Here is a 57671-nt window from a genome sequence, read left to right on the forward strand (position 1 = left end):
ACCGATGTGGGCGGGTGGGCCGCCGGGTCGATGGCAGTCCAGTCGACATCGATCTTCGCCGAGGGTGTGCAGATCCCACCGGTCCGCCTCGTCAATGGCGGCGTCCTCAACGAGGACCTCCACCAGCTCATCCTGCGCAACGTCCGCGAACCGCATCTGCTTGACGGTGACCTCCAGTCGCAGTTGTCCGCCTGCCATGCCGGTGGTGCGGGCATGCGCGCACTCGCGGTCAAGTACGGCGTCGAGGAGTTCGACCGTCTGTGCGGTGAGCTGCTCAGGTACTCGGAGAGCCTGGTCAGGGCGGCCCTCGTCGAGGCACCCGACGGCGTCTACTCCTTCGAGGACCAGATCGACGACGACGGGATCGAGTCCGGCCCTATCCCCTTCAAGGTCGAGGTCACGCTTGAGGGTGGCGACATCGCCTTCGACTTCACCGGTTCATCGCCCCAGGTCGCGTCCGCGCTCAACGCCACCGCGTCGTTCACTCGGTCTGCGTGCTACGCGGCGCTGCAAGGAGCCCTGGGTTCCGACATCCCCGCGAACAGCGGCTTCTACCGAGCGTTCCGGTTCGTGATCCCGGAGGGGTCCATCCTCTCGGGCCGCCGCCCATCCGCGCGGGGTGCCCGAGGGCTCGTGGGTTACCGGCTGATCGATACCGTGCTGGGCGCGCTCGCGCCGGCGTTCCCTGACCGGGTGCCTGCCGCAGGAGACGGAGGCCCGAACTCGGTCGCCATCGGTGTCGTGGAGGACGACGGGTCATCGGTCATCCTGTGGGACGTGTTGTGCGGCTCGTGGGGCGCCACGGTCGGCGGCGACGGGAACGACGGCATCAGCCCGCTGGGTGCCAACCTGGCGAACACTCCGGTGGAGGAGTTGGAGCAGTCGGGTCACATCCGCATCGACGGGTACGGGTATCTGCCCGACACCGGTGGTCCGGGGACCTATCGCGGAGGAGTCTCGACGTTCCGCGACATGACCGTGCTTCACGACACCGCCACCATGCAGATCCGGTCGGATCGCCGCGACAGCCGCCCCTACGGGCTCGCCGGCGGACTGGAGGGCAGACCCTCGGCGAACGTGCTGAACAGCGGGACACCTGACGAGCAGTTGCTTCCGACGAAGCCGCACCTGACGGTGCGTGGAGGCAGCCGTCACCGGCAGGTGACGGCAGGCGCCGGTGGGTACGGCGACCCGCTCCGTCGAGAGCCAGTGCGTGTGCTGGACGACGTGCTCGACGGCAAGGTCTCCGTCGAGGGAGCCCTGCGGGACTACGGAGTGGTGATCGACCGTGACACCAGTGTCGTCATGGAGCCCGGGACGAGCAACGAGCGGGCCGCGCGCGTGGCCGCGCACTCGGGGGACATGTGACCGCGAACCTGACCGGCAGCTGCTCGGCGCCGGCACGGTTTCCTGGCGATGCCGGTGCACGGCGGTGCGAACACACTCGCCGACGCTGGTCCGGTGACCACGGCGGGCTGCGCTTGCCCGACGCGCACCAACGGCGCGCCGGACAGACTGATCGGGGAAAGCCGTCAGCCCCGTGGATCGGCCGGCCGGCCGGACCGTTCGATCTGGTGGTCGCCGCATACGAGAGCGTGTCGTACATGTGGCGGGGCCAGGCGCATGGGCACGGCCCCCGCACCTGCCGATCCTCTCGCCGTCGTTCACGAGGTGTCGCGCCGGCTGTGCGCGGCCGGCGATCTCGACGACACCGAGTTCGCCACCGTCGTGGCCCGACTCGGCCCGCCCCAGGGGCAGAAAATCGTCTGCCTGGTGGGCCCGCACCGCGCTTTCGCCCCGGCCGCGCCGGTCGCCCGCTCGCCGCTCCCCGACCCAGAAGCAGAGAGGTGGACCACCGTGCTTACTGACGCCGTTCTACGGGACTACCTGCTCCCCGCCTTGCGCCGCCACGGCCCACGCCGGGCACTGGTCGCCGACGGGACGACCTGGACCTACGCCGAGCTGGAGGGGACCGCGCGCAAGCTGGCCGGTCACCTCCTGGACCTCGGTGTCACACCCGGCACACCCGTGGCGCTGATCCTCGGCAACAGCGCCGAGTATGTCATCGCGGACCTGGCGATCGTGCTCCTCGGTGCCGCCAGGGTGCCGCTGAATCTGATGCTCTCGCGAGACGAGCAGGCCTTCATCCTGGCCGACTCCGGGGCACCGGTCTGCCTCGTGCTGAGCGACCGGATGGACGCGGTCGAGGCGGCCCGCACACTCGGTGCCGATCCCCGCCTGGTGATCGTGGGCGGCCCTCGCGACTCCTGGAGGCAGGCCCTCGCGCACCCCCCGCTGACGGCCCTGCCGGCGGTGCCGACCGACGCACCCGCCTTGATCATGTACACCGGCGGCACCACAGGCCGGCCCAAGGGCGTGCTGCACCACCAGCGCGGGACGGCCGCGAACCTGCTGTCTCATCTCCTCGAGATGGAGATCCGGGCCGACGACGTCCTGATGCTCACCTCGCCGCTGCCGCACAGCGCCCAGTTCCTCCTCCAGGCCGCCCTCGCCAAGGGAGCCTCGGTGTTCCTCGAGAACCGCTTCGACCCCGAGCAGGTGCTCGACCGGATCGAGCAGGACCGGGTCACGTACCTCTTCCTCGTACCCACGATGATCTACCGGCTGCTCGACGCGGTGACCGGGCGCAAGACCTTCGACAGCGGTTCCCTGGGCACGATCCTGTACGGCGCGGCCCCGATCACCGCCGACCGCCTGAAGCAGGGGCTGCGCACGTTCGGTCCGGTGTTCATGCAGCTCTACGCCCAGTCCGAGGCACCCAACTTCCTCACCCGGCTTCGCCGCGACGACCACCGGCTCGACCCTGCCGGTATCGCGCGCCTCGCCAGCTGCGGCCAGGCCGTGGTGATGGCGGATGTACGGGTCGTGCGCGAGGACGGGAGTGTCTGCGACCCGAGGGAGGTCGGCGAGGTCACGGCGCTCACGCCGTACACCATGAACGGCTACCTCGGCCGTGACGCCGAGACGGCCGAGGTCCTGCGCGGCGGCCGGCTGTACACCGGAGACCTCGGATACCTCGACGAGGACGGCTATCTGTACCTGGTCGACCGTAAGAAGGACATGATCATCACCGGCGGACTCAATGTGTACTCGGGCGAGGTCGAGCAGGCGCTCTCCCAGATCCCCGGAGTCAAGCACGTCGCCGTGGCCGGCATCCCGCATCCCGACTGGGGCGAAGCGGTGGTGGCCTTCGTCGTACCGGACGGCACCGAGGTCACCCCCGTGTCCGTCACCGAGGAGGCCCACGGGCGGCTGACAGCTTACAAGCGCCCCAAAGCGGTCGTGTTCGTCCCCGCCCTGCCGATGACCTCTGTCGGCAAGGTCGACAAGAAGGAACTGCGAGAAAGCTGGACCGAATGGTGACACGTGAGGCGCCGCTGATCCTGGGCTGGGGACACACCCCGTTCGGGAAACAGCCGGACCACACCCTCGAATCCTTGATCGTGACGGCCGGCCGGTCAGCGCTGGCGGACGCATCGGTCGACCCGGGGGAGATCGACCTGGTGGTCCTCGCACACTACAACTCGGGCATGAACCCGCTGGGATTCCCCTCGTCCCTGGCGCTGCAGATCGACGACGCTCTGTTCGGGGTACCGGCCATACGCGTCGAGAACGCCTGCGCCTCTGGTTCCACCGCGGTTCATGTGGCGCTGAACCATCTGCTCGCCGGTACCGCCCGCAGGGCGTTGGTGATCGGCGCGGAGAAAATGAGCGGCGTGCCCGCTGCCACCGTGGGAGCGGCGCTGCTCGGTGCCGACTACGAGATGGCCGGCAAGACCTCCGACACCGGTTTCGCCGGGCTGTTCGCGCGGGTCGCCGTCGAGTACGAGCGCCGCCACGGACCGGTCGGGGACATTCTCGGAGCGATCGCCGCGAAGAGCCACCGGCTGGGGGCGCGCAGCCCGTTCAGTCACCTGCGCAAGGAGCTGAGCGAGGAGTTCTGCTCCACCGTCTCCGAGCAGAACCCGATGGTCGCCGCGCCTCTGCGCCGTACCGACTGCTCCCCTGTTTCCGACGGTGCCGCGGCACTGGTCCTCGGCTGGGAGCCGACCTCGGCGCACCACCCGGCCGTGCGGGTCGCCGGCTGGGCGCACGCGAGCGACCATCTGCCCGCCGCGCGGCGGGACGCACTGGCCTTCGCGGCCACCGAACTCGCCTGGAACCGCGCCCTGACGGGATCGGGCGTGCGGGTTTCGGACCTGGACCTGATCGAGCTGCATGACTGCTTCACCATCGCCGAGCTCAACCTGTACGAGGTGATCGGGCTCGCGCCACGTGGTGAGGGACGGCGGGTCCTGGAGGACGGCACGGTCCTGCCCGGTGGGAGGCTGCCCGTGAACCCGTCCGGCGGGCTGAAATCGAAGGGGCATCCCGTCGGTGCCACCGGTGTCTCCCAGCATGTGCTCGTCTCCATGCAGCTGACGGGGACCTTCCCCGGCGCGCAGATCTCGGACGCGCGCCTCGGCGCGGTGCACAACATGGGCGGCCTCGCCGTCGCGAACCACGTCAGCGTGCTGGCGGCAACCGAGTAAGCAACCAGCCAGTATCTCCATATGAGCGCACTGTGGTCGACACATCTCGAACTCCCATTGCTGGGCGTAGTGGGCGGCAAGGCCGAACAGGGTCTGCGCCGGATCCTGCGGAACGTCACTCCGCGTCGGCCTGCGCTCCGCGCGCCCGCCCGGCACCGAGTCCGGCCAGGAGTTTCCGGCTCCATCCCCGAGGTCACGTCATAAGCGGTCGGCCTTCACCGGGTCCCACCGACTGGTCACGCCCCGGGCCGACGCCCGCCGTCACCCCGCCACCGCGCCGGTGGGCCTCTGTCATCAGCGGTGGGAACACGAATCCGCGTGCTACGCGCTCCGCGACACAATCATGAACGGCGCTGTTGTCTCAGCATCGTGATCCTTGAAGCTGAGGGCGATCGCGTCGATCTCGCCACGGTCCGGGTGGACGACCGACAGGCACAGACCGCCGTAGGTGTCCGCGTAGATATCGAGCCGGTGCTATCGGCGTGGGCCGGGCAGGGCCGGGGGGCTGGTGGTGCTCCAGCGCGGAACGCCCGCCGCGGGCAGGGCGGCCGGGCGGTGGGAAGCAGCCCGCCGTACGTCGAGCGGCGTCGGCACCGCCGGGTGAGGCGGGCCGGTCGACGGACTCCCCCGCCCACAGATGCCAGCGGGCGTCGCGGGTCGTCAGTTCCACTTCGGGGTTGAGATTGCCGGTGGTGAATTCCAGGCAGGCCAGCTTGTCGGGTGACTGGATCGCGAAGACGTTCCAGCGGGGGTGCTCGAACTGCCAGCCGCGGTCGATGAGCGGCACGACCGCGAGGAACGGGTCACGGTTCGCGTGGCCGGGGTCGGGCGCGGTGAGGTAGGTGTCCGGACCGTGCTCGTAGGCTGTGGCGAGGGCGGTGGTGAACGCCTGGACGAACTCGACGGGGACGCGGTCGTTGAAACAGACGCCCCAGGTCGGCGGTCCGAATGGGTCGTTGTAGGCGTTGATGCGCCACAGGCCGTCGTCGTCGCCCTCCGGCAGGTAGCCGAGGCGGACTTTCCGGTCTGGTGCGGTGACGTAGACGTTGGCGAGGTCGTCGCGCCGCAGCTCCCAGCCAAGCGCCGGCAGGGGTTCGAGACCGGGATCGCCGATCCCGGTGGTGCCGACGGGATGGCGCGGGGAGACAAACACATCCCCGTCCAGTTCATCGTCTTACGGTTCAGGTTGAGGCATGGGTGTCCAGGGTGGCTTGGTCAGCGGCTGTGGGTGGCGCTCCGGTCGGGGGCTGCGGGCGGCAGTGCAGGAGCCGTCGCCGCGGCTTCCGTCCGCTCCGGCGCGCGGTCCGCGGCAGGCTCGGCCGCTAGGGCGTGTTTTAGAAGTAGCGTCGTCCGCCCACTGGGGGGCCCACGGCGTCTGGTGCGTGCGATCGCAAGGCGGAGGATCAGCCCCGTAGATGGACCGGACGTACTTGGATGACTCCGACAACGCGGCGAGCGCGCGTGCCAGGCGTCGTGGGCCAGACGGGACTTCTCAAACACGCCCTAGGTAGGGGCCCAGTGTCTTAAGGCTGCCGTGTCGGGGACATCGATACCAACCAGTGGATCTGGACCGTGCGGCGCCAGACCACACCCGCGCCCGGCGGGCTGACCGACAAGGGCACCAAGGGCAAGCGGGCCCGCAAGGTTCCCATCGTCGAGGAGATCCGCCCCCTCGTCGCCCAGCGCATCCTGTCCGCCGGCCCGAATCCCGACGCCCGCCTGTTCACCGGCCCACGCGGCGGACGCATCTCCACCGCCGTCCTGCGCGACGCCACCCACTGGGACGACGTGGTCACCAAGCTCGGCTACGAACACCTGCGCCGCGACGACCTCCGGCACACCGGACTGACCTGGTTCGCCGACGCCGGAGTCCAGGCACACGTCCTCCGCAGGATCGCCGGCCACGGATCACTGACAACCACCCAGCGCTACCTGTACCCGGACGTACACACCTGGTCCCCGACAACGATCAAGGGCCGGTCTCGGATCTCTCCGAAACCGGCCCCGATCTGCGACTCTCACGAGTCGGGACGACAGGATTTGAACCTGCGACCCCTTGACCCCCAGTCAAGTGCGCTACCAAGCTGCGCCACGTCCCGTTGGTCCGCCGTTCAGGAGTTCCCCCCGGCGGCCACAGTGGAGAACATTACCCCACCCCGGACCGGCGGCGGGCCGTCCGAGAGGCGGGAGGGGCGGGAGACAATCGGGGTATGACGGAGAACCGGCGGGACCGAGACGTCGAGGGGCGGGCGCGGAACGCACGGCCGCGGGACGGGCTGGGGCGGCCGTTGCCCTACGGGGCGCCGGGGGTCGAGCGGCAGCCCGAAGGGGTGGTGCGGGCGCCCAGTGAGACGTTGCGGGAGGCGCAGCGGCTGCTCGACGCGGGGATGCCGTTCCACGCGCACGAGGTGTTCGAGGACGCGTGGAAGTCGGGGCCCGGCGAGGAGGAGGCGCTGTGGCGGGGGATGGCGCAGCTCGCGGTGGGGCTGACGCACGCCGCCCGGGGCAATCCGACGGGCGGGGCGCGGCTGCTGCTGCGGGGCGCCGAGCGGATCTCCGGGTACGGGGCGCCGTACGGGATCGACGTCCCCGGGCTGACCGCCTGGGCCCGTGAGCTGGCGGAGCGTGTCGCGGACGGGCCGGTGGACCCCGCCGCCGAAGCCCCGCGTCTGACGAGGCGAGTCCGGTGACAGCGGGCCGTCAGTCCTCGACCAGGACCACCTCCAGCGTGCGCGGGCCGTGGACGCCCTCGACGCGGTCCAGCTCGATGTCACTCGTGGCGGAAGGACCCGAGATCCAGGTCAGCGGACGGGTCGGGTCGAGGCGGGGCATGGCCTGCGGTACGGACGCGACGACCTGTTCCGGCGCCCGTACGACACAGATGTGGTGGTCCGGGATGAGTGAGATACGGCGCCGGCCCTGATCGGGGCTCCCGTCCAGGACGATCGTGCCGGTCTCCGCGATGGCCACGGCGCAGCCGGTGACGACGCTGTCCACCTCGTCCAACTCCCCGGCGGTGGACGCCTCCCGGTCATGGATCCGGGTCGGATCGGCGGCTGCGAGCCACGACGGGGGCAGGCCCGGCGGTACGAGCACCGTACGGGAACCGTGCTCGGCGAGCAGGCGCATCAGCAGGTCGGTGAGCCCGGCGGAGTCGGTGCGGTGGACGACGGCCCGGTAGTCGGCGAGGTTCTCGGCCAGCAGGTCGATCATCCCGGCGTCGGGCGTGTGCGTGTCGAGATAGCCACGGGTGACCTCCGGGGCGTCCGGCGCGTCGGCGACGGCCGCGCGGACCCTGGCGAGGATGCGCTCACGCGAGCCCGAGCCCGATCGGGGACCTGGTTGAGGGGTGAGCGCGGGGTCGGTGCTCATCAGGGCTTCTTCCCCTCCGTGTTGGGCTTGCGGTTCTTCTTCCACCAGTCCCGGAACGGCTCCGCCGGCAGCTCCGGCAGCTCCCTGCTCCGCGTCCACGCCCCGGCGCCCGGCAGCTTCGACGGGTGCAGCTTGCGCGTCTTCGACGCGGCCCGCTCCCCCGCCCCCAGCACGCCGGGACGGTCGAGTACCCACCCCGCCGCCTTCATCGCGGCCTTCTCGATCCGGTGGCCCTTGCCGCCCTGATCGGCGACCCGTTCCCGGAGGTGCACCAGTACCTCGGGGATGTCGATCGCGACCGGGCACACCTCGTAACAGGCACCGCACAGCGACGAGGCGTACGGCAGTGAGGCGTCGATCTCGCTCTGGGTGCCCCGGAGTTGGGGGCTGAGGATCGCGCCGATCGGCCCCGGGTAGACGGAGCCGTACGCGTGCCCGCCGGCCCGCTCGTACACCGGGCAGACGTTGAGACAGGCCGAGCAGCGGATGCAGCGCAGCGCCTGGCGGCCGACCTCGTCGGCGAGGGTGGCGGTGCGGCCGTTGTCGAGGAGGACGAGGTGGAAGGTCCGCGGGCCGTCGCCGTCGGTGGTCCCCGTCCAGGTCGACGTGTAGGGGTTCATCCGCTCGGCGGTCGAGGAGCGCGGCAGCGTCTGGAGGAAGACTTCCAGGTCCCGCCAGGTCGGTACCACTTTCTCGATGCCCACGACGGAGATCAGCGTCTCGGGCAGCGTCAGACACATCCGGCCGTTGCCCTCGGACTCGAAGACGACGAGCGTGCCGGTCTCGGCGACCATGAAGTTGGCGCCGGAGATGCCGACCTTCGCGCGCAGGAACTTCTCCCGGAGGTGGAGCCGTGCGGCCTCGGCGAGGTCCGCGGGGGTGTCGGAGAGCCCCTTGGGCGCGGCGCGGCCCCAGTCGGCCATCTTCGTGCGGAATATGTCCCGGATCTCGCCGCGGTTGCGGTGGATGGCGGGGACGAGGATGTGGGAGGGCCGGTCGTCGCCGAGTTGGACGATGAGTTCGGCGAGGTCGGTCTCGTACGCCGCGATGCCTTCGGCCTCCAGGGCCTCGTTGAGTCCGATCTCCTGGGTGGCCATCGACTTGACCTTGACGACCTCGGTCTCGCCGGTGGCCTTGATCAGGTCGGCGACGATCCGGTTGGCCTCGTCGGCGTCGGCCGCCCAGTGGACGGTGCCGCCGGCCGCGGTGACCTGGGTCTCCAACTGGAGGAGATAGCGGTCGAGATGGCGCAGCGTATGGTCCTTGATCTGCTTCCCGGCCTCGCGCAGCTCGGCCCAGTCGGCGAGTTCGGCCACCGCCTTGGCGCGCTTGTCGCGGATGGTGTGGGTGGCGTGGCGCAGATTGCCGCGCAGGGTCTGGTTGTGCACGGCCTCCTTGGCGGCCCGCGGGAAGGACGGCATACCGACGAACGTCCCGCTCATACGAGGGGCTCCTCTCGGGTGCTCGCCAGGATGTCGGCGAGATGCAGGGCGCGCAGCGGTGCTTCCTCGCGGCGCAACACGCCCCCGATGTGCATCAGGCAGGAGTTGTCGGCGCCGCACAGGACGTCGGCGCCGGTGGAGACGGCGTTGCTGACCTTGTCCTGGCCCATGGCGGTCGATACATCTGAGTTCTTCACGGCGAAGGTGCCGCCGAAGCCACAGCACTCGTCGGCGCCTGGCAGCTCGCGCAACTCCAGTCCCTCAACGGCCTCCAGGAGGCGGCGCGGTCTGTCGCCGAGGCCGAGGAGGCGCAGGCCGTGGCAGGAGGGGTGGTAGGTCACCGTGTGCGGGAAGTACGCGCCGACGTCGGTCACTCCGAGGACGTCGACGAGGAATTCGGTGAGTTCGTAGGTACGGGCGGCGAGGGCCGCGGCCGAGGCGTCGCCGATCTTCGGGTAGTGCTGCCGGACCATGGCGGCACAGGATCCCGAGGGGGTCACCACGTACTCGTACCCCTCGAAGGCGGCTGCGGTGCGGCGTACGAGCGGCTCCGTCTGCGCGCGGTAGCCGGTGTTGTACTGGGGCTGGCCGCAGCAGGTCTGCGCCTCGGGGAAATCGACCTCCACCCCGAGGCGTTCGAGGAGCCGCACGGTCGCGATCCCGGTGGACGGATACACCGCGTCGTTGACGCAGGTGACGAACAGGGCGGCACGCATGGCCGGAGCATATGCGGTGACCTGCGGCGAACGTAAGACCCACGCAGACATCCGATGTCTCAAGGGGGCGGGAAGACTCTCGGCCCCATGAGGCAGACTCGGCCCGGTGAGACAGATCTATGTGATCGGCATCGGCGCGGGCGACCCCGATCAGCTGACCCTCCAGGCGGTCAAGGCGCTGAACCGGGTGGACGTGTTCTTCCTCCTCGACAAGGGCGAAGCGAAGGCGGACCTGATCCGGCTGCGGCACGACATCCTCGCGGAGCACATCACGGACGGCCGGGAGTACCGGCTGGTGGAGGCGCGCGACCCGGACCGCGACCGGACCGCCGGCGGCGCCGACTACTCCCCCGCCGTCGGCGACTGGCGCACCAAACGCGCCGGCATCTACGAGCGGATGATCACCGACGAACTGGGTGAGGACCAGGTCGGGGCGTTCCTGGTGTGGGGCGACCCGTCGCTGTACGACTCCACTCTCGGCATCCTGGACGAGATCCTGGCGCGCGGCACGGTCGTCTTCGAGCACGAGGTGATCCCGGGCATCAGCAGCGTCTCGGCCCTGCTCGCCAAGCACCGCATGGGGCTGAACCGGGTGGCGCGCCCGGTGCAGATCACCACGGGCCGGCGGCTGGCGGAGGCGTGGCCGGAGGGGGTGGACGACGTGGTGGTGATGCTGGACGGTCACCAGTCGTTCCGCCACTACCTGGCGGAGGACCCGGTCATCCACTGGGGCGCGTACGTCGGGACGCCGGACGAGATCCTGGTCTCGGGGCGCCTCTCGGAGGTCGCGGACCGGATCGTGGAACTACGGGCGGAGGCCCGCGCCCGGAAGGGCTGGATCATGGACACGTATCTGCTGCGCCGGGACTAGGGGGTGTCTTGTGGATCTTGCCGGGCTCGCGGTCCCTGGTCCCTGATCCGGCCTGATCCACAAGACACCCCCTGAGCCCGAGCCGGGCGAGCGCCGCTCGTACGTCGGGGACTTCCGGTACGCCCTCGGGTGCGGGCGGCCGTTCGATCATGACCACGGGCAGGCCGAGTTCGCGGGCGGCAGTGAGTTTCGCGGCGGTGGCCGGGCCGCCGCTGTCCTTGGTGACGAGGACGTCGACGCGGTGTTCGAGGAACAGCGCCCTCTCGCCTTCGAGGGTGTACGGGCCCCGGTCGAGCAGGATGTGTGTGCTGCGGGGCAGGGGCGGCTCGGGCGGTTCCACGCTGCGTACGACAAAGTGCGACCCGTCCAGTTCGGGCCCTGCGAAGGCGGCGAGCCCCTGACGCCCGGTGGTGAGGAAGACGCGTCTGCCGCCCAGCAGGGCGAGTTGCGCGGCGGCGTCCGCGAGCGAGCGGACGGGGTGCCTGCGGTCCCGCGGGTCCACGGGCCAGCCGGGCCGGCGCAGAGCGAAGAACTGGGTGCCGGTATCGGCCGCCGCCTGGGCGGCGTGGGCGCTGATGGCGGCGGCGAAGGGGTGCGTGGCATCCACGAGGACGTCGATACGGTGCTGCCGCAGCCACGCGGCGAGGGCGTCGGGCCCGCCGAATCCTCCGACACGGACGTCCCCGGCGACGGGAGTGCTCGGGTTGGCGACGCGCCCGGCGAGCGAGGTGGTGACATGCGCGTGCGGGGCTTCTGCGGCGAGCGCGTCGGCGAGCCGCCGGGCTTCGCCGGTACCACCGAGGATGAGCACGCGCGGGTGGGGCATGGGGACGAGGCTACGGGGGCGGTACGGCTCCGAGAAGGCGGGCCCGGGTACGTCTGGCCGCCTCCCGTCACGAGGTGAGTCACACCGATCGGGCCGCGCCCCCAATGAGCCGTCATAACATGGCACTTGGGGAACGGCGCAGGTCGGATGCCGTCGTCGACAAGGAGGACCGAGGTCATCAGGAACCGTATCGCTGCCGTGTTCGGGGCCGCTCAGGGAAGCGGTTATCTGTTCTCCGCGCGTCTTGTCCTCACCGCGCGGCATCTCCTGGACGAGCGCGTGGAAACGACGGTCGTCGTGCCCGACGGACGCGGCCGGATCCGCTGCCGGACCGTGTGGGTCGGCGAAGTCGATGAGGGCGATGCGGCGTTGTTGCTCGCGGACGAGGACTTGGTGACGCCTGCAAGCGCCGAGGGGTTCGAACCCAACCGATTCGGACGCATCCAGGGTATCGTTCCGGTCCCGAATTGCTACGCCCTCGGATATCCCCGAGTACAGCGTTACGACGGCGAGAAGCTGGACACAGAACAGTTCCTGGGAACGATCAACCCGGGTTCCGGAAGTAGGCGCGACGAATACGTCGTGGAAGGGACAGGGACACCACCGGCCGTACGGGAGGACGGCGAGTCACCTTGGGCCGGGATGTCCGGAGCACCGGTCTTCTCGGGCAGACATCTCTTCGGCATGATCACCAAGGACTCGGCAGGCTGGCAGCACAGCCGCCTCCACGCGGTTTCGTTACAGAGGCTCTTCCAAGCCGTGAGCTTCCACCTCGTCTATCGGAAATACAGCCCTGAGCCCCTGGTCTTCGCGCCGCTGCGTCAAACCCGCGACAACTCCGCCGAGTTCGAGGGACGCTACCGCTCCTATGTCGCCGAGACGTTCGGCGAACTGAGCATCTTCGGCCTGGACTTCAGCCGGTCCGAGCACGCGCAGTGGCCACTCGACTCCGCCTATCTGAGCCTTGAACTCGTCCATAACCACGGGGAGGACGACAGGGCAGGCACGGCGCCCGAGCGCGGCCGGGTCGAGACCTCGCTGCGTGGCCGGCGGCGCGTGCTCCTGCGGGGTACGGCCGGGTCCGGCAAGACCACCCTCATGCAGTGGCTGGCGGTCAACGCCGCGCGGGACTCGTTCGGGGATCAGCTTTCCCACCTCGGCGGACATGTCCCCGTCGTGCTGCCGCTGCGCACCCTCGTGCGCGGCGCCGCGCTGCCCGCACCGGCGGAGTTCCTGAGCGCGGCGGGGCATCCGCTGAGCCCGCCCGAAGGGTGGATGGACGCGGTACTGACCGAGGGTCGCGGACTCCTCCTGGTGGACGGCGTGGACGAGATGCCGGAGGCGGACCGCGCGCGGACGAAGGAGTGGCTGCTCAAGCTGCTCACCGCCTACCCGCATACGGCCGTGGTGGTGACCACCCGGCCGACCGCCGTGGATGACGGATGGCTGAGCCGTAAAGCCTTCGCCGAGTTCCAGCTGCTGCCGATGAACCACCAGGACGTCACCTCGTTCGTACGGCGCTGGCACACCGCGGCGCGTTCGATCACCCCACGGGTGTCCGAGCGGGCCGAACTCGACGCCTACGAGGAGCAGTTGTTGTCCGCGCTGCCCCGGAAGCAGGATCTGGCCAGGCTCGCCACCAACCCCCTCATGTGCGCGATGATCTGCGCCCTGCACCGGGACAGGCGCGGTTTCCTGCCGGACAGCAGGATGAAGCTGTACGGCGCCGCGCTGACCATGCTGCTGGTGCGCCGCGACAGCGAACGGGCGGTCGGGGCGCCGGAGGGTCTGGTGCTGTCCGAGGAGGCACAGCAGAAGATCCTTCAGGAGATCGCCTATTGGATGATCCGCAACGAGATCGCGGAGGCGGAGCTGGAGGACGTGGTCGCACTGATCGCCCGGCTGCTTCCGGCCATGCCACAAGTCGCGACCCCCGAGGAGGCGCCCCGGGTCTTCCGGTTCCTCCTGCACCGAAGCGGTCTCCTGCGCGCGCCGACGGCGACGACCGTGGACTTCATTCATCGGACGTTTCTGGACTATCTGGGGTCACGGGCGGCGGTCGAGGCACAGGACATCAATCTGGTCGCCGCGCATGCCCACGAGCCGCAGTGGGAGGACATCGTCCGGATGGCTGTGGGCCACGCTCGGGACGGTGAACGGGCGGCGCTGCTGAAGCAGTTGGTGGCCCGGGGGGACGGTGTTCCCGACTCCTCGGACCGCAACCGAGCGCGGATTCATCTGCTGGCAGCCGCCAGTCTGGAACACGCGACGAGCCTCGATCCGGAGGTGCGTGCGGAGGTTGAGAAGCGGGCCGCCGCCTTGATTCCGCCCCGGAACCGAGATGAGGCGGAGTGGTTGTCCGAGGCCGGCCCGCTCGTGCTGGATCTGCTGCCGGGGCCGGAGGGGCTGTCCGACCAGGAAGCGGCGGCCGTGGTGAGTACCGCGCAACTCATCGGCGGAGAGCACGCGTTGGAGGTGCTCCGTGAGTACGCGGAGCACCCGGCGGGCGAGGTTCGGGGCGAACTCGTCTCCACCTGGTCGACATTTGACGCCACGACCTTCGCCGAGCTTGTTCTCGCCCGTGTCGACACCACCGAACTGACGATCTCGGTACGCTCCGCGGAACAGCTCGCCGCCCTCCATCTGGTGGGCGACACATACGGTGTGATATTCCAGGGGCCCTTGAGTCCCGAGGGAATGGCGACCGCCGCCGGGGCGGTGGGCGCCCACCAGATCGCTGTCATCAACAACCAGCGGATCAAGAACCTCCGGGCGTTCGCCGCGAAGGCGGTCTCGGTGAACGATCTGGCCCTGATGGGATGCGATGAGGTCAACGACTACCACGCCGCCGCAGACCTCGGACTGACCGAACTCACACTGGATCTGACCGTCGGCCGGATGCCGTCCGGACTGGACGCCGTCACCAGCCTGAAGACCTTGGCGTTCAACCTGACGGGCCGTTCGGGAAAGCCGTCGGACATACTGGGCCTGCCCGCCGATCTGCCGAGGCTTCCGTCCGTCACTCGGTTTGAACTCTCCCTGTACATGCGCGCGAACGCCGACGCCCGTTCGCTCCATGAGCACTTTCCCAACCTGCGGGAGATTCACCTGGAGTTGAGTTCGGGGGAACCCGTCACCTTGGACCTCTCGGCCCTGACCTGGGTGCCCGAGGTCCACATCGACCATGTGAGCGGCCCCGTACGTGTCAAGGGCGACAAACTGGTCAACGCCCGCTACCAGTTCCCGCCTCCGAAGGACCCCTCATGACCACCCCCGACGACCTCCCCCGCATCGACCTCACCCAAGCCGTCCAAGTCGTCCGCGACCAGCTCATGGCCGCCGCCTCGAACAGCACAGGCCAGGACCTCCGCTTCGATGTCGGGGAGATCCAGATGGAGTTCGCCGTCGAGCTACGGCGCGACACCCGCGTCAAGGGCGGCGTCAAGGCCTGGGTGGTCTCCGCCGACGCCGACACCGGTCGCGGCACCGCCCACACCCACAAGGTCGCCTTCACGCTCAAGCCCAAGGACGCCCGCACCGGCGGGGACTGGGAGATCGGCAACGCCGGGCCCGACGCCGACGTCTCCGCCTTCGGGTCCGGCGACAGCTGACGGGCTACGCCCCCCAACCCGACTGTTCCCCGCCCACCCGGTCCGACACGATCTTCTTGCCGTAGCCCGACGCGTGGTACGCCGCCACCGGGTCCGCGTCCGCTCCCAGTTCGGTGCGGGCCTCGGCCACCAGAGGGCGGACGTCCGTGTTGTAGGCGTCCATCAGTGCCGCGTTGGCTGCCAGGACGTCACCGTCCCGCTGGGCCGCGGCCAGCGCCTCGGCGTCGATCAGCAGGGCCTTCGCCGTCGCCTCCTGGACGTTCATCACCGAGCGGATGACCGCGGGGACCTTCTCCTCGATGTTGTGGCACTGGTCGAGCATGAAGGCGATGTCCGGTGTGAACCCGCCGCCCCTGATGACCTCGTACATGATCCGGAACAACTGGAACGGGTCGGCGGCGCCGGCCATGAGGTCGTCGTCCGCGTAGAAGCGGGAGTTGAAGTCGAAGCCGCCGAGCTTTCCCTCCCGCAGCAGGATCGCGACGATGAACTCGATGTTCGTGCCGGGCGCGTGGTGGCCGGTGTCGACCACGACCTGGGCCTTCTCGCCGAGGCGCAGACACTGGGCGTAGGCCGTACCCCAGTCGGGGACGTCCATGGTGTAGAAGGCGGGCTCGAAGAGTTTGTACTCCACCAGCATCCGCTGGTCGTCGCCGAGCCGTTCGTACACGGCGTCCAGCGCCTCGGAGAGGCGGTCCTGGCGGGCGCGGATGTCGTCCTGGCCGGGGTAGTTGGTGCCGTCGGAGAACCAGAGCTTGAGGTCGCGCGACCCCGTCGCGTCCATGATGTCGACGCACTCCATCAGATGGCCGAGCGCCTTGCGGCGCACCGCCGCGTCCGGGTGGCAGACGCTGCCGAGCTTGTAGTCGTCGTCCTGGAAGACGTTCGCGTTGATGGTGCCGAGCCGCAGGCCGCGCTCCTGGGCGTACGCGGCCAGGGCGCCGTAGTCGTCGACCCTGTCCCACGGGATGTGGAGCGCGACCGTGGGCGCGACACCGGTGTGGGCGTGTACGCGGGCCGCGTCGTCCAGTTTCTCCCTGGGGGTACGCGGGACACCGGGCCTGGCGAAGACCTTGAACCGGGTCCCGCTGTTGCCGTACGCCCACGACGGTGTCTCGACAGCCTGCGTCATGAGGGCCGCCTTCACGGCGGAGATGTCGGATCGGCGGCTCGTCATCTACCAACGCTCCATTCAACAGACCATGAATCGATTCACCATGGCCGATGATGAGCCGGGCCAACCTGCCTGTCAAGGCCCCGACTCGCGCGCAGCGCGCACACCGCTCCTCCATAGCGAAAAGACGAGGGTTTCCCGTGCACGCCCATTGACTCGAACCGCTCGGCACGTCTAGCTTCCGGAAAAGTTGAATCCTTTCATGATTGAGACATCGACACGGCCGCTACAGCCGAGGAGCCCGTCATGGAAAAGCCCGACAAGGGCCCCGCCCCTGTCCTGGCGCTGAGGGGAGTCTCCAAGACCTTCGGAGCCGTACGGGCCCTGCACGACGTCTCCCTGGATCTGCGGCCCGGTGAGATCCACGCCCTGGCCGGCGAGAACGGTGCGGGCAAGTCCACTCTGATCAAGACTCTCGCCGGAGTCCACCGCCCCGACGAGGGAAACATCCTGCTCGCCGGCGAGCCCGTCGTCTTCCACGGCCCCGCCGACGCGAGGGACGCCGGGATCGCCGTCATCTATCAGGAGCCGACGCTCTTCCCCGATCTCTCCATCGCCGAGAACATCTTCATGGGCCGTCAGCCACGGCGTTCGGCCCGGCGTATCGACCGCAAGGCCGTCCACCGTGCGACGGCCGACCTGATGACCAGACTCGGGGTGGCGCTCGACCCCCGGCGGCCCGCGCGCGGACTGTCCATCGCGGACCAGCAGATCGTCGAGATCGCCAAGGCGCTCTCCTTCGACGCCCGTGTCCTGATCATGGACGAGCCCACCGCCGCGCTCACCGGCAGCGAGACCGCGCGGCTGTTCTCCGTCGTACGGACGCTGCGGGCCGAAGGCGCGGCGGTGCTGTTCATCTCGCACCGGCTGGAGGAGATCTTCGGCCTCTGCTCGCACGTCACGACGCTGCGCGACGGCCGACACGTCGCCTCCGAGCCGCTCGACGGACTCACCGAGGACGACCTCGTGCGCCGGATGGTCGGCCGTGAGCTGGACGACCTGTATCCCAAGGCGGCGGCCGAGCCCGGCTCGACCGTCCTGTCGGTGAGCAGGCTGACCCGCGAAGGCGTCTTCAGGGACGTGTCGTTCGAGGTACGGCGGGGTGAGATCGTCGCCCTCGCCGGGCTGGTGGGGGCGGGCCGCAGCGAGGTCGCGCAGGCGGTCTTCGGTGTGGACCGCGCCGACGCGGGCGAGGTGAAGGTCGACGGCCGAGTCCTGCCCGCCGGTTCACCGACGGCGGCGATGGACGCGGGGCTCGCGCTCGTCCCCGAGGACCGGCGGCTGCGCGGTCTGGTGATGGAGATGTCCATCGAGCGCAACATCGGCCTGACGGGGCTGCGCGACGTGCGCCGCCGCGGTCTGGTCAGCCGGGCGCTCGAACACGGGCGCGCGGCCGACTGGGCGGTGAAGCTCCAGCTCAAGTACAGCAGGCTCGCCGATCCGGTGTCGGTCCTGTCCGGTGGCAATCAGCAGAAGGTCGTCCTGGCGAAGTGGCTGGCCACCGACCCGGCCGTGCTGATCGTCGACGAGCCGACGCGCGGAATCGACGTCGGTACGAAGGCCGAGGTCCACCGGCTGCTCTCGTCACTGGCCGCGGACGGACTCGCCGTCCTGATGGTGTCGTCCGATCTCCCCGAGGTGCTGCGCATGGCCGACCGGATCCTCGTGATGCACGAGGGACGGCTCACCGCCGAGATACCGCGTGAGCGGGCGACGGAGGAGACCGTGATGGCCGCGGCCACCGGCCGTGCGCCGGACACGCCACCCACCTCCGGCGACGCACCCGCCGGCACCGGACGTACGGCGGCGAAGGAGCCGACGCCATGACCACCACGCTCGACAAACCCATCCCCGATCCCACTCCCGGGCCCGGCCCCGAGGCCCCCGCCGATGAGGGCAGGTCCGCCCGGTCACTCGTCGACGCCGTCTTCCGCGCCCGGGAGATCGCGATCGGCGGCGCCCTCGCGCTGCTGATCCTCGGCACCTGGCTCGCCAACCCCGGCTTCCTCGACGACCAGGGCATCAAGGACCTGCTTCTCAACTCCTCGATCCTGGTCCTGCTCGCCGTCGGTCAGTCCGTGGTCGTGATGACCCGCAACATCGACCTGTCGGTCGGCTCGGTCGTCGGGCTCACGGCCTTCGCCTGCGGCCACTTCGTCTCCGGCACCGACCACAGCGCGCTCACCGTCGTCCTGCTCGGCATCGGGCTCGGCACGGTCTGCGGACTCGTCAGCGGCGCGCTCGTCAGCTTCGGCCGGGTGCCCGCGCTCGTGGTGACGCTCGGCATGCTCTACATCATCCAGGGCATCGACCACGCCTGGGCGCACGGCGAGCAGATCAACGCCGTGAACGTCCCCGACGGTGTGCTCTCCCTCGGCTCCGGCAGCGTCCTCGGTATCCCGTATCTGCCGCTGATCTCCGCCGCCGTACTCGCCGCGACCGGCTACTTCCTGCGTACCTACCGCAGCGGCCGTGAGCTGTACGCGATCGGGTCGAGCCCGGAGGCCGCACGGCTGGCGGGCATTCCCGTACGGCGCCGGATCCTGGCCGCCTACGCGTTCTCCGGCGCCGTCGCGGGCTTCGCGGGCGCGCTGTGGCTCGCGCGCTTCGGCACCGTCGTCGCGGACGCGGCCAACGGCTGGGAGCTGACCGTCGTCAGCGCCGTCGTCGTCGGCGGCGTCGCCATCACGGGCGGCACGGGCAGCGTCTGGGGCGCGGCGCTCGGCGCGCTGCTGCTCACCACCATCGGCAGCGCACTGGTCGTCCTCAAGGTCGACTCCTTCTGGCAGCAGGCCATCACCGGCGTGCTGCTGCTCGCCGCGATCACCACGGACCGCGTCTTGCAGGTGCGTACGACCAGCGCGCTCAGGAAGAGGAGCCGGCGATGACCGCGAAGACGAACCCCATGGCACAGGCGAAGACGACACGGCCAGCACCGGCGTCCCTGAGCAGATATCTGCGCTGGGACACGGCCGTCGGCATCCTGCTGATCGCGGTCTTCCTGGCGGGCACCGGCACCACCGACGGGTTCGCCAACACGGACAACCTGTCGGCGGCGCTCGGCGACATCTCCGAGGTCGCGCTGATCGCGCTGCCGATGACCCTGCTGGTGGTCGCGGGCCAGGTCGATCTCTCCGTCGCCTCGATGCTGGGCCTGTCCAGCGCGCTCGCCGGTTCACTCTGGCAGGCGGGATTCACCTTCGAACTGATCGTCCCCCTCTGCCTGTTGGCGGGCGCGGTCGGCGGGCTGCTGAACGGCTGGCTCGTCACCCGGGTCGGCCTGCCCTCGCTGGCCGTCACCATCGGTACGCTCACGCTCTACCGCGGGCTGGCGTCCGTCATCCTCGGTGACGAGGCGGTGGCCGACTTCCCGGAGACGTACGCCAAGTACGCGGCGTACACGGAGACGGTGCCCGGCACCTTCGTCCCGTATCCGGTCGCGCTGTTCGCGGTGCTCGCCGTCGGTACGGCGATCGCGCTGCACTGCACGGGCTTCGGCCGCTCGCTGTTCGCGATCGGCGCGCAGGAGGACGCCGCGTGGTTCGCGGGTATCCGCGTCAAGCGGCTGAAGCTCGCGCTGTTCGTGGTGTCCGGTCTCGTCGCCTCGTTCGCCGGGATCGTCTACACCCTGCGCTACGGCAGCGCCCGCGCCGACAACGGGCTCGGTCTCGAACTGGTCGTCATCGCCTCGGTGTTGCTCGGCGGTGTCGACTTCGACGGCGGCAAGGGCACGCTGGGCGGCGCCGTCGCCGGTGTGCTGCTGATCGGGCTGCTGACGAATCTGCTGACCCTCAACGACATCTCCAACGAGATCCAGGTGATCGTCACCGGCCTGCTGCTCGTCGCCTCCGTGCTGACTCCCCGGATCATCGCCGTGCTCGCGGAGCGCCGGCACCGGCGTACGGCGGCCGAGGAATCCGTCCCGGTCTCCGCCGCGCCCTGACACTCGCGACCCGACGCCCGCACCCTGAGGTCCGCGCCCCGGCGTCCGCACTCCGAACTTCCCGTTCCGACCCTCCCGAAAGGCACTCATCATGCTGTCGCAGGCCCGCTCCCGACGCCGCGGCGTCGTCACCGCATCCGCCGCGCTCTGCGCCCTGACGCTCGCCGTGTCGGGCTGCTCGGGCACCACCAAGGACTCCGTGAAGGACGACACCCCCGCCAAGTCGGGCAACGCCGAGGCGAATCCGGACGCCCCACTCAAGAAGGGCCTGAAGATCGCCTTCCTGCCCAAGCAGATCAACAACCCGTACGAGAAGATCGTCGACGACGCGGGTATCGCGGCGGCCGGGGAGATCGGCGCCACCGGCAAGGAGGTCGGGCCCTCCAACGCGAAGGCGTCGTCGCAGGTCTCGTACATCAACACCCTCATCCAGCAGAAGCAGGACGCGATCCTCATCGCGGCGAACGACCCCAACGCGGTGTGCGGCCCGCTCAAGCAGGCCATGAGGCAGGACATCAAGGTCGTCGCGTACGACTCCGACACCGCCAAGGACTGCCGCCAGCTCTTCATCAACCAGGCCAGCTCGGAGGAGATCGGCCGCAGCCAGGTCCGCAACATCGCCGAACAGCTCGGCAACAAGGGCGAGATCGCGATCCTGTCGGCGACGCAGAACGCGACGAACCAGAACACCTGGATCGAGTTCATGAAGGACGAGCTCACAAAGCCCGAGTACAAGGACATGAAGCTGGTCAAGGTCGCGTACGGCGACGACCAGGACCAGAAGTCCTTCCAGGAGACCCAGGGGCTCCTCAAGGCGTACCCGAACCTCAAGGGGATCATCTCGCCCACGACGGTCGGCATCGCGGCGGCGGCCCGCTACATCGGCGACTCCTCGTACAAGGGGAAGGTCGTCCTCAACGGCCTCGGCACGCCCAACCAGATGCGCAAGTACATCGAGAACGGCACGCTCGACCAGTTCTCGCTGTGGGACCCGAAGAAGCTGGGCTACCTCGGTACGTACGCGGCGGCGGCGCTGGCGTCCGGACAGATCACCGGGGCCGAGGGCGAGAAGTTCAAGGCCGGTGACCTGGGCGAGTACACGGTCGGCAAGGACGGCGAGATCATCCTCGGCCCGCCGACGGTCTTCGACGCCAAGAACATCGGCGACTTCGACTTCTGAGGTACCCGCGGCCGGCAGAGTGAGAGCGAGCAGCCCCATGAACGCACCAACCACCCCTCGCCGTACCCGGATCGGCCTTGTCTCCGGCGGGCTCGGGGCGTACTGGCCCCAGTTCCCCGACCTGCTTCCCCAACTCAAGCTCTCCGCACGGCGGGTGACGGAGCGTCTGGGCGAGTACGACGCCGAGGTCGTGGACGTCGGATTCATCTCCGACGCCCAGGAGGGCGCGGCGGCGGCCGAGAAGCTGCGGGCCGCCGACTGCGATCTGATCGTCGGCTTCCTCACCACCTACATGACGGCGACGATGCTCGTGCCCGTCGCCCAGCGCAGCGGCGCGCCGGTGCTGCTCATCAATCTCCAGCCCACGGAGGCGATGGACCACGCGACGTTCGGCACCGGCGAGTGGCTGGCGTACTGCGGCGCCTGTCCGCTGCCGGAGATGGCGAACGCCTTCGAGCGCGTCGGGGTGCCGTTCCGTTCCGTCTCCGGCCATCTGGAGGACGGGCGGGCGTGGGAGCGGATCGGCCGGTGGATCAGGGCGGCGGGGGTGCGCGGGGCGCTGCGTACGGGCCGGCACGGGCTGATGGGTCACCTGTACCCGGGCATGTACGACGTGTCGACGGACCTGACGATGGTGCCGGCCAATCTGGGCGGGCATGTGGAGGTCCTGGAGTTCGACGATCTGCGTGTCCGGGCGATGAAGGCCGCCGATTCGGAGGTGACCGCGAAGCTGGCGGAGACCCGCGAGGCGTTCGAGATCGCGGACTCGGTGGCCGAGGAGGACCTGGTGTGGGCGGCCAGGGTGTCGGTCGGCCTCGACCGGCTGGTGGACGACTTCGCGCTGGACTCGCTTGCGTACTACCACCGGGGTCTGGAGGGTGAGCTCCACGAACGCCTCGGCGCGGGCATGATCCTCGGTTCCTCGCTGCTGACGGCACGTGGCGTCCCCGCGTGCGGGGAGTACGAGCTGCGCACGTCGCTGGCCATGCTGATCACGGACCGGCTGGGCGCGGGCGGCACCTTCACCGAGCTCCAAGCACTGAACTTCCGGGACGGGGTGGTCGAGATGGGCCACGACGGGCCGGCCAATCCGACCATCTGCGCGCGGCGGCCGGTGCTGCGCGGGCTCGGTGTCTATCACGGCAAGCGCGGCTGGGGTGTGTCGGTCGAGTGCGACGTACGGCGGGGGCCTGTGACGCTGGTGGGACTCGGCCAGTCCAGGGACGGTCGCTACAGGCTGGTCACCGCGGTGGGTAAAGTGGTCCAAGGCCCGCTGCTGGAAATCGGCAACACCACATCGCGTGTCGACTTCGGCCGTGACCCGGGCGAATGGACCGACGCGTGGAGTGCGAGCGGAGTGGGGCACCACTGGGCGCTCGCCCCCGGCGACATCATTCCGGAACTGCGCGCGCTTGCCGGTCTGAGCGGTCTGGAGCTGGTGGAGGTCACTGTCTGATGGCGCAATCGGTGGGAATCAAGGACGTCGCCCGGGTGGCGGGCGTCTCCGTCGGCACGGTGTCGAACGTGATCAACCGGCCGGATTCGGTGGCCGAGGAGACACGGGCGAGGGTGCTGTCCACCATCGAGCGTATGGGCTATGTACGCAGCGAGTCGGCCCGCCATCTGCGGGCCGGCCGCAGCCGCATCATCGCGCTGCTGGTGCTCGACATGGCGAACCCGTTCTTCGTGGACGTCGCCACCGGTGCCGAGCGGGTGGCCCGGGAGTCCGGGCTCGGTGTGATGCTCTGCAACAGCGCGCAGAGCAGCAGCGAGGAGGCCGAGTATCTGGGGCTCTTCAGCGAGCAGCGGGTGCGTGGCGTGCTGATCACACCGGCCGACGAGACCGGCCGGAATCTGGAGAGCTTCCGGCGGCAGGACATCCCGTTCGTCTTCGTGGACCGGGTGGTGCCGAGCGAGGAGGCCTGTTCGGTGTCGGTGGACGATGTGACGGGCGGGGCGCTCGCGATGCGTCATCTGCTGGCCCAGGGACACACCGACATCGCGTATGTGTCCGGTCCGCTGCATCTCGCGCAGTGCCGGGACCGGCGGGCGGGCGCGCTGCTGGCGCTGGAGGAGGCCGGGCTGCCGGCCGACCGGCTGCGGGTGGTGGAGGCGGAGCGGCTGGACGTGTCGGCGGGGCGTGACTCCGGGGCCCGGCTGCTGGGGCTGCACAGCAGGCCGAGCGCGGTGTTCTGCGCGAACGACCTGCTGGCGCTCGGGGTGCTCCAGTCGATGTACGGGGCGGGGGTGGCCGTGCCGGACGAGATGGCGCTCGTGGGGTACGACGACATCGAGTTCGCGTCGGCCGCGGCGGTGCCGCTCACGTCGGTGCGCCAGCCGGCCTCACAGATGGGGCGGCTCGCGGCGGAGCTGCTGATCGAGGAGACGGGTGAGTCGGCGGCCGATCACCGGCATCAACGGATCGTGCTGCAACCGGAGTTGGTGGTGCGGGAGTCCTCGATGCCGCGCGCCGGCGGCGGGCACCGGAGCTGACGCTCCGTCACCACGCCCACACTTCGAAGCGGGCCGTGTCGCCACGCTTGTCCTCGATCGCCGGACGGGCTTTCAAGCCCGTCCGGCGATTGAGGACAAGACACAGGGCCCGTCCGGCGATCGAGGGCAGAGCACAACGCCCGTCCGGTGATTGAGGGCAGAGCACAACGCCCGGCCCGGCGACATGAGTCAGCCGCGGGCCACGAAATCCCATGTGCCGTGGGGCGCGCGGTAGAGCTGGAAGCCGGGCTCCGTACGGACGAACGTCGCGCCCTTCGGTGCGGTCACCTTGTCCTCGCGGTCGGCGGGCACATGGACCTCGGCGCTCGCCCCGACCGGCACCTTCACCGTCAGCCGCAGGTCACGGCCGACCTTGGACCATGCCACCGAGGCCGGTCCACGCACCGTGCGGATCGAGGTGCGCGCCCAGCTGACCCCGGTGCGGGCGTCGGGGCGGACGGTAAAGGTGCGGTAGCCGTCGTCGCCGGGGCGCAGTCCGGCCACGTTCTCGTACAGCCACTGGGCGACTGTGCCCTGGAAGTAGTGGTCGCGGGAGCGGGAGTCGAGCTGCCACATCTCCCACATGGTGTCGGCGCCGTTGTCGAACCAGTAGCCCCAGCTCGGGTAGGTGCGCTGGGTGGCGATGGCGTGGGCGATGTCCGGGTGGCCGTGCGCGCACAGGACGCGCAGCAGCACGCTGGTGCCGAGCGCGCCGGTGTTGAGGTGGTTGCCGCGTGCGGTGATGTCGGCGACGAGGCTGTCCACGACGGAGGCGCGGGCGCCGGCGGGGACGAGGCCGAAGGCGAGCGGGATCGCGTTGGAGGTCTGCCGGTAGTCCGGGTCCTTGGCGGTGCTGTAGTGCCCGGCGTCGTTGAGGAACTCCGCGTTGAGGGCGTCCTTGAGCCCGCCCGCCGCCGTGCGGTAACGCGCGGCGACATCGTCGTGGCCCAGCAGTTCGCCCATCTCGGCGGTGCCCACGAGGGCGCGGTGCAGATAAGCGGTGGCCGTCAGACGGGTGTCCTCGGGCGGGTTGCCGCCGTAGCCGGGCGGCAGGTAGTCGCCGAGGGCGGTGATCGCGAGGCCGTCCACAAGACGGTCCAGCTCCCAGTCCAGATAGCGGGTGAGGACCGGCCAGTGCTGCCGGGCGACCCGGTCGTCGCCGTACACCCGGTACATCTCCCGTACCAGGAACGGGTAGACGGTGGTCCACTCCGGTGACGGGCCGAGGTCGCCGTAACCCCAGCCGCCGCTCGGGACGATCACCGGGAGCTGTCCGTCGGCGTTCTGACTGTCCTTCAGATCGTCCAGCCACTTCCCGAGGAAGCGGTGGACGCCGAAGCCGTACGCGAGGGTGGGCGCGCCGAGCTGCGCGTCGCCCGTCCAGCCGTTCTTCTCGTACATGGGGGTGTCGGTCGGGATGCCGTGCAGGTTGTTCAGGAGGGTGCGGCGCATCGCCTTGTCGAGCTGCTCGTAGAAGGGATCGGAGCAGGAGAACGCGCTGACCTCGTCGACCTTCGTGTGGACGGTCCTGCCGAGCACGTCGGACGGTTCGGGCCGGGCGGGCAGGCCCTCGATCTGGACATAGCGGAAGCCCTTGTACGAGAACGAGGGCTCCCACACCTCGGGCTTCGTGCCGCCCGCGCAGATGTATTCGTCGCGCTGGAAGCGGCCGGGGACATGCCCGGTCTCGGCGTGGACGCTGCCGTCGGTCTTGAGTTTCTCGCCGTGAGTGAGCGAAATGACTGTGCCCGCAGGCGCTTTGACGGTCAGCCGGGTCCAGCCGGCGGTGGTGCGGCCCATGTCGACCACATAGATACCGGGACGCAGTTCACTGATCTTGGTGGGCGTGATGGTGTCGATGATCTCGATGGGGTCGTGCGGCTGGGCACGCAGAGCGCCCTTCGGCGCCTGCTGGGCTCCCGGGGCGCGCCACTCCCGGTCGTCGAAGCCGGGGCGTGTCCAGCCGGTGGGGGCCAGGCGCGCGTCGTACGTCTCGCCGGCGTAGAGGGAGTTGGTGAGGGTGGGGCCCTCGGTCATGCGCCAGTCGGTGTCGGAGACGACGGTGGTGCGTGTGCCGTCCGGGTGTTCGGCTTCCAGCCGGCACAGGAGGCGCGGCTCGCCGTGCCAGGGCGGCTGGTGCCAGTTCCAGACGTTGGGGGTGGTCATGCCGTAGAAACCGCGGCCCAGGGTGACGCCGATGGCGTTGTCACCCCGGCTCAGCAGGGACGTCACGTCGTGGACGGCGTACATGACGGTCTCGTCGTAGTCGGTGAACGCCGGGTCGAGCACCTGCTCGCCGACTGTTTCGCCGTTCAACTCGGCGACGTAGTAGGCGAGTCCGCTGATGTAGAGGCGGGCGCGGGTGACCGGTTTGCGCACGGTGAACTCGCGGCGCAGCAGGGGCGCGGGCGCCTCGGGCAGGGAGACGGACACGCCGTCGCCCCAGGGGCCTTCGCCGTAGGGGGCGAGGACGTTGGCGGGAGCCCAGCCGCTGTCGTCGAAGTCCGGCCGCTGCCAGCCCTGTTGTTCGGTCTCGGCGGTCAGCCAGTCGCCGGAGGTGACGAATTCACGGCTCTGCCCGTCGGTGGTCTCCACGACGAGCCGGGCGATGAATCCGCCCGGGTTGACGGAGGCACCGCCGCGGTTGGTGGCCACGGCGGCGAGCACGACGCGCTGTCCGGCCGCCTTGACGGCTTCGGTGACATCGGCGGTCCTGCCTGTGCGCCAGCCGTCCTGCTGTTCGGGCGCGTGGGCCACCTGTGTGCCGCCGAGGTGGAGGGTGAAGTCGTCGTCGGCGGTGGCGACGAAGGTAGCGCTCGCGACGGCGGCGCCGGCGGGGAGGTCGAGGGCGGCGCGGAACCAGCGCGGTCCGGCGGGGGCGTCGCCGGTGGTCGCGCCTTCGGTCCAGATCCAGGAGGCGCCGTCGAGGGTGAGGGGATCGGCGCCCGCGTCGGCGCCGATCCAGGTGGCGCCCCACTTCTCGTCGCCGAGCGCGGTCTCCCACCAGCCGGCCGTGCTCCAGGACGAGACGTCGCCGGAGCCGTCCCAGACGCGGACCTGCCAGTGGCAGCGGGTACGGGGCGGCAGCGCGGGCCCGGCGTAGGGGACGGCGACGGTGCGCGGAGAGGTCACCTTGCCGGTGTCCCAGAGGAGTTGGCGCCCTCCGGCGAGGTCGCGGGGGTCGGTGGCCGCCCTGATCTGGTACGCGCGCTGCCGGGCACCGTGGCCGTCGGCCGTCAGCTCCCAGGAGAGGAGAGGGGTCGGGTTGTCGGTGCCGAGGACGTGTTCCGCGTACTCCACCTTCGCGGCGACGACGCGCAACCCGCCGCCGCGCGAGGGCTCGTGGCCCTTCGCGGGAGTGGCGGCCGAGGCCGCCGGGCCGGCGGCGAGAGAGACGATTCCGGCGCCGGCGCCCACGACGGAAGTGCCCAGGAGACTTCTGCGTGTCCAGCCCATGCCCATGCCAGCCCCTTTGATTGAATCGTTTCATGTCCGTGTCAAGAATCGTATGGCCGATCCGGGAGGGCTCACAAGAGGTGCGGGAGCCCCGGGCGGAACGTCCGCCGTTGCCCCACTTCTTGCTACGATCGAGAAGAGGATCTCTGACCGATCATCAATTATTGCGCGGATTCATAGACTTCCTGCGGAACCGCTCCTAGCCTTCTGGCGTCCGCAGAGTCCCCACGAGCCGCAAGGACGTATGTCTGTGACACCTCCCCCGAGACGCCGCCTGCTCCGCCGCGGCATATCCGCCTCGCTCTCCGCCTCCCTGTCCGTCTCCCTGGCTCTCGCGACGGCGGTGGCCGGGACGGCCGCCGTGGTCGTGATGTCCGCCGCTCCGGCAGCCGTTGCCGCCGGAGTGCCCGCCCCCTCCCCCGTCGGCATCCCCGGCCGGGGCGCCACCGTGCCGTTCGTGGAGCACGAGGCCGAGTACGCCGCCACCAACGGCACCCTGATCGGCCCCAACCGCCTGTACGGATCGCTTCCCTCGGAGGCCTCCGGACGGCAGGCCGTGACGCTCGACGCGGTCGGTGAGTACGTGGAGTTCACCCTCACCAAGCCGGCCAACGCCATGACCTTCCGCTACTCGCTGCCCGACAACTCGGCCGGGACCGGCCGGGACGCCGGGATCGACGTACGGGTCAACGGCAACCAGCTCAAGAACGTACCCGTGACCTCCAAGTACGGCTGGTACTACGGTGGTTACCCGTTCAACAACAACCCCGGCGACACCAACCCCCACCACTTCTACGACGAGACGCGCACCATGTTCGGCTCCACCCTGGGGGTCGGCACCAAGGTCCGGCTCCAGGTGTCGTCGACCGCGCAGTCACCGACGTTCACCATCGACCTCGCCGACTTCGAGCAGGTGGAAGCACCGAAGGCCAAGCCGGCGGGCGCGCTCGACGTCGTCGCCGACTTCGGCGCCGACCCGACGGGCGCCGCGGACTCGACCGCCAAGTTCCAGGCGGCGGTGGCCGCCGGGCAGGCACAGAACAGAACCGTCTACATCCCGCAGGGCAACTTCGAGATCCGCGACCACATCGTGGTCGACAAGGTGACGCTCGCCGGCGCCGGACCCTGGTACAGCGTCCTGAAGGGCCGGCATCCCACCGACCGCAGCAAGGCGGTCGGCGTCTACGGGAAGTACGCGAACCAGGGCGGCAGCAGCGATGTCACCCTCAAGGACTTCGCCATCATCGGCGACATCCGTGAGCGCGTGGACAACGACCAGGTCAACGCCATCGGTGGCGCGCTGTCCAACTCCGTCATCGACAACATCTGGATGCAGCACACCAAGTGCGGTGTCTGGGTGGACGGTCCGATGAACAACCTCACCATCAGGAACAGCCGCATCCTGGACCAGACGGCCGACGGTGTGAACTTCCACTACGGCGTCACCAACTCCACTGTCACCAACACCTTCGTACGCAACACCGGTGACGACGGTCTGGCCATGTGGGCGGAGAACATCCCCAACGTCAACAACAAATTCACGTTCAACACGGTGATCCTGCCGATCCTGGCGAACAACATCGTCACCTACGGCGGCAAGGACATCACCATCTCCGACAACGTCATGTCGGACACCATCACCAACGGCGGCGGCCTGCACATCGCCAACCGCTACCCAGGTGTCAACTCCGGTCAGGGCACGGCCGTTTCGGGTACCCACACCGCCGCGCGCAACACGCTCATCCGGGCCGGGAACAACGACTTCAACTGGCAGTTCGGTGTCGGCGCCGTGTGGTTCAGCGGGCTCAACGAACCCATCAACAACGCGACGATCAACATCACCGACACCGAGATACTCGACAGCTCCTACGCCGCGATCCATCTGATCGAGGGCGCGACGAACGGGCTGAACTTCAAGAACATCAAGATCGACGGCGCCGGTACCTACGCACTCCAGATCCAGGCACCGGGCAGGGCCACCTTCGAGAACGTCAAGGCCACCAACATCGCCCAGTCCAACACGATCCACAACTGTGTGGGCGCCGGATTCCAGATCACCCAGGTCGGCAGCGGGAACTCCGGCTGGTACTCCAACCCGCCCGCCTGCACGGGTGTGTGGCCCGCGCCGGAGTGGACCAACGGCGGTGTGCCCGGCGGTCCCGTGGACCCCGGGGACCCGACGGACCCGCCGACCGATCCCCCGACCGACCCGCCGGGTGACGAGGGCAACCTCGCCGATGGCCGTCCGGTCACCGCGACCGGCCAGACACAGACGTACGGCCCCGGCAACGCCGTGGACGGCGATGCCAACACCTACTGGGAGAGCACCAACAACGCCTTCCCGCAGTCCATCACCGTGGATCTCGGCTCGGCGAAGAACGTCGACCGGCTGGTGCTGAAGCTTCCGCCGGCCGCGGCGTGGCAGACCCGTACGCAGACACTCGGGGTCTCTGGCAGCACCGACAACTCCACCTACACCTCACTCAAGGCACCGGCGGGCGTCACCTTCAACCCGTCGAGCGCCAACACCGCCACCGTCGGCCTGCCCGGCACGCCGACCCGGTACGTACGGGTGACCGTGACCGGCAACACGGGCTGGCCCGCCGCGCAGCTCTCCGAACTGGAGGTCTACGCGGACTGATCCGACGCGGTGCGGTGTGCCGGTGGGACCGGCGCACCGCACCGCCGCACTTCGGGCGGGTCCTTCACACCAGATACGTGTCGAGGCGCCCGCACATGCCGAACTTGCCGTGCGCCTCCGGCAGTCGGGCGTGCACCCGCGCTTCGGCGAGGTGCGACACGTCGCCCTCGGCGAGCCGGCCGAGCTGGGCGCCGGTCTGCCGCGCGGCCTCCGAGGCGCCCGCCTCCCAGCGCGCCCGCCACGCGTCGAGCCTCCGCCGTACCAGCGCGCCGGCCGCGCGGTGGAAGTCCAGCAGCGGCTTGTCGTCCCCGGCGTCCCACGCCGCGCGCAGCGCCGCGAACCCCTCGACCGCCAGGTCCCGCCGGCGCCGTGCGAACGCCGCCTGCTCCGCCTCGGCGCCCTCGGGGACCCGTACGAGGCGCGCGTAGGTCTCGGGGTCGGTCAGGTGCTCGGGCGGCAGGGTCAGCACGGCGTCCCCGGCCTCGGGCAGTCCGTTGTTCTGCATCAGTACGACGATCCGCAAGCCCTCCTCGTTCACGAGCCGGTGAATGGTGCCGGGGGTGAACCACACCAGTGCGCCCGGCTCCAGCGAGGTGCTCTCGAACCCTTCGGCGGTGAGGGTCTGCACGGCGCCCCGGCCCGCGGTCACCACATACCCCTCGGAGCACGTCAGATGCAGATGGGGGGTGCCACCGTGGAGACCGTCGGCCGCCTCCCAGTCGTACACGGTCAGATGTGACACGGCGACGGCGCCGGGCAGTCCGGGGAAACCGGCGGCTGCGTCTCCGGTGCTTGTGCCTGTGTCTGCGGTTGAGGTGGTGCTGTACGTCGTCAACACTCCCCCTTCGGGGCCGGCCGGAGTAAGCGCTTTCTGTCAGAACGTAGGTCCGCCCCGTACCCCTGTCAACGGCGGGTACGGGGGCCGGGCGGGAGTGCCCGTCGTAAGGATCCGCCCTGTGGGACCCTCAACTCGGCCTGGGAGATACGCTTTCGCGACGACCGAAGCACAACACGAGGAACCACCGCCACCTCGGGGGCGTCCCCACATGAGGTGTCGCGGCGAGGCGGCCGGGCGTTACAACGGTGCACGTTCACGGGGAGCACCCGATTTCAGGGGGAAACAGGGTTGGCACAGGTATCACCCAGCACGGCGCAGGCGGACCCGGAGCAGAAGAAACTGGCGGCGGAGCTGAGGACTCTCGCCGCCGAGCCCGCCTTCGAACTGCGCAGTGCTGAACTCATCGACCTCGCACAGGACCTGGAGCAGCACAAGCGCCTCGACCGCTGGGCCGACCTGGATCTGGTGCAGTCCTACGTACGCCCGGAGAGTCTGGCCCAGGCGCCGGCCGGCCGTCGTGCGGCCCTCCACACACAGCTGCGGACCGCACTGGCGGCCAAGTCCGGAGCCAAGGCGCTCCTGCGGACGGTGCGTGACGAGCTGCGTCAACGCCCTGTCCGCGAGGGCTCCTTGGAGGCCCTTCTGGGTGTTCTGGTGTTCGTCCCGCTGCTCATCACCTGGTTCGGACTGCGGGAAGCGGTGCGCGCCTACGGCGAGTTGAGCCAGGAGAATCCCAAGGAGGCGACCAGGCCGTTCCTCCAGCTGTGGCAGACAGGATTCGGCGGGCATCTCTCGTCGTCGGGCCGGTTCGAGAACGTGGCGCTGATGGCGGTCGTGCTGATCAGCCTGCTGGTGGTGCTCTCGGTGTGGCACGCCCGCGCGCGCTCGCGCGGCGACCGTGCGGAGGCGAAGCTGAACGGCGAGCAGGAGTATCTGCTCGGCCGGCTCGCGTCCCTGCTCACGAGGATCCAGCTGACGCTCGTACCCCACCGTGCCGCGTCTCCGCAGCAGTTCACGGCCGGTCTGAGCAAGGCCGCCACCCGGATGGAGTCGCTGGCTTCGCGCGCCGACCGCAGTCACAACTCGCTGGTCACCTCGGCGAAGGCGCTGGAGGACGCGACCACTTCACTGGAGAACGCCGCGCTCGCGCTGACGGGCGAGTTGCCGAAGCTCGGCACGGTGGCGGACCGTATCGAGGCCGCCGTACGGGGCGGTCAGGCGGCGACCATGCAGGCGGGCGCGGAGAACCAGGCCGCGGCGGGCAAGATCGCCGACCGCATCAAGTCGGCGGGCGACACGGTGGAGTCGTCGCTCAAGGCGCTGGCCGCCGCGCAGCAGACCCTGGCCACGAAGTCGGAGACGGTGGCGCAGGCCACAGAGCGCGCCTCGCAGGCGCTGGTGGACAGCGCCGGGCGTACGAACGAAGCAGTGGACGGGATGCGGGAGGCCACCGAGCGCTGGGACGCGGCGGCGGCCCACTGGCAGGACGCGGCGGCGCGGCTGGACACCGGGCTGCGCGGGCTGTCGGTGCCTCGGGCCGGGTCCGGTCCGTCGCCCGACGCGGGCGGCGACCCGGGTTTCGGCCCGGCGCCGGACCCGGCGCCCGACCCGTCCGCCGCGCCGACGCTTCCGGGCGGGCGCGCGAACGGGGCGGGTTTCGAGTACGACACGCCCACGGAACGGCTGTTGCTGACCGGCGCGAACGGCGGGGCGAACGGCGGGGCGGGCAACGGGAGTTCCAGCGGCGGGACCGGTACCGGTCCTGATGCGCCGACCATGCCCGGCATTCCTCAGCAGGATCCGGCACGTTCGCCGTATCCGCCGCAGGACGAGGTGGGCCCGTGAGCCGTCCCGTACGCCGGGTGGGCCAACTGGCCGGACGGGTACGGCGCGGCGGGCGGCCCGGCGTCATCATGCTGGCCGGCTGGCTCTTCGCCGACCTGGTGCTGGTGCTCGCCCTGGTGTCGATGGCGGACCGGCCGGACCCGCTGGCCGCCCGCGCCACCGGCAAGCCGTCACCGTCGCGGTCCGCCTCACCCTCACCATCGCCGACACCGACCCCTGTCGGGCCGAGGTCGGTCGAGCTGAAGCCGCAGCAGATCCGGGTGAAGGGCGGCGAGACCAAGGAGATCGTCTCCCAGATCAACAAGGGCACGAAGAAGTGGCCGGGGCGCACCGCCGCGCTGGTGCTGACCTTCGGTGGCAGCCAGGGCGGCACGGAGTACGCGCACCGCGTCAACTCGCTGCTCAGCAAGGCCCGTCCGGAGATGTTCTCCAAGAAGACAGCGACGGACGACTTCCACGATCTCGGCGAACCGGCGAACACGGCGATCATCCGGATCTACTTCTACACCTCGCCCGGCTGAACCGGTCGGGCCGGTGTGAAGACAGGCTGAAGGCAGGCCCTGGAGCCGCGACGAACGAGAGGACCCACGGCGTGGAGCGGTGGCGGCCCGGTGCACGGGCGGAAGGCACGGACGGTGGTACGGACGGGCGGCGGCTGCCGCTGCCCGTCCTGCCGCAGTTCCCCGGGATGCGGGGCTTCGCCGACCTGGACTCGGTGATCAGCCGGCTGGGGTTCCGGCATGCCGCCGATCTGCTGCGGGGTCCGGCCGTGGAAGCCGGTACGAGCCCGTTCGCCACGCTGCCGAAGGCCGCGACGGACGACGGGTTCCGGATCCTGGACGGGCTGTGGTTCCCGGCCAGGGGACGGGCGTGGACTCGGGTGGACCTGCGCCACGTACAGGAGACCGCCGAGCGCTGGCGCACCTCGACGGATCCGCGCGCGGGTACGGCCGCGGCCCTGATGGACACGATGGAGACCGTCGTCCGGGACGATCCGATGGGGCCGCGCCGCATCGTGCTGTGGCAGGTGTGCCGCGCGCTGAAGGACAGGGCCGGGGGGCCGACGGCGGAGGCGGCGGAGGCGCTGGGTGTGCACAGCACGGACGCCGCCGCGCTGGCGTCCGCCGTCGCGGCGGGCTTTCCGGGCAAGGGGCCGGTCCGTGACGCGGCCGAGTCGGTCAACGAGGTGTGGCCCGGTGACCGGCTGCGGGAGGCGCTGCGGATCGCGGACCTCCTTCCGGCGCGTCCGGCCGACCATGTGCTCGCGAACTTCCGGACCCGGCTGAACGAGCGGGCGGCGGCCGTGGACCGGCTGATGGCCGAGGCGCGGCGGCTCGGACTGCTGGGCGAGTCGCGCGCGGCGGCGGTCTCCTGGCTCGCGGCGGTGCGGCGGGCGGCCGACGACGAGCGGGCGATGGCGGGCCTGCTCGGCGCCGCCACGCTCCTCGCGGACGAGCGGCACTCCCCCGACGCGCGGGAGCCCGTCGATTCGGCGTTGCGGGTGACCGTCGAGCGGCGGGCCGTCACGCTCAGATGGACGGCCGCGCGCCTGCCGCGTGACACCGCCCGGCTCGGGGGGCCGGTGTCGTACCGGGTGCTGCGGTTCCTGGACGGGGCGCCCGAGCGGACCGTCGAGGTGCCGTACCCGGACTCCTCGCTCTCGGTGCTCGATCCGGACGCCCCGATCGGCAGGCGGGTGCGGTACGCCGTACTGCCGCTGCGCCGTGGCCAGTTGGCGGGGGTGCCGCGTGTCACCGGTGCGGTGCTGCTGGTGCCGGACGTGGAGGAGGTCCGCGCGGTGCCGGTGCCCGACGGCGTACGGCTGGAGTGGCGGGCGCACCCGGCGGCCACGGCGTTCAGGGTGGTGCGCTCGACGCCGCGCCGGGCGGGACAGGCGGAGGGGCCGGGGCAGCCGATGGACGGTGTGCCGGTCGACGGGCTGCTGGTGCCCGCCGGGCGCAAGGGGTTCGTGGACCGCCCGCTGCGGCCCGGAACGTATCTGTACGAGATCTCGTGCGGCTATCCGGCCGTCCCCGATCTGCCCGGCGACGGCGGGGAGTTGGTGTGGTCGCCGGGGCTGCGGGTCGCGGCGACGGCGGTGGAATGGCCGTCCCCGGTGGAGGACGTCACCGTACGGCGCCTGGAGGACGGCACGGTGACCATCGACTGGCGTCCGCCGGTGCGCGGGGACGGCCGTCTGGTGGAGTGGCCGGGTCTGCCCACGGCGACGGGTGACGATGTGTCAGGTACTGCGGCGGCGTTGTCGGCGCCGGGTGAGGGCCCGGTAACCGTGGTGCCGGAGGTGCGCACCCGGGTCCGGATGACACCGGTCAGCGTGCTGGGCGACAGGGCGGTGGCCGGATCGAGCGTCCTGGTCGAACGACCGGGCGCGGTCGAGGACTTGACGGCCCGTCGGACGGTTCCGGGCAAGGCGGAGCTGCGATTCCGCTGGCCCGAGCCCGCGGTCCTGGTGCTGGTGGTGTGGGAGCAGGAGGGCCGGCGCCAGGAGATGCGGGTGGCGCGCAGCCGCTATCTGGCGGAGCGGCGCGTGGAGATCCCACTGGACGCCCGCCCGTGCCGGATCGAGGTGACCGCGGTACCCCGCCCGGACGCGGTCTCGATCCCGTCCGTCCCGGCGACAACGTCCCTGCCGCACCTGCCCGAGCCACCCCCTGCGCCACCCCGCAACACCCGCGGGCTGGCACTGCTGTCGTTCCCCTGGACCCCATGGACCAGCGGCGGCGCACCGCGCGGCCGCCCGTGGTGGCGCCGCTGGCTGCGCTAGCCGCGTCTGCCTCGCGGCGCCGGCGCCCGACGGGCGGGGCGCGCGACGGCCGGTTCCTGCCCTCGCAAGGCGGAAGATCGCTCTCGCACCGGGCGTACTTGGCCGACTCCGACAACGGGGCGACCGTGCGCCGGACCACGCGCGTCAGACACGGCCTGGCGCGCGTCCGGCGCGGGGGCGGGGGATCGGTGTCCTGCTGGACGTACCTGGGCGACTGAGGACCACGCGCGGCACCTCCCGTGCCCGAAGGGCTACGGGGAAGAGCGCGCCCCGGCCGCTGTGAGCCGGGCGGGGCCTTACGGAGAGCGCCCAGGCTCGTGCGCGGCCGAGCCGCCCCGCCGCGTCGGCCTCACGTTCCGGACGGGCTTGTCCCGGTCTCGGAGAGCAGGCGGCGGGCTCGGCGGACTATCGCCTCGTCGATCAGGCGGCCCCCCTCGTCCAGCATCGCTCCGCCGGCAGCGGAATCGAAGCGGTCCACCAGGTCGCGCGCGTCGGCCAGTTCGGTGGGGGTCGGGGTGAACACCTCGTGGATCACAAGCAATTGGGCGGGATGCACACAGGTGCGCCCGCGGAAGCCCAGTCGTTTGAACGCCTCCGTGCTCGCCCTCAGCGCCCCGAGGTCACCTACGTCCGTGGCGGCCGGTGCCATGGGCGGGGCGAGACCCGCCGCCGCCGACGCGAGGACCACATGGGACCGGGCCCAGAGCAGTTCGGGCTCTCCCGGGCCGAGGGAGACCCCGAGTTCCGCCCGCAGATCGGCCTCCCCCAGCTGAAGACGTGCCACCCGTGGGCAGTTGGCGATACGGGGGGCCGCCAGGACGGCCGCCGCGCTCTCCAGGACCGGGCACAGCACCGCCGACGGGTCGTCCGCGAGCAGGCCGGCCACAGCTTCGATGTCCTCCGGCGACTCCGTCTTCGCGACGAAGAAGCCGGTGACTCCCCTGCCCAGCAGCGCGCGTACGTCGTCGTGCCCGCGCTCCCCTGGGTTGATCCGTACCCAGATCGCGGGTCCCCCCGGCTCCGTCCCCCGCCCGGCGAGCCAGGCCGCGACCATCGCTCTGGCCCGGTCCTTGCCCGCGAGCGGGACGGCGTCCTCCAGGTCGACGATGAGCGCGTCGGCGCCCCGGGACGGCGCCTTGGCCAGCATGTCCGGCCGGTCGCCCGGGACGTACAGCGCGGATCTCACAGCAGCTCCGTGTGTCACGGACGCGGCACCGGCCGGTGCACATAGCGGCCCGACGGTTCGCCGACCGGCTTGCCCGCCCGGAGGATCCGGCGGCCCCTCAGGAAGGTGTCGGTGACCTGTGCCGTGAGACCGAAGCCCTCGAACGGCGTGTACTCCTGCGCCGATTCGGAGTCCGCGGCCCGTACGGTCCAGTGCGTGTCCGGGTCCACCAGACAGAAGTCCGCGTCGTGGCCCACTGCGATCGCCCCCTTCGTGCCGAGCCCGTAGCGCTGAGCCGGGTTCCAGGAGGTGAGCGCCGCTATCCGGCCGTAGGACAGACCCCGCCGGCTCCCCTCGGTGATCAGTCCCGGCAGCAGATACTCGGCGCCGCCGAACCCGGACTTGGCCAGGAACACGTCGTCCTTCGGCTCGCCGAACTTCAGCTCCTCACGGCAGCAGGCGTGGTCGCTCACCACCCAGTCGACGGTGCCGTCCATGACGTACTCCCACAGAGCCTCGACGTCCTCGCGAGGCCGCAGCGGCGGGTTGACCTTGCCGCCGAGCCCCTGAGCGGTGGTGATGTCGGCGAGCAGGTGTCCGACCGTGACCTCGCGGCGGAAGTCGATGTGCGGGAAGGCCCGCGCCATCCGGACCGCCGCGTCGACCGCCTTGCGCGAGGAAAGGTGCAGCAGGTTGATCGTCGGCAGCTCGGTCTCGTGCGCCAGGTAGGCGGCGATGGAGACGGCCAGCCCTTCCGAGTGCGGTGGCCGGGACTCGTGGTAGGCGGCCAGGCCGGTCAACTCCCCCGCGTCCTCGACCAGTTTGGTGTACGCGCTCATGATTTCCGCCGTCTCGCAGTGCAGCGACAGCGAGATCTGGTCGGCGAGTTCCGGGAAGCGCTCGCGCGCCGCCTGGATGCCGCGCATCACGAACTCGAAGTGCGCGTAGTCGTAGCGTTCGCCCTCCGGAGTCATCAGGAAGGAGTTCTGGTCGGCGGAACGCCCGTGCAGTCCGTGGCTGCCGTAGAACATGAAGATCTTGAACGAGCTCACCCCGAACCGCTCGATGAGATCGGGGATTTCATCGATGTGGCCCCGGCTCATCGGCGCCAGATGGAACGCGTAGTCGATGTGGGCGCGGCCCTCGGCCGCCGCGAGCACCTCCGGGAAGAAGTCCGCGTAAGGGCCGCCCTTGTTGAGGTAGTACTGCCCGGTCCGCATATAGGTGAGCGCCGTGGTCACCCCGCCCTGCGCGCCGGCCCGGCTCTCCGAACCGGCGTCCTGCGCCAGCTCGTTGTAGATGCCCCAGTGCTGGTGCGCGTCCACCACACCGGGGAAGGCGAGCCTGCCGCCGGCGTCGACCACCTCGGTGCCGGGACCGGCGCCGATCTCCGGCGCCACCAGGGCGATACGGCCGTCGCGGACCGCGATGTCCGCCGCGACGGGCTCGTCCCGCTCGTGGCTGACCACCCGGGCGTTCTTCACCACAAGGTCGTAGTCGCTCATCTCACTGCCTCCCGCTGTCGCTGTCGAACTCCGCCAAGAGGCCGAGGAGTTCATGGATGTCGTCGAGCTTGTCGAGCCGCCGGGCCCGCGCCGTCACGGCGTCGGCGGTGGCCGGGGACAGCCGACCCGCCGTGTTGTCCCGGAACTTCGTCTCCAGCTCACCGTCGGTGAGCGGACGGTCGGTGCCGCCCCGGTTGGTAAGCATCTCCGTGTGCCAGGTCCGGCCGCGGGTGTCGCGGACGGTCAGCGTGGCGGGGAACTGGTACGGGAAGCCGGCGGTGGCGCGCGCGTCCGCCACCACGTCGACCTTCGCCATCAGGGCGCGCCGCCGCGGCTCTTGGGCCAGCGTGTCGGTGTAGTCGCCGAGGCCGACGCCCAGCCCCTCGCCCGCCCCGTAGAGCGCGGCGGCCACGGCGTACGGACCGCTGAACTGGGCCTCGTATCCGTTCTCCGGCGCGCGCTTGCGCTCCAGCGGCTGGCCGATGGTCCGCAGGACCGGGGCGGGCACCCCGAGGACTGCGGACTCCACCTCTTCGGCGACCAGTCCCCGGCGGCGCAGTTCCAGGGCCGCGTCCACCGCGGTGTGGGTGAAGTGGTTGGCGGGGTAGGGCTTGAAGAAGATGCCGGGTACGGCCCAGTCGGTGCCGAGGCCGCGGGTGATCTCCTCCGGCGCGTAGACACCGTGCAGGAACGCCTGGAAGAAGCCGAACCTGCCCTCCAGCACGGTCGGCGGTCCGGTGAAGCCCCGGGCCACCAGCTGTGCCGCGGTGACGGCGGAGTGCGCCGCCCACCCGCAGTGCAGCCGTTTGACGGTGCCGCCGGTGCGGTTGGCCTCGATGATGCCGGACGCGGTGGACGCGGCGATGCCCAGCACATCCGTGAGCCCGCCCTCGTCCAGGCCGAGCAGGGTCCCCGCGGCGACGGCGCCGCCCAGCGTCCCGCAGATGGACGTCGCGTGCTGGCCGTGCTCGAAGAACGTCGAGTTGCCCGCCTCCGGGTCGTAGCCGGCCATCCCGAGCCGGACGCACACCTCCAGGCCGATGGCGACGGCGCGTACGGTCTCCCGGCCCGAGGCACCGGCCAGTTCGGCGGCGGCGAGCGCGGCGGGAACGACGGAGGCGCTGGGGTGCAGCACGGACGGCAGATGGGTGTCGTCGTAGTCCAGGGAGTGGGCGAGTACGCCGTTGGCGAGCGCGGCCAGCGGGGCCGGCAGCGCCTGGGGGCCGCCGCCGACCGCGTGGGCCTGCGGGCGTCCGCCCTGCTCGGTGACGTGCGCGATGATCGCGCCGCTGGTGGGCAGGCGGTGGGCGGCGACGCACAGCCCGAGGATGTCCAGGACCCGTCGGCCGACGCTGTGGGTCACGTCCTCGGGCAGCGCGTCGTACGGGGTGCCCGCGGCGAAGGCCGCCAGCTCACCGGCGAGTGTCGGCTCAGCCATCGGCCCTCCCGGTGCCCGGCCGGTCGTCTCCGACCAGCGCCAGCGGACGCACCGGTGACCCGGTGGCGCCGTACAGCGGCAGTGGCGTGAGGACGAACGTGAATTCGTACACGCGCTGTTCGGCGATCTCCTCCAGGGCCAGCGTCTCGATGATGTAGATGCCGGACTCCACCAGGAGCACCCGGTGCGCGGGCAGCACGCTGTGTCCCTGGCCGGGCGCCAGCCGTTCGAAGGCGATGGTGTCGGCGCCCGCCGCGTGGACCCGCCGGGCGGCCAGCAGACGCGCGCCCGCCTCCGAGATCCCCGGCACACCGGACTCCCCTCCTGTGTAGATCCGGGTGTCGGGGTCGTGGAAGTGGCGCCCCCAGCCGCTGCGGATCAGCACCACGTCGCCTTCGCCGATCTCGGTGCCCTGCCGCCGCTCGGCCGCTTCGAGATCGGCCGGGGTGATCTCGTAACCCGGCGGACAGCATTCATCGCCGCGCAGGGCGGGGATGTCGAGCAGGACGCCGCGGCGGACCATGGGCTCGATGGTGTGGACACCGTGGTCGGCGTAGACGCCGCCGGCTCCCGCCTCCGCCGCGTCAACTCCGCCGTGCAGCAGGCCGTTGTGGGAGACATGGGCGAGCGCGTCGATGTGGGTGCCCACATGTGTGCCCATCACGAGCATGTCGTTGGCGGCCGAGCCCCCGTCGGATCTGGTCCGGTCTCCGTGCCGGCGCGGCAGGGTGTGCCAGTACGCCGGGTGGTTGGGGGACTGCGGCATGCCGATGAACATCGGCCGCGCCAGGTCGTAGGCCCGTACGCCGTCCCGCAGCGCGTCCAGGAGGCGGTCCCTGCCCGGTCGGGCCAGCGGGCCCGACGATGTCGTGGTGCTGCTCACTGGAGTATCCGTTTCTGGTCGAAGTGCGGCTCCCGGCACGGGGCCGGGTACGTCGTGCGGTCGTTGGCGGCCGGGGCGGTCCTTGGCGGCCGGGTCGGCCGGTCCGGTCCGGGCTTCCCAATGGGTTCGGGCGATGGGTTCAGGCGACGGTGCGTTCCTCCCGGAGCCGCGCCACCTCGGCGGGGTCCAGGCCGAGTTCGTCCACCAGGACGCTCTCCGTGTCCGCCCCCAGGGACCGGCCGGTGAAGCGGATCGATCCCGGCGACCGGGACATGCGCCACATGACGTTGTGCATCAGCAGCGGTCCGAGGTCGTCGTCAGCCACCTCGGTGATCATCCCGGTCTCCCGGATGTGCTCGTCCTCGACGATGTCGCGGGCGTCGTAGACGGGCGCCACCGCCGCGCCGGCCGCCGTGAACTCCTCGATCACCTTGTTCCGGGTACGGGCCGCGATCCAGTCGCCGACCATGCCGTCGAGGAGGTCGGCGTGCGCGGCCCGGCCGCCCCCGGAGGCGAACCACGGCTCGCCGATGACCTCCGGGTGGCCGACGAGGCGCAGTACGCGCTCGGCGATGACCTGGGCGCTGGTGGACACGGCGACCCAGTGGCCGTCGGAGGTGAGATAGGTGTTGCGGGGCGCGTTGTTGGTGGAGCGGTTGCCGTGCCGCCTTTCCACCAGGCCGAGTTGGTCGTAGACCGTGGGCGAGGGACCGACCGCGGTCATCAGCGGCTCCAGCAGGCTCATGTCCACGACCTGGCCTCGGCGGTGCGGGTCGCGCTCCCGGGCGAAGAGGGCCATGGCCGCCGCCGACGAAGCGGCGATCCCGCAGAGGCTGTCGGCGAGCCCGAACGCCGGCAGGGTGGGCGGCCCGTCGTCCGCCCCGGTCAGATGGGCGAAGCCGCTCATGGCCTCGGCCAGAGTGCCGAATCCGGCCCGGCCCGCGTAGGGGCCGGTCTGTCCGAAGCCGGTGATCCGGACGATGACGAGACCCGGATTGACACGGTGCAGTTCCTTGGGGCCGAGGCCCCAGCGTTCCAGTGTGCCGGGGCGGAAGTTCTCGACCAGGACGTCGGCACGGGCGATCAGGGAGCGGAAGATCTTCGCGCCCCGGGGGACGGAGAGACTGAGGCCGACCGTGCGCTTGTTCCGGGATATCTCCTTCCACCACAGGGCGTGGCCGTCCTTGGTGTGGCCGTGCCCGCGCATGCCGTCGCCGGCGACGGGGTGCTCGATCTTGATGACGTCCGCGCCGTAGTCGCCCAGCAGTTGGGCGCAGAGCGGGCCGGCGAGGATGGTCGAAGCGTCGACGACCAGCAGTCCGTGGAGAGGTCCCGGCGGGGCCGCCGGGACCTCGGCGGAGCCCTCCGCCGGGGCGGTCGGGTCACTCATGGTGCTCCTCTCGTGGGACGGCGGACAGACCTGCCCGCCCGTTCTGCCGCGGTACGGGCGTCACGCCCGCCGGGGCGCCCGCCGGGCTCCGGTGCCCGGCGCCCAGATCGGCGGAGACCGCCGCCGCCGCCCTGGCCACCGCTTCGCCCAGCCGTTCCTGGCTGCTGCCGTCGCCGTCGAACATCGCCTTGGTGCCGCAGACCGACAGCGAGGCGACCACCTGTCCGGTGGCCCCGTGCACGGCGGCGGCGACGCTGGCCGCCTCGGTCTGCCGCTCCCCGTAACTGGCCGCGTAGCCGAGACTCCTGATCCGGGCGATCTCCTCCCTGAGCAGGTCGGCGGAGGTGATCGTGGCCGCCGTGACCCTGTCCAGCTCGTGGTGGCCGATGTAGTCCTCCACCTCCGAGTCGGGCAGCGCCGCGAGGATCGCCTTGGACGACGACCCGGCGTGCAGCGGATGGCTGGTGCCGAGCGCGACGGACATCCGGATCTCGTGGCGGGAGAGCACTTGGTCGACGTAGACGCGGGACCAGCCCTGGCGCACGGACAGGGTGCTGGTCTGGCCGGTCAGCTCGGACAGGGTCGCGAGATGACGGTGCGCGACAGCGGGTATGTCCAGCTCACGCATGGCGGCCAGGCCGATGTTCAGGGCCCCGGGGCCGAGACCGTAGAGCTTGGTGTCCTCGTCGAAGCGCAGGAACTGACCCGACACCAGTTCCCGCAGGATCCGGTAGGCCACCGCTTTGGACAGACCGGTCTCCCGGGCGATCGTCGACACCCCGTGCTTCTGCGGCGAACGGCCGATGGCGTCGATGACCGCCAGGGCGCGGGCGATGCCCGATCGGGGCTGGTCCGGGTGGGCGAGGCTGTCCTCGGTGGTCATGGGGTCCTCTGTCGTGTCGTGGCCGCCGGCGCGGCCGGGTGGGGGGACGGGGGCAAGGGAACAAGCCGCTCAGCCTTTCCCTGTCACCTGTGTGGACACCGGTATGTTGCCGCGTATCGCGTTGGCGTAGGGACAGATCAGGTCGGCGTCCGCGACCAGTTCGGCGAGCTCGTCGGTCGGTACGCCGGGGTCGCTGACGTGCAGCGCGACCGCGAGACCGTAGCGGTCGGGGCCTGAGCCGCCCGTGGGCGCGGTGGTGCCCAGGGTGACCGAGGCGGTGACCGTCGTCGCGGCGAGCGCGGTACGGCGCCGCCGGGCCGCCACGTCCAGCGCGCTGCGGAAGCAGGCGGCGAAACCGGCGGCGAAGAGTTCTTCCGGGTCGCTGCCCGGATCTCCGTCGGCACGGTCTGCCGGACGGGACAGCGGCAGGTCCAGTGCGCCGGTCAGGGAGCGGACCCGGCCCGCCCGGCCGCCCTCGGCCTCGACCGTCGCGGTGTACAAGGGCTTCGACGGCGGTACGGGGGCGGTGCCCCGGCCTTGCGCGCCGGCCGCGCTTGCCCCGTCGGACTCGCCGTCCGCGTGGGCCCGTACGTGGGCGGCGAGCGCGGACGCGAACTCCTCCGGCTGTTCCTCCGCGACGAAGTCCGTGCCGCCGGGGATCACCGTCAGCGGCGCGTCCGGGAAGGCGGCCTGGACCTCCTTGTTCATCCGGTTGAGCACGTCGTCGCCGCCGTGCAGCAGCAGGGTGGGGATGCCGGCGAGGGCTGCCGTGTCGAGACGGTGGGCGAAGACCGCGCGGTAGGCCACCGCGTAGTCGGGGCCGACGCTGAGGTATTCGGCGACCTGGCGGCTGGCGGACTCCGCGCCGATCGTGGGGTACAGCCACCGCACACGGTCCCAGATCACCCGCAGATGGCCGCCGTCCTCGGCGGGTGTGTAACCGGGCGCGTATGAGGCGGACTTCTCGGCCCGTTCGTCGTCGGAGTAGAGCGGGATGCCCTGGAAGACCAGTCCGCGGACCCGTCGACGCTGTTGCAGCGCGGCCTCGGCGGCCACGATCGCCCCGGTGTGCTGGCCCAGCAGATGGACGCTGTCGAGGCCGATCGCGTCGGCGATCTGCCAGACGGCCCGCGCGTACTCCGGTATCGACCAGGGCCCGGGAGCCGCGTCCGACATCCCGAATCCGGGGGTGTCCACGGCCACGGCCCGTACGCCCCTGGCCGCCAGCGGGGCCAGGGCCGGCTCGTAAGTGGCCGAGGAGAGCGGCGACTGATGCAGCATCAGGACCACCGGCGCGTCCTGGTCACCGGCGTGCCGGTAGTGGACCCGGCCCCACGGCAGGGTGACGTAGTCGCGGCGGGCGGAGCCCCGCAGATGGGTGGTCATCGGTTCTCCTCCGTCGCGGCCATGGCGGCCATCACCTCGATGACGTGCTTGACGCCCGTGCGGTAGTCCTCCAGGAGGATGTGTTCGTCGGGGCCGTCGATCCCGGCGTCCGCGCGGGACACGCCGATACCGACGATGGGGTGGCCGCCCAGGGCGCCCTGGTTGCCGATCCACTGGGTGAAGGGCTCGACCATCGGTTCGGTGCCGTACGCCCGCCGGGCGGCGTCGGCCACCAGCGCGACGAACGGGTCCCGGTGGTCGGTGAGATGGGGGCGGCTGGCGGCCATGATCTCCAGAGACACATCACCGAATCCGTGCTCCACCAGGTGTTTGCGCAGGGTGGTGAAGACCTTCTGCGGGTCCTGGCCCGCGATCAGCCGGATCTCGATCTTGGCGGTCGCGGTGGCGGGCAGCCCGAGGGTGATGTCGTCGCGGGTGTCGCCGCCCTCGATCCCGGTGACGGTGAGGGTGGGCCTGGTGCGGATGGCGATGGCGGCCTCGGTGTCGTCGAGACCGCCGACGAAGGAGTCGACTCCGGCCCGCTCCCGCAGAAAGGCTCCGTCGAAGGGCAGTTGACGCAGCAGTTCGAGCTCGTGCTCGCTCGGCTGCCGCGCGCCGTCGGCGAATCCGTCGACCGTAACCGTGCCGTCCGGCCGCTGGAGGGTGCTGAGCGCGGCAGCGAGGCGGGCGGTGGCCGTCGGCAGCAACGCGGTGTTCTGGCTGGTCAGTTCGCGGCTGAGGGTGGTGGCGGTCAGCCGGAGGTAGAGGACGCCCTTCTCACCGAGTTTGAGGAGCGGGCGGCCCTGGCCGTCGACCCAGGAGTTCTCCCACAGCGCCCCGTCGGAGGCGAGCCGGTCGCGGTGGGCGGCGACGAACGAGTCCAGGCCGGGGCTGTGCAGCCACTTCTTGCCTTCCATGATGAAACGGCTGGTGACCGGGGCCTCCAGGCCGGCCAGCCGCCACGCGGCGGCGGCGTGCACCCGGGAGAGCAGCGCCCCCTTGTCGTCGGCGACGCCCCGGGCGTACAGCTTTCCGTCGCGTACGTCCGCCGCGTACGGCGGGCTGGTCCAGGCGTCGTCGTCGCCGGTGGGCTCGACCTCGACGTCGTAGTGGTTGAAGTGCAGCAGGGACCGCCGGCCACCGGGTATCTCGCCGAGGACGTAGGGGTGTGAGTCCTGCCAGGGGATGACCTCGGCGCTGCCGCCCCAGCGGGCGAGGGATCCGGCGAGGAAGTCGGCCGTGGCACGCATCTGGTCCGCCTCCTGGCGGCGGCTGCGGATGCGGCACAGGTCCCGGAGTTCGGTCACGAAGGTGTCGAAGTGGGTGTCGACCGCGTCGAGTGCGGCGGAGAGGTCCGGTTCGGGCATCGGTTCTTCTCTTCCTTCTTGTCAGTGGATCGTGGCGCCGCCGTCGACGAACAGGGTGTGGCCGGTGGTCATCGCCGCCGCGGGGCTGAGCAGATGGGCGACCGCATTGGCCACGTCGTCCCTGCTGGCCATGCGCCCCAGCGGAATGGAGGCGAGCTTGTCCCGGAGGTAGTCGGCGTCGCCTCGGACGTCCGCCGTCATGTCGGTGCTCACGATGGTGGGGGCGACGGCGTTGACCCTGATCCCGTCGGGTGCCCACTCCAGGGCGAGGACCCTGGCCATGTGCATCACGGCCGCTTTGCTGACGCAGTAGCCGAGCGAGTCGCGGACCGCGATCCGGCCGTTGGTGGAGCCGATGTTGACGACACTGGCCGAACCGGCGGCCTTCAGCGCCGGGTGGGCGGCGCGGGTGACCCGGAAGGTGCCGGAGAGGTTGACGTCCACGACGGTGGTGAAGTCCTCGTCGGTCATCTCCGCCGCCGGTCCCCTCCGGACGATTCCGGCGTTGTTCACCAGGTGGTCGAGACGGCCGTGGGCCGCGAGCACCTCCGCGAGAAGTTCCTCGCAGGACGCCGTGGAGCGGACGTCGACACGGTGGCGGGTGTGACCGTCCCCGTCCGGCCCGGCGGGCTCCCAGTCGGCGGGAGCCGCCAGGTCCGCGCGGGCGACCCGGCAGCCGAGTGAGGCCAGCCTGCGGGCCACGGCCGCGCCGATGCCGCGTGCCGCTCCGGTGACCAGCGCGACATGGCCGTCGAGCCGGACGGGGTCGGTCATGACGCGATCACCCGGTTCTCCTCGGACCAGAAGGCGAGCCGGCGCTGGGCGAAGCGGATGACGAAGTGCGCCAGCAGGCCGAGCACCGACAGGACGAGCAGCACCGCGAACATCCCGGCGATGTCGAAGTTGTAGTTCGTCTGGAGCAGCAGATAGCCGAGGCCCTCCTTGGCACCGATGAACTCGCCGACGACGGCGCCGAGGATCGCGAACACGATCCCGATGTCGAGCCCGGCGAAGATGAACGGCAGCGCGTTGGGGAGCTGGACCATCCGGAACACCTGGGCCCGGCTCGCGCCGAAGACGGTCAGCATCTGGATCCGGTCGGCGTCCGCCGACCGCAGCCCCTCGATCACGTTGACGAGCACCGGGAAGAACGAGATGACCGCGGCCATCACGACTTTGCTGGTCATGCCGAAGCCGAACCAGACGACGAACAGCGGGGCGAGTGCCACCTTCGGCACGGTCTGGAACGCCACGATGTAGGGCATGAAGGTGCGTTCGATGATCCGTACCTGGCTGATCGCGGTACCGAGGATCATCGCGGCGCTCACACCGAGCAGGAAGCCGAGCACGGACTCCTGGAGTGTGACCCTGAAGTGGGACCAGAACATAGGGTCGTTGAGCTGTGTCCACAGCGCGTCCGCGATCTGCGAGGGGCGCGGCAGGACGTACTCGTCGATCCCGAGCGGCCTGATGGCGTACTCCCACACCAGGACGACCAGCACGAACACGCCGGGGACCAGGATGAATTCGGGGCGCTCGCGCAGATCGGGCAGGCGCGGCCGGCGGCGGCCGCGTTTCGGCGGCCCCGGGTCGGTGGCCGACGGTGAGGTGCCGGCGGTGCCGGTCTTGGTGATCGTCATCGGATGGCCTCCTCAGCCCATCACGCCGGTGGCGTGGAAATGGCGGCGGATGCGGTCCACGTACACCCCGGCCCGGTCGGATGCCATCACGCCGAGGTCGCGCGGCCGTTCCAGATCGATGTCCACGACCTCGGCGATCCGTCCGGGCCGGGGGGTGAGCACGATGACCCGGTCCGAGAGGAAGACGGCCTCGGGAATGGAGTGGGTGACGAAGACGATGGTCTGGCCGCTCTCCCGCCAGATGCGCAGGAGTTCGACGTTCATGTACTCGCGGGTCATGGCGTCGAGGGCACCGAACGGCTCGTCCATGAGCAGTACCGCCGGATCGTGCACCAACGCCCGGCAGATACCGGCTCGTTGCTGCATGCCGCCGCTCAGCTCGTGCGGGTACTTGCCCTCGAATCCGTCGAGGCCGACCATGTTCAGCAGCCGGCGGGCCTGTTCGCGGTAGCGCGCCCGGTCCAGCCGCTGGACCTCCACGGGCACCATCACGTTCTCCAGGATGGTGCGCCAGGGCAGCAGCGTCGCCGCCTGGAAGACCATGCCGATCTCCGGCAGCGGCCCTGTCACCTCGCGCCCCGCCACGCGCACCGTGCCCGCGGTCTTGGGAATGAGACCCGCGAGGATCTTGAGCATCGTGGTCTTGCCGCAGCCGGAGGGACCGACGACGGAGACGAACTCCCCCCGCCGCACCTGGAAATCGATGTCCGACAGCGCACGGGTCGGTTCCGACCTGCGGGGCCGGTACAGCTTCTCCAGTCCGGCCACCTCGATCCAGGCGGCCTCGTCGGCCGTGGGGGCCGCGGCAGCCGCCTGTCGGCGGCCGAGTGTTCTGATGGCCATGCTGGCGTCCTTAAGTCTCGGTCCGTTTCTGGTCGGTGCTGGTCGGTGCTACTCGGTGGCCGTCCCGGCCTTCTGCGCGCGGGCGACGACGGCCGCGGAGTCGAAGTCGTTCGCGTCCTTGAGGAGGCTGTCGTCCCAGACGTCGTCCATCCGGACGTCCTTGGTGATCTGTCCGGACTCCTTGGTGTACGTTTCGGTCTTCAGCCACTCCTGGTCGCTGATGGCGCCCCAGTCGGCGAAGTCCTCGGGGTTCCCGCTGCTGGGGGTGGCCGACTTCATCCAGGTCTCGAAGATCTTGGTGTCTCCGGCGATGCGGTCGTCGGCCGACTTGCCGGCGAGGACCTGGGGGAAGACCTTGTAGCCGTCCCTCATCGCCGCCTCCGGGTTGACCGCCGAGAAGAGCATCGACTGGTACGAGGCCCGCAGGAACCGGGCGAGTTCGTCGCGGCGCTTGTCGAGCGTGTCCTCGCGCACCGCGAAGGTGATGGAGCGGATGCCCTTGAACATGTCCGGGTTGTCGAGGTAGCGGTAGGTCGTGCCGGTGTTCTCGATCGTTGTGTACGCCTGGGTGTAGAGGGCGAGCACGTCGACCTTGCCGTCCTTGAGGGTGGAGGCGGCCTGCGCGCCCACGCCCACCGGGAGCAGTTCGACGTCCTTCTCGTCCAGTCCGGCGTTCGCCGTGTACGCCCTCGCGTAGATCGCCGATCCCGAGGCGAGGGAGATCACGCCGATCTTCTTGCCCTTGAGGTCGGCCGCCGTCTTGATGTCGCTGCCGGGCGGAACGGCCATCACCCAGGGCCAGTTCTGCACCAGTCCGCCGATCGCCTTGACCGGTACGCCCTTCTCCCGGGCGGCGAGGATCGCGCCGACGTCGGCGGCGGTGATGTCGGCACTGCCGGACGCGACCGCCTGGAGCGCGGCCACCGAGCCGTCCGCGTTGGAGGTCTCGACCTTGATCCGCTCCTTGTCGAGGAAGCCCTCCTCCTTGCCGACGGCATAGGTGGCGACCTCTTCCTTGGGACCGATCACGGCCGAGGCGATGGAGAACTCGATCGTCGCCGTGCCGCCTTTCTCCTTGCTGGAGGAGGCCGATCCGCCACCGCAGGCGGCGGTCGCCGAGAGAGCGGCGACGGCGAGCGCCGCGCAGCCGGTTCGTAGGGAACGCTTCATGTCCGACACCTCGTTCGGATCGGTGGGTCTGAGGGTGCGCCGATGGCGGTGGAGCGGGATATTCCGCTGAGAGCGAGATCGTTGTAGACGTGCTGTTCGGCGATGAGGCCGTCCTGGACGACGAAGACGTCCGCGTAGCGGATGCCTTCGAACGGGCTGCCCGCGAGGTCTTCCCCGTAGAGCGTGCCGAGGGAGGTGACGGCGGTGGCACCGGAGCCGTCGGGCAGGGGGGCGGCGAAGTACCGCTCGCGCCGTTTGCGCACCCAGCGGTAGTCACCGCGGGCGCTCGCCGCCATCGCGGCGAGCGAGGCGTGCCGCTGACCGCCGGGGAAGACCAGGGCCACTCCCGGTGCCAGCAGACCCGCCGCGGCCTCCAGCTCCCGGTCCTCGCACAGCCGCAGATAGCGGTCCACCAGGGCGGTGGGCTGCTCGGGCCGGGCGTCCATCAGCCGGCCCGTCTTGTCAGGAGCTCTTCCCACTGATCGCGCAGCGGGTGCTCGGCGGGTCCCGCCTCGGAGAGGATGCTGACGAGACGGCCCAGCATCTCCTCCCGTCCGCGGTCGAGGAGGACCTGCTCGGCGGGCTCGGGGAGGAAGGAGTCCAACTCCCCTTGTTTCAGCGTGCCGTTCCTGACCAGCAGCGCCTCCAGGGCGATGGTCCGCTGGGCGGTGACATGGACATCGGTGCTGAGTTGCAGGACCAGGTCGAGCAGTTTGCCGATGCGCGGGTCCTTGAAGTAGTCGAACTCGTCACTCATCGTTCCTCCGGCTTGTTCGCCGCCAGTACGGCCCAGGGAAAGTGCCATTCGCGACGGTCGCCCCAGCCGTCCTCGCGGACGCCGTCGTTGCGCTCGTCGAAGGGGGCCCAGGAGGCGCCGGTCAGCCCGGCATCCCGGCACATCGCGAGCAGGTCGGACCCGAAGAGGTCGTGGAAGAAGGGCTCGTTGTTCCGTTCGGCGTGCTCGAAGACGGTGGCGTCGCGGAACGGGTCGCCGGTCGGCTGGAACTCCAGGAAGCGGAGCGCCCCGCCGGGCTTGAGGAGCCGCACGGCCTCCTGGATGGTCTCGCGGACCGCGTCGGACGGCATCTCGTGCAGCACCATCGTCCCTGTGACGACGTCGCAGGACCCGGACTCCAGTCCGGTCGCGCGGCCGTCGGCCTGGCGGTAGCTGAGGGTGAGGCCCTCGGCGGCTGCCTCGGCGTGTGCCAGGCGCAGGCCCGGTGCCGCGAGGTCGACCCCGATGATCTCCGCGCCGGGGTACTTGCCCGCGAGCGGCCGGGTGCTCTTGCCGAAGCCGCAGCCGATGTCCACGACCCGTTCGGCTGCGGGGAGTTCGGGGAGGGCCGTCTGCGCGAACAGCTTGTGGAACTTGTAGCCGTCGTTGTCCCGCAGCATCACGATGCGGGCGCCGAACTCGTAGACGTAGGCGGACATGTCGTCGGAGTAGAAGCCGCCGGGCTGGATGTGGATGTCGAAGTCCGTGTACCAGGAGGGCAGTTCGACGGACGAGTTGAGGGTGAGGGTGCCCGCGCCGTCCGCCGCGGCCTCGGCCAGTTGCTCGGTGAGCTGCGCGCGCCGGCTGAGCACCGCCTCACCGGCCGCCTTCCACAGCATCTTCTGCTGGACCCGCTCCAGATGGCTGAACCACGGGTAGAGGCTGAGCTCGTGGAGCCGGTTCGCCGCCTGCTCGACGGTGTCCGCCGGCGGCTCCCCGTCCGCGGCGTACTCCCGCGTCAGCGCGGGATAGACGGTGCTGGCCCACTGCTTGCGCAGGGCCAGGATGTAGTCGACTCGGGAGCGCTCGTCGAGCGTCAGCCGGTCCTCGATATCGATCATGACGACTCCTTCTCGGTACGTGTGCGGCGGAGCTTCGCGGTACGCGGAACGGGTGGAGTGGTGCGGTGATAGCTGCTGCGGGGGTGCGGTGGTGGCGCTGTTCAGTGGGCGGGGACGGCGGCGGCGCCGGCGGTGGCCAGGGTTCCGGCACCGCTCGCCGCACTGGAGAGAAACGTTCCTGCGATGCGTCCCTCGTAGATGGCTTCGAGCGCGGTGCGTGGCGCGTTGGCGTCTCCCACGACCAGCACCGGTGGCGCGTCGGGGTGGCCGTCGAGTGCGCGGTAGAGGTCGTCGGCCGCGGTCGGCAGGCCCGCGTCGACAATGGCGGTGACGCCGTGGAGTTCCTCGGTGTCACCGTTCAGGGTGTCCCGCAGAGTGACCCGGTGGCCGACGGCGTCCACGACCGTACGCAGGGGGCGGGCCTTCACCCCCAGGGCGCCCAGCCGCCCGGTGAGGCCGAGCCTGGAGTAGGTGGTGATACGCGGGAAGAGCGCCGCCGACGGGGTCACCAGGTGTACGGCGGCTCCCTCGCGCGCCAGGCACTCGGTGAGCGACGCGGCCGGCCAGTCGCCGCCGTCGTCCCGGATCACCACCGTGCCGCGCAGAGCTGACGGTATGTCAGAGTCCTTGCCGGAGAGTGCGCCTGTCGCCTGCCAGAGGTCGAACAACTGGGGTCCCAGGGGGAGTTCGCGCCTTCGGGGCAGCGATCCGGTCGCCAGGATCACCCCGTCGAAACCCTCGTGCCGTCCCCCGGGCAGCAGGTCGGCCGCGACGACGCGTTCGCCGGTCCGTACGGTCACTCCGGCGCGGGCGAGGTCCCGGGCGAGTTCGTCGGTCATCAGGGTCAGCCGCTCCCGGCCCGGTACGGATCCGGCGCGGACGATCTGGCCGCCGAGGTGGTCGGCGGCCTCGACAAGGGTCACCTCGTGACCGGCCCGCCGGGCGGACAGGGCGGCCTCCATCCCCGCCGGCCCCCCGCCGACGACCATGACCCGCCGGGCGGGGGCCGGTCCGGCGAGGCGTACGGCGTTCCACTCGTGCTCCGCCCCGACCTCGGGATTCACCACGCAGGAGATCGGCAGGCTCGCCTCCAGCCGTCCCACGCACCCCTGGTTGCAGGCGAGGCAGGACCGGATCTCGTGCGCGCGGCCGTCCAGTGTCTTGCGGACCAGATGGGGGTCGGCGATATGCGGCCGGGCGAGCCCCACCAGATCGGCCGCACCCTCCTCGACCAGCACCGCCGCCTCGGCCAGGCTGTCCAGCCTGCAGACCGCGAGCACGGGCAGATCGGGAAACGTCTCCTTGAACAGGGCCGCGTGGTGCCGGAACGGCGCGTGCCCGAAGCTCATGTCGGCCATCTGCGTGGCCAGTGAGGTACTGCCGTGGTACGCGGAGTGGCTCACGTGGACGTACGCGAGCGGGTGTTCGGCGCGCAGCTCGCCGACGGCGGCCATGACCTCGGCCGGTCCCAGGCCGCCCGGCAGGAATTCGTCGGCGCTCACCCTGATGCCCAGCGGCAGGTCCGGGGCGCGCTCACATACCCGCTCCAGAACCTCCCGGACGAGCCGGAGCCGGTTCTCCTCGCTGCCGCCGTAGCGGTCGGTGCGCTGGTTGGTGAAGGGAGAGAGGAACTGCTGGAGCAGATGACCGTGGCCGAGATGGATCTCGACGCCGTCGAATCCGGCCTCGCCCATCCGGCGGGCCGCCTCGCCGAAGGCTCCGACGACCACCGCTATGTCGCTGGGTCCCATGGCGTGGGGTATCGCGGCGCCCGTCGCCCAGGGCACGTCCATCGGCGCCCAGGCGGCCGTGCGGGTGGCGTCGCCGTTCGCCTGCCGGCCCGCGTGCATGAGCTGCGCGAAGACCAGGGCGCCGTGTGCGTGGACGGCTTCGGCGACCGCCGCGTAGGCGGGTACCGAGGTGTCGTCGAAACAGCCGAGGCTGATGTGGCGCCCCGCGCTGGTGGGGTGGACCCGTACCGCTTCGGTGATGATCAACCCGACACCACCCCGCGCCCGTTCGGCGTGGTAGTGCGCATGGCGCCGGGTCGGATGATTCGCGTGGCCGAAGTTCGTCGTGTGCCCCGGAACGAACACACGATTGCGTACGTCGAGGCCACCTATACGGAATGGCATGATTAGTTGCTCTATGCCTGCGTTCTTCACCACGACTCCTCGGGTGGTTCCACACAGCCAAGCCGGAAGACGTTCCGTTCAGCGAAACGCTGTTGCTTTGGCCGGAACAATAGGAGTCGGGCGCGGAGCGAGTCAATGGATGACAAGAAAGTTTTTGGACATGGCTGTGCCGGATGCACGAGCCGGGGCACCCCAGCCGCGCCCTGCCATGCACCGCTCCCATCACCGCTGGCGCCAACAGCCCGCCCCCAGGGCCCCGTTGGCTCCCGGGCGCCCTTCCAGCCACAGTGCACGCCGGGGCGCGGTACACCCAGGTTCGGGGAGCAATGCCCGGTACGGCAGCGGGAGTTGATGCTGCAGGTGTGCCCAGTACTGCACACGAACGGCGAACGTACCGAGGTCGCGCTGACCCAGTCGTACGCACTGGCGGAAGACCGGATCACGGACATGACGGACGAGCGCGCGCTGCGCAGGCGGGCGACGGCCGCAGCCTGGTTGCCGCCCTTGCCGCCGGGGCCCGCATCGAAGGATCCACCGGACACCGTCTCGTCGGCAAAGGGTGCCTTGGGGACCCTCATTTCGGGGCGCGGCAGACATCTACTTACCAACCATCGGCAAGGTGAACATGGCGCTCTGGTGACGGGGCCGTCACAGCTGTGCCGTGCGGGTGCCGGACCAGATGGTCTCCTCGGTTTCCCGGGCCCTCCGAGCCGTCACCCGGTGCGGGCCCGGACTCCCCTGACGTAGGCACCCGGTGGTGTCCCGGTGCGGGCACCCGCACCCGTGGCGTACCACGGCGGAAGCTGGAAACGGCCGTCGCAGTACGGGGTCGGCGAGAGAATGCGCTGACGGCCGTCCTGGATCTGGTAGACGAGGTGGGCCTGCCCGATGGACGGATCGGGAGTCATCTCCGGGTAGGCCAGCGCGGCCTGGCCCGGGTCCGCCAGGTAGTAGGCGCCGTTGACGCCCCGGTGGATCGTCGCACGGATGGCCTTGGCCACGCGGCGGTGGTCACGTGGGTCGTCGACCTGGGACCACGCGCCGGCGATCATCCGGGCCCTGTCGTAGGCGATGCCGGCGTGCGAGCGGCCGGGGGAAACGCCGTGCAGGGAGCGGTAGCGGGCAGCGAAGGACCGGCCCAGGTGGTCGGAGTAGGTGCCCGTGACCGTGGCCCACAGCAGGCCCTCGGAGAGCGGGCCGAGCTCTTGGCGGAAGCTCGGGATGGAGGGCGTGTAGAGGAGATAGGGGAGGATCGGCGGACCGTCGTACAGCAGCTCTCGCAAGAAGGCCAGACTGCCCGGCATGAAGTAGTGCCCGACCAGGACGGCAGCAGGTGCGGCGGCCCGTACCTGGCGGGCGATCTGCTGCCAGGCCGCGTCGGACATGCCCACCTCGGACACCGTCTCCAGGGTCCAGCCGCCCGCCTCCACGGCCGCCGACATCTCAGTGCGGCCCAGATCCCCCAGCGGCCACATGCCCTGGACCACCATCAGCCGATTCGATTCCGGAGACCAGCCACCGCTGTCCCGCAGCGAGGTGAGGAAGCGCACGAAGCCGGGGCCGTAGCGGGTGTCGCTGGGACAGACCTGGAAGATTCCGCCGTAGCGCTCGGGGTCCTCGGCCACCCGGGAGACCATCGAGTCCAGCGCCGCCGCGTGCAGATACGGGCGGCCGTAGTCGGCGGCGATCTCGTGGGCCACGTCCTGCGGACCGATGTAGCCGGAGGTGAGCGCGTCCACCTCCTGCTCGACGAGTTCAGTGAACGCCGCCTGCACGGCCGACGGCACGGTCACGTCGAAGTCGGCGGTCACCAGTTCGATACGGCGGCCCGAGATGCCCCCCTGGTCGTTGATCTCCTCCAGGGCCAGTCGGGTGGCGAGCAGCATCTCGCGCCCGTCGGCGGCGGCCGGGCCGGTCAACGGCAGGGCCGCGCCCAGCATCAGCGGACGGCGGCGCAGCGAGCGCGTGGGACCCGGCACGGGAGAGGGGACGGGCGCGCCGCCCCGGGCCGCGGTGGCGATCCTGCCGAGCCCGAGCCGCTCGAACGCCGTGTCCCCGCCGGGGAAGGGCAGCCGTACCAGCCCTTGGTCGAGAGCGAGCGCCGCCGCGGCGGCCCGCCCCGACAGATGGAGCTTCGTCAGCAGCCGGTCCACATGGGTGGTGACGGTTCGTGGGCTGGTGAAGAGCCGCTCCGCTATCTCGTTGTTGGTGAGCCCGGCGACGATGAGGGTGAGCACGTCCAGCTCGCGCAGGGTCAGTCCGTACGGCGACGGGTGGCACGGCTCCACCAGGACCCGGCCCATCGGATTGCCGCGAGGGTCGGTGAACGGGTCGACCCAGACCCTGACGAGGGTGCGGGCCGTGCCGTCCGTCCACATGAAGCCGCTGCGCCCAGCTTCGGTGCGCAGACAGGCCACGACGAGACCGGCGAGTTCGGGATGCTCACGCAGGAAGGCCACCGCCGGGCCGGGGCCGGGTGCCGCGCCGTGCCGGCTGTCCTCGGCCGCCTCCACGGTGCCATCGGCGAGCATGATCGCGGAGGCGGGAAGCGGGAGCTCGTCTTTGGCGGACCAAAAGGGTCCGGTTCGTTTCCGAGCGGACACGGGCGTCGCCTCCTGTCCCTTGGTACGCGGCCCGCCGCGTGAGTTCGGGCGGCCACTGGGCTGACAGGGGCCATCATGCCCAGGTACCTGCGGATACGACAGAGTTACGTGTAACGAACGAGTAAGGAATCATTTGTGTTCACTGTCAGGGTTTCCGGGGCCTGCGGGGCATGCGTGAAGCCGGACCGGTGCCCGCCCGGTCCGGCGACATGTGTGACGCGAGGCTCCGGGCGGGCCCGGTCCGCCCCCGCTCAGGTACGGCGGTTGCGCAGCAGCGAGTCCAGGGCCACGGCCGTCACGACGATGACGCCCTTGGCGATGAGCTGCCAGTGCTGGCTGATGTTGAGGCTGTAGAAGACGTTCGTCAGCGTGGCCAGGATCAGCAGGCCCACCGCCGAACGCCACACCGCGCCCTCGCCGCCGCGCAGCGAGGTCCCGCCGACCACCACGATGGCGATCGTGTCCAGGGCCACGGTGGCTCCGACATCGGCCTGCCCCACCCCGAGCCGGGAGGCGTCGATCATGCCGGCCAGCGCGGCCGTCACACCGGTCATCACGTAGGCGCTGCCGACGAGCCACGGAACACGCAGCCCGGACAGCCGGGCGGCTTCCTCGTTGCCGCCGATGGCGAAGATGTTCCGGCCGTAACCGGTCTGCGAGAGCAGCAGCGAGCCCACCACGAAGATGCCGATCAGGATCCAGATCGGCAGCGGCACTCCCGTGACGGCGGTCAGCGCCAGGTACTGGAAGGAGACGTCGTCGACGATGAACGGCGCCGAGTTCGAGTACACGTACGCCAGGCCCGCGATCACCGAGGACATGCCCAGGGTGGTGACGAACGGGTTGACCTTCCAGCGAGCGATGATCGTGCCGTTGGCGGCTCCCACGGCAAGGCCCGCCAGGATTGCGCAGACCGCGGCCAGTAGGACCGAGCCCGTGCTCTTGGTGACACCGGCGAACACCGTGGAGCCGAGCGCGTAGGTGGCGCCCACCGACAGGTCGAACCCGCCGGAGATGATGACGAAGGTCATCGCGACGGCGATGATCCCGACGGCAGCGTTCTGGGTCAGGACGTCCTGGAGGTTGGCGGGCTTCAGGAAGCCCGGGTAGAGCACGGTCGCGGCGGCGATCAGCAGGAGCAGCACCCAGAAGGTGCTGAACCGCAGGGCGTAGGCCCGCAGCCGGGCCGCGCGGTCCTCGCCGCCGGGAAGGGCGCTCCGGGGCGGTGCCACGGCGGGGTCGCCCGCCGGAGCGGACGGTTGGGAGACGGTGGAGGGGGTCACTTCAGCTCACCTCGCGGGTGGTCGTGTCGGTGCTGGTGCTGGTGTCGGTGCTCGGGACGGCGGTGCGACGGGTCGGCGGGCCGGGCGCGGCCCGGCCGGGGGTGGGCGGGCGGTCCGGGCCGCCGCGCCCGCTCACTCGGCGGCCTTGTCGTGGAAGCCGAGCTTGACGATGTCCCGCACCCGGAATTCCGGGGAGTCGGCGGGGATCTCGCGCACCACCCGGCCGCCGGCGAAGACCAGCAGCCGGTTGGCGATGGCGAGGACCTCCTCCAGCTCCGAGGAGGTGACGACGACGGCGGCGCCGTCCTCAGCCAGTCGCACCAGGGAGGCCAGCACCTCCGACTTGGCGCCGACGTCGATGCCCCGGGTGGGTTCGTCGATGAGGAAGACCCGCGGGG

At 70.6% G+C, this 57671-nt stretch carries 44 protein-coding genes, 1 tRNA gene and 2 pseudogenes (2 of these 47 running past the window's edge); 18 read left to right on the plus strand and 29 right to left on the minus strand.

Going from position 1 to position 57671, the window contains the following annotated elements; all coding sequences use genetic code 11:
* The 3 genes from OIE74_RS04480 to OIE74_RS04490 all read left to right on the plus strand — a co-directional run.
* Window positions 1–1368, plus strand: partial view of a hydantoinase B/oxoprolinase family protein gene (locus tag OIE74_RS04480; RefSeq protein WP_329378629.1) — the 3' portion only. 384 nt of this gene lie to the left of the window's left edge; the window shows 1368 of its 1752 coding nt (coding positions 385–1752); its start codon lies off the left edge, out of view; it ends in the stop codon at window positions 1366–1368.
* Between the two features lie 255 nt (window positions 1369–1623).
* Complete coding sequence (locus OIE74_RS04485) at window positions 1624–3384, plus strand: class I adenylate-forming enzyme family protein (protein WP_329378630.1); 1761 nt, start codon at window positions 1624–1626, stop codon at window positions 3382–3384.
* On the plus strand, window positions 3378–4553 hold the full coding sequence (locus OIE74_RS04490) for a thiolase domain-containing protein (RefSeq protein WP_329378632.1): 1176 nt from the start codon (window positions 3378–3380) through the stop codon (window positions 4551–4553). The genes OIE74_RS04485 and OIE74_RS04490 overlap by 7 nt, the downstream gene beginning before the upstream one ends.
* Before the next feature lie 474 nt (window positions 4554–5027).
* On the opposite strand, the pseudogene OIE74_RS04495 reads toward OIE74_RS04490, so the two are convergent.
* A pseudogene (locus tag OIE74_RS04495) lies at window positions 5028–5718 on the minus strand (DUF317 domain-containing protein).
* Between the two features lie 380 nt (window positions 5719–6098).
* On the opposite strand from OIE74_RS04495, the pseudogene OIE74_RS38570 reads away from it, so the two are divergent.
* A pseudogene (locus OIE74_RS38570) lies at window positions 6099–6476 on the plus strand (tyrosine-type recombinase/integrase); the annotation flags it as partial.
* Between the two features lie 102 nt (window positions 6477–6578).
* Here the strand turns inward: OIE74_RS38570 and OIE74_RS04500 are convergent.
* A tRNA-Pro gene (locus OIE74_RS04500) sits at window positions 6579–6652 on the minus strand.
* Window positions 6653–6763: 111 nt separating this feature from the next.
* Between OIE74_RS04500 and OIE74_RS04505 the strand changes: the two genes are divergently transcribed.
* Window positions 6764–7243 (plus strand): DUF309 domain-containing protein, encoded by a 480-nt coding sequence (locus tag OIE74_RS04505; protein WP_329378634.1) that lies wholly within the window; start codon window positions 6764–6766, stop codon window positions 7241–7243.
* A gap of 10 nt (window positions 7244–7253) precedes the next feature.
* Here the strand turns inward: OIE74_RS04505 and OIE74_RS04510 are convergent, their stop codons facing one another.
* The 3 genes from OIE74_RS04510 to OIE74_RS04520 are packed head-to-tail and all read right to left on the minus strand — an operon-like array spanning window position 7254 to window position 10083.
* The gene (locus OIE74_RS04510; RefSeq protein WP_329378635.1) at window positions 7254–7925 is read right to left on the minus strand and encodes a LutC/YkgG family protein; all 672 of its coding nucleotides are present in this window, start codon (window positions 7923–7925) and stop codon (window positions 7254–7256) included.
* Entirely contained in the window at window positions 7925–9367 is a 1443-nt protein-coding gene (locus OIE74_RS04515; protein ID WP_329378637.1) for a LutB/LldF family L-lactate oxidation iron-sulfur protein, read from the minus strand. The genes OIE74_RS04510 and OIE74_RS04515 overlap by 1 nt, the downstream gene beginning before the upstream one ends.
* Window positions 9364–10083 carry a (Fe-S)-binding protein gene (locus OIE74_RS04520; RefSeq protein WP_329378639.1) on the minus strand — a complete coding sequence of 240 codons (720 nt, stop codon included), beginning with the start codon at window positions 10081–10083 and terminating at the stop codon, window positions 9364–9366. The genes OIE74_RS04515 and OIE74_RS04520 overlap by 4 nt, the downstream gene beginning before the upstream one ends.
* A 106-nt stretch (window positions 10084–10189) precedes the next feature.
* Here OIE74_RS04520 and cobF point away from each other — a divergent pair, with 106 nt between their 5' ends.
* Entirely contained in the window at window positions 10190–10954 is a 765-nt protein-coding gene (cobF, locus tag OIE74_RS04525; RefSeq protein WP_329378641.1) for a precorrin-6A synthase (deacetylating), read from the plus strand.
* Here the strand turns inward: cobF and OIE74_RS04530 are convergent.
* Complete coding sequence (locus OIE74_RS04530; RefSeq protein WP_329378643.1) at window positions 10923–11780, minus strand: cobalt-precorrin-6A reductase; 858 nt, start codon at window positions 11778–11780, stop codon at window positions 10923–10925. The two genes, cobF and OIE74_RS04530, sit on opposite strands and share 32 nt — an antisense overlap.
* Before the next feature lie 198 nt (window positions 11781–11978).
* Here OIE74_RS04530 and OIE74_RS04535 point away from each other — a divergent pair, with 198 nt between their 5' ends.
* Window positions 11979–15047, plus strand: coding sequence for an NACHT domain-containing protein (locus OIE74_RS04535; RefSeq protein WP_329378645.1), 3069 nt, complete (start codon window positions 11979–11981; stop codon window positions 15045–15047).
* Window positions 15044–15391, plus strand: a complete 348-nt coding sequence (locus OIE74_RS04540) for a trypco2 family protein (protein WP_329378647.1) — start codon at window positions 15044–15046, stop codon at window positions 15389–15391. Before OIE74_RS04535 ends, OIE74_RS04540 begins: the two co-directional genes overlap by 4 nt.
* 4 nt (window positions 15392–15395) lie before the next feature.
* Here OIE74_RS04540 and rhaI read toward each other — a convergent pair whose 3' ends face one another.
* Window positions 15396–16568, minus strand: a complete 1173-nt coding sequence (gene rhaI, locus OIE74_RS04545; protein ID WP_329378649.1) for an L-rhamnose isomerase — start codon at window positions 16566–16568, stop codon at window positions 15396–15398.
* 243 nt (window positions 16569–16811) lie between these two features.
* On the opposite strand from rhaI, the gene OIE74_RS04550 reads away from it, so the two are divergent.
* The 6 genes from OIE74_RS04550 to OIE74_RS04575 all read left to right on the plus strand — a co-directional run bounded on the left by OIE74_RS04550 (window position 16812) and on the right by OIE74_RS04575 (window position 24181).
* Complete coding sequence (locus tag OIE74_RS04550; RefSeq protein ID WP_329378651.1) at window positions 16812–18392, plus strand: sugar ABC transporter ATP-binding protein; 1581 nt, start codon at window positions 16812–16814, stop codon at window positions 18390–18392.
* The gene (locus tag OIE74_RS04555; protein ID WP_329378653.1) at window positions 18389–19453 is read left to right on the plus strand and encodes an ABC transporter permease; all 1065 of its coding nucleotides are present in this window, start codon (window positions 18389–18391) and stop codon (window positions 19451–19453) included. The genes OIE74_RS04550 and OIE74_RS04555 overlap by 4 nt, the downstream gene beginning before the upstream one ends.
* 17 nt (window positions 19454–19470) lie before the next feature.
* The gene (locus OIE74_RS04560) at window positions 19471–20508 is read left to right on the plus strand and encodes an ABC transporter permease (protein WP_329392161.1); all 1038 of its coding nucleotides are present in this window, start codon (window positions 19471–19473) and stop codon (window positions 20506–20508) included.
* Window positions 20509–20599: 91 nt separating this feature from the next.
* A complete protein-coding gene (rhaS, locus tag OIE74_RS04565; protein WP_329378655.1) occupies window positions 20600–21688 on the plus strand; it encodes a rhamnose ABC transporter substrate-binding protein in 1089 nt (362 codons plus the stop codon).
* Window positions 21689–21725: 37 nt separating this feature from the next.
* Entirely contained in the window at window positions 21726–23144 is a 1419-nt protein-coding gene (locus OIE74_RS04570) for an L-fucose/L-arabinose isomerase family protein (RefSeq protein WP_329378656.1), read from the plus strand.
* Entirely contained in the window at window positions 23144–24181 is a 1038-nt protein-coding gene (locus OIE74_RS04575) for a LacI family DNA-binding transcriptional regulator (RefSeq protein WP_329378658.1), read from the plus strand. The genes OIE74_RS04570 and OIE74_RS04575 overlap by 1 nt, the downstream gene beginning before the upstream one ends.
* 189 nt (window positions 24182–24370) lie before the next feature.
* Here the strand turns inward: OIE74_RS04575 and OIE74_RS04580 are convergent, their stop codons facing one another.
* Entirely contained in the window at window positions 24371–27637 is a 3267-nt protein-coding gene (locus tag OIE74_RS04580; protein WP_329378660.1) for a family 78 glycoside hydrolase catalytic domain, read from the minus strand.
* Window positions 27638–27887: 250 nt separating this feature from the next.
* Here OIE74_RS04580 and OIE74_RS04585 point away from each other — a divergent pair, with 250 nt between their 5' ends.
* Window positions 27888–30278 carry a discoidin domain-containing protein gene (locus tag OIE74_RS04585; RefSeq protein ID WP_329378662.1) on the plus strand — a complete coding sequence of 797 codons (2391 nt, stop codon included), beginning with the start codon at window positions 27888–27890 and terminating at the stop codon, window positions 30276–30278.
* 64 nt (window positions 30279–30342) lie between these two features.
* On the opposite strand, the gene OIE74_RS04590 is transcribed toward OIE74_RS04585, so the two are convergent.
* Complete coding sequence (locus OIE74_RS04590; RefSeq protein WP_329392162.1) at window positions 30343–31038, minus strand: cupin domain-containing protein; 696 nt, start codon at window positions 31036–31038, stop codon at window positions 30343–30345.
* 366 nt (window positions 31039–31404) lie between these two features.
* Here OIE74_RS04590 and OIE74_RS04595 point away from each other — a divergent pair, with 366 nt between their 5' ends.
* The 3 genes from OIE74_RS04595 (at window position 31405) to OIE74_RS04605 (ending at window position 35746) form a co-directional block, all read left to right on the plus strand.
* The gene (locus OIE74_RS04595; protein ID WP_329378664.1) at window positions 31405–32961 is read left to right on the plus strand and encodes a hypothetical protein; all 1557 of its coding nucleotides are present in this window, start codon (window positions 31405–31407) and stop codon (window positions 32959–32961) included.
* A gap of 68 nt (window positions 32962–33029) precedes the next feature.
* Window positions 33030–33482, plus strand: a complete 453-nt coding sequence (locus OIE74_RS04600) for a hypothetical protein (protein WP_443076339.1) — start codon at window positions 33030–33032, stop codon at window positions 33480–33482.
* Between the two features lie 71 nt (window positions 33483–33553).
* Window positions 33554–35746, plus strand: a complete 2193-nt coding sequence (locus OIE74_RS04605; RefSeq protein ID WP_329378668.1) for a hypothetical protein — start codon at window positions 33554–33556, stop codon at window positions 35744–35746.
* Between the two features lie 349 nt (window positions 35747–36095).
* On the opposite strand, the gene OIE74_RS04610 is transcribed toward OIE74_RS04605, so the two are convergent.
* The 20 genes from OIE74_RS04610 to OIE74_RS04705 all read right to left on the minus strand — a co-directional run.
* Window positions 36096–36932, minus strand: a complete 837-nt coding sequence (locus tag OIE74_RS04610; RefSeq protein WP_329378670.1) for an HpcH/HpaI aldolase/citrate lyase family protein — start codon at window positions 36930–36932, stop codon at window positions 36096–36098.
* A gap of 14 nt (window positions 36933–36946) precedes the next feature.
* Entirely contained in the window at window positions 36947–38416 is a 1470-nt protein-coding gene (locus tag OIE74_RS04615) for a dihydroorotase (RefSeq protein ID WP_329378672.1), read from the minus strand.
* A gap of 1 nt (window position 38417) precedes the next feature.
* The gene (locus OIE74_RS04620; protein WP_329378674.1) at window positions 38418–39854 is read right to left on the minus strand and encodes an MmgE/PrpD family protein; all 1437 of its coding nucleotides are present in this window, start codon (window positions 39852–39854) and stop codon (window positions 38418–38420) included.
* A complete protein-coding gene (locus OIE74_RS04625; protein WP_329378676.1) occupies window positions 39847–40737 on the minus strand; it encodes a cyclase family protein in 891 nt (296 codons plus the stop codon). Before OIE74_RS04625 ends, OIE74_RS04620 begins: the two co-directional genes overlap by 8 nt.
* A 139-nt stretch (window positions 40738–40876) precedes the next feature.
* Window positions 40877–42127, minus strand: a complete 1251-nt coding sequence (locus OIE74_RS04630) for a CaiB/BaiF CoA transferase family protein (RefSeq protein WP_329378678.1) — start codon at window positions 42125–42127, stop codon at window positions 40877–40879.
* Window positions 42120–43010 (minus strand): IclR family transcriptional regulator, encoded by an 891-nt coding sequence (locus OIE74_RS04635; RefSeq protein WP_329378680.1) that lies wholly within the window; start codon window positions 43008–43010, stop codon window positions 42120–42122. The genes OIE74_RS04630 and OIE74_RS04635 overlap by 8 nt, the downstream gene beginning before the upstream one ends.
* A gap of 69 nt (window positions 43011–43079) precedes the next feature.
* Entirely contained in the window at window positions 43080–44396 is a 1317-nt protein-coding gene (locus OIE74_RS04640) for an Ohr family peroxiredoxin (protein ID WP_329378682.1), read from the minus strand.
* On the minus strand, window positions 44393–45763 hold the full coding sequence (locus OIE74_RS04645; protein ID WP_329378684.1) for a M20/M25/M40 family metallo-hydrolase: 1371 nt from the start codon (window positions 45761–45763) through the stop codon (window positions 44393–44395). Before OIE74_RS04645 ends, OIE74_RS04640 begins: the two co-directional genes overlap by 4 nt.
* A gap of 21 nt (window positions 45764–45784) precedes the next feature.
* Entirely contained in the window at window positions 45785–46537 is a 753-nt protein-coding gene (locus OIE74_RS04650; protein WP_329378686.1) for an SDR family NAD(P)-dependent oxidoreductase, read from the minus strand.
* Entirely contained in the window at window positions 46534–47403 is an 870-nt protein-coding gene (locus OIE74_RS04655; RefSeq protein ID WP_329378688.1) for an ABC transporter permease, read from the minus strand. Before OIE74_RS04655 ends, OIE74_RS04650 begins: the two co-directional genes overlap by 4 nt.
* Window positions 47404–47415: 12 nt before the next feature.
* Window positions 47416–48246, minus strand: coding sequence for an ABC transporter ATP-binding protein (locus tag OIE74_RS04660; RefSeq protein ID WP_329378690.1), 831 nt, complete (start codon window positions 48244–48246; stop codon window positions 47416–47418).
* Between the two features lie 48 nt (window positions 48247–48294).
* Window positions 48295–49416: an ABC transporter substrate-binding protein gene (locus OIE74_RS04665; protein ID WP_329378691.1), complete on the minus strand. Its 1122-nt coding sequence runs from the start codon at window positions 49414–49416 to the stop codon at window positions 48295–48297.
* Entirely contained in the window at window positions 49413–49862 is a 450-nt protein-coding gene (locus OIE74_RS04670) for a nuclear transport factor 2 family protein (RefSeq protein WP_329378693.1), read from the minus strand. Before OIE74_RS04670 ends, OIE74_RS04665 begins: the two co-directional genes overlap by 4 nt.
* A complete protein-coding gene (locus OIE74_RS04675; RefSeq protein ID WP_329378695.1) occupies window positions 49862–50173 on the minus strand; it encodes a hypothetical protein in 312 nt (103 codons plus the stop codon). Before OIE74_RS04675 ends, OIE74_RS04670 begins: the two co-directional genes overlap by 1 nt.
* Window positions 50170–51252 (minus strand): class I SAM-dependent methyltransferase, encoded by a 1083-nt coding sequence (locus OIE74_RS04680; RefSeq protein WP_329378697.1) that lies wholly within the window; start codon window positions 51250–51252, stop codon window positions 50170–50172. Before OIE74_RS04680 ends, OIE74_RS04675 begins: the two co-directional genes overlap by 4 nt.
* Window positions 51253–51353: 101 nt before the next feature.
* Window positions 51354–53387: an oxidoreductase gene (locus OIE74_RS04685; protein WP_329378699.1), complete on the minus strand. Its 2034-nt coding sequence runs from the start codon at window positions 53385–53387 to the stop codon at window positions 51354–51356.
* Window positions 53388–54100: 713 nt separating this feature from the next.
* Complete coding sequence (locus OIE74_RS04690) at window positions 54101–55918, minus strand: ABC transporter substrate-binding protein (protein WP_329378701.1); 1818 nt, start codon at window positions 55916–55918, stop codon at window positions 54101–54103.
* A gap of 323 nt (window positions 55919–56241) precedes the next feature.
* Window positions 56242–57273, minus strand: coding sequence for an ABC transporter permease (locus tag OIE74_RS04695; protein WP_329378703.1), 1032 nt, complete (start codon window positions 57271–57273; stop codon window positions 56242–56244).
* 1 nt (window position 57274) lies between these two features.
* Complete coding sequence (locus OIE74_RS04700) at window positions 57275–57409, minus strand: hypothetical protein (protein ID WP_329378705.1); 135 nt, start codon at window positions 57407–57409, stop codon at window positions 57275–57277.
* A protein-coding gene (locus OIE74_RS04705; protein WP_329378707.1) for a sugar ABC transporter ATP-binding protein crosses the window boundary here: on the minus strand, window positions 57406–57671 show its 3' portion. It continues 1291 nt past the right edge of the window; only the last 266 of its 1557 coding nucleotides appear in the window; its start codon lies beyond the right edge, outside the window — the gene reads right to left on this strand; the stop codon is at window positions 57406–57408. The genes OIE74_RS04700 and OIE74_RS04705 overlap by 4 nt, the downstream gene beginning before the upstream one ends.

It is taken from the genome of Streptomyces sp. NBC_01716 (genome assembly GCF_036248275.1).
GTDB lineage: Bacteria > Actinomycetota > Actinomycetes > Streptomycetales > Streptomycetaceae > Streptomyces.

Excerpts from the sequence above, each read along its gene's own strand:
- OIE74_RS04485 (WP_329378630.1), top strand. The coding sequence starts at position 1,624 with ATGGGCACGGCCCCCGCACCTGCCGATCCTCTCGCCGTCGTTCACGAG.
- OIE74_RS04490 (WP_329378632.1), top strand. The coding sequence starts at position 3,378 with ATGGTGACACGTGAGGCGCCGCTGATCCTGGGCTGGGGACACACCCCG.
- OIE74_RS04505 (WP_329378634.1), top strand. The coding sequence starts at position 6,764 with ATGACGGAGAACCGGCGGGACCGAGACGTCGAGGGGCGGGCGCGGAAC.
- OIE74_RS04510 (WP_329378635.1), bottom strand. The coding sequence starts at position 7,925 with ATGAGCACCGACCCCGCGCTCACCCCTCAACCAGGTCCCCGATCGGGC.
- OIE74_RS04515 (WP_329378637.1), bottom strand. The coding sequence starts at position 9,367 with ATGAGCGGGACGTTCGTCGGTATGCCGTCCTTCCCGCGGGCCGCCAAG.
- OIE74_RS04520 (WP_329378639.1), bottom strand. The coding sequence starts at position 10,083 with ATGCGTGCCGCCCTGTTCGTCACCTGCGTCAACGACGCGGTGTATCCG.
- OIE74_RS04530 (WP_329378643.1), bottom strand. The coding sequence starts at position 11,780 with ATGCCCCACCCGCGCGTGCTCATCCTCGGTGGTACCGGCGAAGCCCGG.
- OIE74_RS04540 (WP_329378647.1), top strand. The coding sequence starts at position 15,044 with ATGACCACCCCCGACGACCTCCCCCGCATCGACCTCACCCAAGCCGTC.
- rhaI (WP_329378649.1), bottom strand. The coding sequence starts at position 16,568 with ATGACGAGCCGCCGATCCGACATCTCCGCCGTGAAGGCGGCCCTCATG.
- OIE74_RS04550 (WP_329378651.1), top strand. The coding sequence starts at position 16,812 with ATGGAAAAGCCCGACAAGGGCCCCGCCCCTGTCCTGGCGCTGAGGGGA.
- OIE74_RS04555 (WP_329378653.1), top strand. The coding sequence starts at position 18,389 with ATGACCACCACGCTCGACAAACCCATCCCCGATCCCACTCCCGGGCCC.
- OIE74_RS04560 (WP_329392161.1), top strand. The coding sequence starts at position 19,471 with ATGGCACAGGCGAAGACGACACGGCCAGCACCGGCGTCCCTGAGCAGA.
- rhaS (WP_329378655.1), top strand. The coding sequence starts at position 20,600 with ATGCTGTCGCAGGCCCGCTCCCGACGCCGCGGCGTCGTCACCGCATCC.
- OIE74_RS04570 (WP_329378656.1), top strand. The coding sequence starts at position 21,726 with ATGAACGCACCAACCACCCCTCGCCGTACCCGGATCGGCCTTGTCTCC.
- OIE74_RS04575 (WP_329378658.1), top strand. The coding sequence starts at position 23,144 with ATGGCGCAATCGGTGGGAATCAAGGACGTCGCCCGGGTGGCGGGCGTC.
- OIE74_RS04580 (WP_329378660.1), bottom strand. The coding sequence starts at position 27,637 with ATGGGCTGGACACGCAGAAGTCTCCTGGGCACTTCCGTCGTGGGCGCC.
- OIE74_RS04600 (WP_443076339.1), top strand. The coding sequence starts at position 33,030 with ATGCTGGCCGGCTGGCTCTTCGCCGACCTGGTGCTGGTGCTCGCCCTG.
- OIE74_RS04615 (WP_329378672.1), bottom strand. The coding sequence starts at position 38,416 with ATGAGCGACTACGACCTTGTGGTGAAGAACGCCCGGGTGGTCAGCCAC.
- OIE74_RS04620 (WP_329378674.1), bottom strand. The coding sequence starts at position 39,854 with ATGGCTGAGCCGACACTCGCCGGTGAGCTGGCGGCCTTCGCCGCGGGC.
- OIE74_RS04630 (WP_329378678.1), bottom strand. The coding sequence starts at position 42,127 with ATGAGTGACCCGACCGCCCCGGCGGAGGGCTCCGCCGAGGTCCCGGCG.
- OIE74_RS04635 (WP_329378680.1), bottom strand. The coding sequence starts at position 43,010 with ATGACCACCGAGGACAGCCTCGCCCACCCGGACCAGCCCCGATCGGGC.
- OIE74_RS04640 (WP_329378682.1), bottom strand. The coding sequence starts at position 44,396 with ATGACCACCCATCTGCGGGGCTCCGCCCGCCGCGACTACGTCACCCTG.
- OIE74_RS04645 (WP_329378684.1), bottom strand. The coding sequence starts at position 45,763 with ATGCCCGAACCGGACCTCTCCGCCGCACTCGACGCGGTCGACACCCAC.
- OIE74_RS04650 (WP_329378686.1), bottom strand. The coding sequence starts at position 46,537 with ATGACCGACCCCGTCCGGCTCGACGGCCATGTCGCGCTGGTCACCGGA.
- OIE74_RS04655 (WP_329378688.1), bottom strand. The coding sequence starts at position 47,403 with ATGACGATCACCAAGACCGGCACCGCCGGCACCTCACCGTCGGCCACC.
- OIE74_RS04660 (WP_329378690.1), bottom strand. The coding sequence starts at position 48,246 with ATGGCCATCAGAACACTCGGCCGCCGACAGGCGGCTGCCGCGGCCCCC.
- OIE74_RS04665 (WP_329378691.1), bottom strand. The coding sequence starts at position 49,416 with ATGAAGCGTTCCCTACGAACCGGCTGCGCGGCGCTCGCCGTCGCCGCT.
- OIE74_RS04670 (WP_329378693.1), bottom strand. The coding sequence starts at position 49,862 with ATGGACGCCCGGCCCGAGCAGCCCACCGCCCTGGTGGACCGCTATCTG.
- OIE74_RS04675 (WP_329378695.1), bottom strand. The coding sequence starts at position 50,173 with ATGAGTGACGAGTTCGACTACTTCAAGGACCCGCGCATCGGCAAACTG.
- OIE74_RS04680 (WP_329378697.1), bottom strand. The coding sequence starts at position 51,252 with ATGATCGATATCGAGGACCGGCTGACGCTCGACGAGCGCTCCCGAGTC.
- OIE74_RS04685 (WP_329378699.1), bottom strand. The coding sequence starts at position 53,387 with ATGCCATTCCGTATAGGTGGCCTCGACGTACGCAATCGTGTGTTCGTT.
- OIE74_RS04690 (WP_329378701.1), bottom strand. The coding sequence starts at position 55,918 with ATGCTCGCCGATGGCACCGTGGAGGCGGCCGAGGACAGCCGGCACGGC.